55 protein-coding genes are annotated in these 55,697 nt (G+C 61.8%); 32 read left to right on the top strand and 23 right to left on the bottom strand.

Annotated features, from left to right (window positions below; genetic code table 11):
* Positions 1-72: 72 nt before the first annotated feature.
* Both HX821_RS04490 and HX821_RS04485 read right to left on the bottom strand, forming a co-directional pair.
* Positions 73-1,635 carry a phospholipase D family protein gene (locus HX821_RS04490; RefSeq protein WP_003208738.1) on the bottom strand — a complete coding sequence of 521 codons (1,563 nt, stop codon included), beginning with the start codon at positions 1,633-1,635 and terminating at the stop codon, positions 73-75.
* A 62-nt stretch (positions 1,636-1,697) separates the two neighbouring features.
* Positions 1,698-3,122 carry a PLP-dependent aminotransferase family protein gene (locus HX821_RS04485; RefSeq protein WP_177035338.1) on the bottom strand — a complete coding sequence of 475 codons (1,425 nt, stop codon included), beginning with the start codon at positions 3,120-3,122 and terminating at the stop codon, positions 1,698-1,700.
* Positions 3,123-3,287: 165 nt separating this feature from the next.
* Between HX821_RS04485 and HX821_RS04480 the strand changes: the two genes are divergently transcribed.
* Positions 3,288-3,524 carry a DUF1127 domain-containing protein gene (locus HX821_RS04480; protein ID WP_023659297.1) on the top strand — a complete coding sequence of 79 codons (237 nt, stop codon included), beginning with the start codon at positions 3,288-3,290 and terminating at the stop codon, positions 3,522-3,524.
* Between the two features lies 1 nt (position 3,525).
* On the opposite strand, the gene HX821_RS04475 is transcribed toward HX821_RS04480, so the two are convergent.
* Entirely contained in the window at positions 3,526-4,818 is a 1,293-nt protein-coding gene (locus HX821_RS04475; RefSeq protein WP_177035337.1) for an FAD-binding oxidoreductase, read from the bottom strand.
* A gap of 115 nt (positions 4,819-4,933) precedes the next feature.
* On the opposite strand from HX821_RS04475, the gene HX821_RS04470 reads away from it, so the two are divergent.
* Complete coding sequence (locus tag HX821_RS04470) at positions 4,934-5,287, top strand: YkgJ family cysteine cluster protein (RefSeq protein ID WP_003208747.1); 354 nt, start codon at positions 4,934-4,936, stop codon at positions 5,285-5,287.
* A gap of 123 nt (positions 5,288-5,410) precedes the next feature.
* Here the strand turns inward: HX821_RS04470 and HX821_RS04465 are convergent, their stop codons facing one another.
* Entirely contained in the window at positions 5,411-5,899 is a 489-nt protein-coding gene (locus HX821_RS04465) for an Lrp/AsnC ligand binding domain-containing protein (protein WP_003206849.1), read from the bottom strand.
* Between the two features lie 156 nt (positions 5,900-6,055).
* Here HX821_RS04465 and dadA point away from each other — a divergent pair, with 156 nt between their 5' ends.
* The 6 genes from dadA (at position 6,056) to HX821_RS04435 (ending at position 12,161) form a co-directional block, all read left to right on the top strand.
* Positions 6,056-7,357: a D-amino acid dehydrogenase gene (gene dadA / locus HX821_RS04460; protein ID WP_177035336.1), complete on the top strand. Its 1,302-nt coding sequence runs from the start codon at positions 6,056-6,058 to the stop codon at positions 7,355-7,357.
* Positions 7,329-7,682: a RidA family protein gene (locus tag HX821_RS04455; RefSeq protein WP_003208752.1), complete on the top strand. Its 354-nt coding sequence runs from the start codon at positions 7,329-7,331 to the stop codon at positions 7,680-7,682. The genes dadA and HX821_RS04455 overlap by 29 nt, the downstream gene beginning before the upstream one ends.
* A gap of 80 nt (positions 7,683-7,762) precedes the next feature.
* The gene (alr, locus tag HX821_RS04450; RefSeq protein ID WP_102370158.1) at positions 7,763-8,839 is read left to right on the top strand and encodes an alanine racemase; all 1,077 of its coding nucleotides are present in this window, start codon (positions 7,763-7,765) and stop codon (positions 8,837-8,839) included.
* 116 nt (positions 8,840-8,955) lie between these two features.
* A complete protein-coding gene (locus HX821_RS04445) occupies positions 8,956-9,504 on the top strand; it encodes a cupin domain-containing protein (protein ID WP_003208755.1) in 549 nt (182 codons plus the stop codon).
* 182 nt (positions 9,505-9,686) lie between these two features.
* A complete protein-coding gene (locus HX821_RS04440) occupies positions 9,687-10,103 on the top strand; it encodes a cytochrome c5 family protein (protein WP_003208757.1) in 417 nt (138 codons plus the stop codon).
* 135 nt (positions 10,104-10,238) lie between these two features.
* The gene (locus HX821_RS04435) at positions 10,239-12,161 is read left to right on the top strand and encodes an acetyl-CoA hydrolase/transferase family protein (protein WP_177035335.1); all 1,923 of its coding nucleotides are present in this window, start codon (positions 10,239-10,241) and stop codon (positions 12,159-12,161) included.
* 130 nt (positions 12,162-12,291) lie between these two features.
* On the opposite strand, the gene HX821_RS04430 is transcribed toward HX821_RS04435, so the two are convergent.
* Positions 12,292-12,864 (bottom strand): xanthine phosphoribosyltransferase, encoded by a 573-nt coding sequence (locus tag HX821_RS04430; RefSeq protein WP_008439415.1) that lies wholly within the window; start codon positions 12,862-12,864, stop codon positions 12,292-12,294.
* Between the two features lie 57 nt (positions 12,865-12,921).
* Positions 12,922-14,931 (bottom strand): DNA helicase Rep, encoded by a 2,010-nt coding sequence (rep, locus tag HX821_RS04425; RefSeq protein WP_008439414.1) that lies wholly within the window; start codon positions 14,929-14,931, stop codon positions 12,922-12,924.
* A 267-nt stretch (positions 14,932-15,198) separates the two neighbouring features.
* Here rep and HX821_RS04420 point away from each other — a divergent pair, with 267 nt between their 5' ends.
* On the top strand, positions 15,199-16,869 hold the full coding sequence (locus tag HX821_RS04420; protein WP_008439412.1) for a bifunctional diguanylate cyclase/phosphodiesterase: 1,671 nt from the start codon (positions 15,199-15,201) through the stop codon (positions 16,867-16,869).
* 157 nt (positions 16,870-17,026) lie between these two features.
* On the opposite strand, the gene HX821_RS04415 is transcribed toward HX821_RS04420, so the two are convergent.
* Positions 17,027-18,430 carry a NorM family multidrug efflux MATE transporter gene (locus HX821_RS04415; RefSeq protein WP_177035334.1) on the bottom strand — a complete coding sequence of 468 codons (1,404 nt, stop codon included), beginning with the start codon at positions 18,428-18,430 and terminating at the stop codon, positions 17,027-17,029.
* A gap of 152 nt (positions 18,431-18,582) precedes the next feature.
* Here HX821_RS04415 and HX821_RS04410 point away from each other — a divergent pair, with 152 nt between their 5' ends.
* Positions 18,583-19,503 (top strand): LysR substrate-binding domain-containing protein, encoded by a 921-nt coding sequence (locus tag HX821_RS04410; RefSeq protein WP_003208769.1) that lies wholly within the window; start codon positions 18,583-18,585, stop codon positions 19,501-19,503.
* Positions 19,504-19,681: 178 nt separating this feature from the next.
* A complete protein-coding gene (locus HX821_RS04405; protein ID WP_008439409.1) occupies positions 19,682-21,658 on the top strand; it encodes a methyl-accepting chemotaxis protein in 1,977 nt (658 codons plus the stop codon).
* A 117-nt stretch (positions 21,659-21,775) separates the two neighbouring features.
* Here the strand turns inward: HX821_RS04405 and HX821_RS04400 are convergent, their stop codons facing one another.
* On the bottom strand, positions 21,776-22,699 hold the full coding sequence (locus HX821_RS04400) for an ABC transporter six-transmembrane domain-containing protein (RefSeq protein WP_008439408.1): 924 nt from the start codon (positions 22,697-22,699) through the stop codon (positions 21,776-21,778).
* Between the two features lie 114 nt (positions 22,700-22,813).
* Between HX821_RS04400 and HX821_RS04395 the strand changes: the two genes are divergently transcribed.
* Positions 22,814-23,398 (top strand): TetR/AcrR family transcriptional regulator, encoded by a 585-nt coding sequence (locus HX821_RS04395; protein WP_177035333.1) that lies wholly within the window; start codon positions 22,814-22,816, stop codon positions 23,396-23,398.
* Here HX821_RS04395 and HX821_RS04390 read toward each other — a convergent pair.
* Positions 23,385-24,881: a YifB family Mg chelatase-like AAA ATPase gene (locus tag HX821_RS04390; protein ID WP_087693705.1), complete on the bottom strand. Its 1,497-nt coding sequence runs from the start codon at positions 24,879-24,881 to the stop codon at positions 23,385-23,387. The genes HX821_RS04395 and HX821_RS04390 overlap by 14 nt on opposite strands.
* A 97-nt stretch (positions 24,882-24,978) precedes the next feature.
* The gene (locus tag HX821_RS04385; protein WP_003208779.1) at positions 24,979-25,887 is read right to left on the bottom strand and encodes a LysR family transcriptional regulator; all 909 of its coding nucleotides are present in this window, start codon (positions 25,885-25,887) and stop codon (positions 24,979-24,981) included.
* 263 nt (positions 25,888-26,150) lie between these two features.
* Between HX821_RS04385 and cfa the strand changes: the two genes are divergently transcribed.
* Positions 26,151-27,233, top strand: coding sequence for a cyclopropane fatty acyl phospholipid synthase (cfa, locus tag HX821_RS04380; RefSeq protein WP_003208781.1), 1,083 nt, complete (start codon positions 26,151-26,153; stop codon positions 27,231-27,233).
* 52 nt (positions 27,234-27,285) lie between these two features.
* On the opposite strand, the gene HX821_RS04375 is transcribed toward cfa, so the two are convergent.
* Positions 27,286-27,495 (bottom strand): accessory factor UbiK family protein, encoded by a 210-nt coding sequence (locus HX821_RS04375; RefSeq protein WP_371103568.1) that lies wholly within the window; start codon positions 27,493-27,495, stop codon positions 27,286-27,288.
* 473 nt (positions 27,496-27,968) lie between these two features.
* Here HX821_RS04375 and glnK point away from each other — a divergent pair, with 473 nt between their 5' ends.
* The 4 genes from glnK to sutA all read left to right on the top strand — a co-directional run bounded on the left by glnK (position 27,969) and on the right by sutA (position 30,747).
* Complete coding sequence (gene glnK, locus HX821_RS04370; RefSeq protein ID WP_002555808.1) at positions 27,969-28,307, top strand: P-II family nitrogen regulator; 339 nt, start codon at positions 27,969-27,971, stop codon at positions 28,305-28,307.
* A gap of 34 nt (positions 28,308-28,341) precedes the next feature.
* A complete protein-coding gene (locus HX821_RS04365) occupies positions 28,342-29,682 on the top strand; it encodes an ammonium transporter (protein ID WP_008439352.1) in 1,341 nt (446 codons plus the stop codon).
* A 209-nt stretch (positions 29,683-29,891) separates the two neighbouring features.
* Positions 29,892-30,317 (top strand): secondary thiamine-phosphate synthase enzyme YjbQ, encoded by a 426-nt coding sequence (locus HX821_RS04360; RefSeq protein WP_003208787.1) that lies wholly within the window; start codon positions 29,892-29,894, stop codon positions 30,315-30,317.
* Positions 30,318-30,420: 103 nt separating this feature from the next.
* Complete coding sequence (gene sutA / locus HX821_RS04355) at positions 30,421-30,747, top strand: transcriptional regulator SutA (RefSeq protein WP_003208791.1); 327 nt, start codon at positions 30,421-30,423, stop codon at positions 30,745-30,747.
* Between the two features lie 255 nt (positions 30,748-31,002).
* On the opposite strand, the gene HX821_RS04350 is transcribed toward sutA, so the two are convergent.
* The 6 genes from HX821_RS04350 to HX821_RS04325 are packed head-to-tail and all read right to left on the bottom strand — an operon-like array spanning position 31,003 to position 35,583.
* Complete coding sequence (locus HX821_RS04350) at positions 31,003-31,701, bottom strand: HAD family hydrolase (RefSeq protein ID WP_008439351.1); 699 nt, start codon at positions 31,699-31,701, stop codon at positions 31,003-31,005.
* Positions 31,698-32,597, bottom strand: coding sequence for a tyrosine recombinase XerC (gene xerC, locus HX821_RS04345; RefSeq protein ID WP_008439350.1), 900 nt, complete (start codon positions 32,595-32,597; stop codon positions 31,698-31,700). Before xerC ends, HX821_RS04350 begins: the two co-directional genes overlap by 4 nt.
* A gap of 2 nt (positions 32,598-32,599) precedes the next feature.
* Complete coding sequence (locus tag HX821_RS04340) at positions 32,600-33,316, bottom strand: DUF484 family protein (RefSeq protein ID WP_003208796.1); 717 nt, start codon at positions 33,314-33,316, stop codon at positions 32,600-32,602.
* A 13-nt stretch (positions 33,317-33,329) separates the two neighbouring features.
* On the bottom strand, positions 33,330-34,160 hold the full coding sequence (gene dapF, locus HX821_RS04335) for a diaminopimelate epimerase (protein WP_008439347.1): 831 nt from the start codon (positions 34,158-34,160) through the stop codon (positions 33,330-33,332).
* A 4-nt stretch (positions 34,161-34,164) separates the two neighbouring features.
* Positions 34,165-35,412: a diaminopimelate decarboxylase gene (lysA, locus tag HX821_RS04330; protein ID WP_008439346.1), complete on the bottom strand. Its 1,248-nt coding sequence runs from the start codon at positions 35,410-35,412 to the stop codon at positions 34,165-34,167.
* 9 nt (positions 35,413-35,421) lie between these two features.
* Entirely contained in the window at positions 35,422-35,583 is a 162-nt protein-coding gene (locus tag HX821_RS04325) for a lipoprotein (RefSeq protein WP_003208801.1), read from the bottom strand.
* Between the two features lie 239 nt (positions 35,584-35,822).
* On the opposite strand from HX821_RS04325, the gene cyaY reads away from it, so the two are divergent.
* The 3 genes from cyaY (at position 35,823) to rnk (ending at position 36,918) form a co-directional block, all read left to right on the top strand.
* On the top strand, positions 35,823-36,155 hold the full coding sequence (gene cyaY, locus HX821_RS04320) for an iron donor protein CyaY (RefSeq protein ID WP_003208803.1): 333 nt from the start codon (positions 35,823-35,825) through the stop codon (positions 36,153-36,155).
* A 2-nt stretch (positions 36,156-36,157) separates the two neighbouring features.
* Positions 36,158-36,376, top strand: a complete 219-nt coding sequence (locus HX821_RS04315; protein ID WP_003208805.1) for a DUF1289 domain-containing protein — start codon at positions 36,158-36,160, stop codon at positions 36,374-36,376.
* Positions 36,377-36,507: 131 nt separating this feature from the next.
* Positions 36,508-36,918, top strand: a complete 411-nt coding sequence (rnk, locus tag HX821_RS04310; protein ID WP_003208808.1) for a nucleoside diphosphate kinase regulator — start codon at positions 36,508-36,510, stop codon at positions 36,916-36,918.
* Here rnk and HX821_RS04305 read toward each other — a convergent pair.
* The 3 genes from HX821_RS04305 to HX821_RS04295 form a co-directional block, all read right to left on the bottom strand.
* The gene (locus HX821_RS04305; protein WP_177009063.1) at positions 36,915-39,752 is read right to left on the bottom strand and encodes a class I adenylate cyclase; all 2,838 of its coding nucleotides are present in this window, start codon (positions 39,750-39,752) and stop codon (positions 36,915-36,917) included. The two genes, rnk and HX821_RS04305, sit on opposite strands and share 4 nt — an antisense overlap.
* 168 nt (positions 39,753-39,920) lie before the next feature.
* Positions 39,921-40,169, bottom strand: coding sequence for a TIGR02647 family protein (locus HX821_RS04300; protein WP_003208812.1), 249 nt, complete (start codon positions 40,167-40,169; stop codon positions 39,921-39,923).
* Positions 40,170-40,317: 148 nt separating this feature from the next.
* Positions 40,318-40,602 carry a hypothetical protein gene (locus HX821_RS04295; RefSeq protein WP_003208814.1) on the bottom strand — a complete coding sequence of 95 codons (285 nt, stop codon included), beginning with the start codon at positions 40,600-40,602 and terminating at the stop codon, positions 40,318-40,320.
* 125 nt (positions 40,603-40,727) lie between these two features.
* Here HX821_RS04295 and HX821_RS04290 point away from each other — a divergent pair, with 125 nt between their 5' ends.
* Positions 40,728-41,387 carry a glutathione S-transferase family protein gene (locus HX821_RS04290; protein ID WP_003208816.1) on the top strand — a complete coding sequence of 220 codons (660 nt, stop codon included), beginning with the start codon at positions 40,728-40,730 and terminating at the stop codon, positions 41,385-41,387.
* Positions 41,388-41,497: 110 nt separating this feature from the next.
* Here HX821_RS04290 and argH read toward each other — a convergent pair whose 3' ends face one another.
* Positions 41,498-42,892, bottom strand: coding sequence for an argininosuccinate lyase (argH, locus tag HX821_RS04285; RefSeq protein WP_008439335.1), 1,395 nt, complete (start codon positions 42,890-42,892; stop codon positions 41,498-41,500).
* 563 nt (positions 42,893-43,455) lie between these two features.
* On the opposite strand from argH, the gene HX821_RS04280 reads away from it, so the two are divergent.
* The 7 genes from HX821_RS04280 to HX821_RS04255 all read left to right on the top strand — a co-directional run bounded on the left by HX821_RS04280 (position 43,456) and on the right by HX821_RS04255 (position 49,854).
* Complete coding sequence (locus HX821_RS04280) at positions 43,456-44,202, top strand: LytTR family DNA-binding domain-containing protein (protein ID WP_003208820.1); 747 nt, start codon at positions 43,456-43,458, stop codon at positions 44,200-44,202.
* Between the two features lie 138 nt (positions 44,203-44,340).
* Positions 44,341-45,282 (top strand): hydroxymethylbilane synthase, encoded by a 942-nt coding sequence (hemC, locus tag HX821_RS04275; RefSeq protein WP_008439333.1) that lies wholly within the window; start codon positions 44,341-44,343, stop codon positions 45,280-45,282.
* The gene (locus HX821_RS31725; RefSeq protein ID WP_102604070.1) at positions 45,279-46,046 is read left to right on the top strand and encodes a uroporphyrinogen-III synthase; all 768 of its coding nucleotides are present in this window, start codon (positions 45,279-45,281) and stop codon (positions 46,044-46,046) included. The genes hemC and HX821_RS31725 overlap by 4 nt, the downstream gene beginning before the upstream one ends.
* A gap of 18 nt (positions 46,047-46,064) precedes the next feature.
* Positions 46,065-47,183, top strand: coding sequence for a uroporphyrinogen-III C-methyltransferase (locus HX821_RS31720; protein WP_256662378.1), 1,119 nt, complete (start codon positions 46,065-46,067; stop codon positions 47,181-47,183).
* A gap of 5 nt (positions 47,184-47,188) precedes the next feature.
* Positions 47,189-48,430, top strand: coding sequence for a heme biosynthesis protein HemY (locus tag HX821_RS04265; protein WP_003208828.1), 1,242 nt, complete (start codon positions 47,189-47,191; stop codon positions 48,428-48,430).
* A gap of 237 nt (positions 48,431-48,667) precedes the next feature.
* Positions 48,668-49,189, top strand: coding sequence for a disulfide bond formation protein B (locus HX821_RS04260; RefSeq protein WP_003208831.1), 522 nt, complete (start codon positions 48,668-48,670; stop codon positions 49,187-49,189).
* Positions 49,190-49,395: 206 nt separating this feature from the next.
* Positions 49,396-49,854: an Rsd/AlgQ family anti-sigma factor gene (locus HX821_RS04255; protein WP_003208832.1), complete on the top strand. Its 459-nt coding sequence runs from the start codon at positions 49,396-49,398 to the stop codon at positions 49,852-49,854.
* Positions 49,855-49,907: 53 nt separating this feature from the next.
* Here HX821_RS04255 and HX821_RS04250 read toward each other — a convergent pair whose 3' ends face one another.
* On the bottom strand, positions 49,908-50,573 hold the full coding sequence (locus HX821_RS04250; RefSeq protein ID WP_003208833.1) for an FKBP-type peptidyl-prolyl cis-trans isomerase: 666 nt from the start codon (positions 50,571-50,573) through the stop codon (positions 49,908-49,910).
* Between the two features lie 192 nt (positions 50,574-50,765).
* On the opposite strand from HX821_RS04250, the gene HX821_RS04245 reads away from it, so the two are divergent.
* A complete protein-coding gene (locus HX821_RS04245; RefSeq protein ID WP_177035332.1) occupies positions 50,766-51,863 on the top strand; it encodes an AlgP family protein in 1,098 nt (365 codons plus the stop codon).
* On the opposite strand, the gene HX821_RS04240 is transcribed toward HX821_RS04245, so the two are convergent.
* Positions 51,860-52,321 carry a TIGR02444 family protein gene (locus HX821_RS04240; RefSeq protein ID WP_177035331.1) on the bottom strand — a complete coding sequence of 154 codons (462 nt, stop codon included), beginning with the start codon at positions 52,319-52,321 and terminating at the stop codon, positions 51,860-51,862. The genes HX821_RS04245 and HX821_RS04240 overlap by 4 nt on opposite strands.
* Before the next feature lie 50 nt (positions 52,322-52,371).
* Here HX821_RS04240 and HX821_RS04235 point away from each other — a divergent pair, with 50 nt between their 5' ends.
* The 3 genes from HX821_RS04235 (at position 52,372) to HX821_RS04225 (ending at position 55,663) form a co-directional block, all read left to right on the top strand.
* Positions 52,372-54,282: an ATP-binding cassette domain-containing protein gene (locus HX821_RS04235; protein WP_003208841.1), complete on the top strand. Its 1,911-nt coding sequence runs from the start codon at positions 52,372-52,374 to the stop codon at positions 54,280-54,282.
* Entirely contained in the window at positions 54,282-54,845 is a 564-nt protein-coding gene (locus HX821_RS04230) for a mechanosensitive ion channel family protein (protein WP_008439307.1), read from the top strand. Before HX821_RS04235 ends, HX821_RS04230 begins: the two co-directional genes overlap by 1 nt.
* Positions 54,846-55,030: 185 nt before the next feature.
* Positions 55,031-55,663 (top strand): LysE family transporter, encoded by a 633-nt coding sequence (locus tag HX821_RS04225; RefSeq protein WP_003208844.1) that lies wholly within the window; start codon positions 55,031-55,033, stop codon positions 55,661-55,663.
* Positions 55,664-55,697: the final 34 nt, after the last annotated feature.

Genomic DNA, 55,697 nt, shown 5'->3' with positions numbered 1-55,697 from the left:
TCAGCACCGGATACGTAAACTGACACTCCGCCATCGCAGGCAAGCCAGCTCCCACAGGTCCCGTCGCTGTTCTTAAAGCATGCGTTCCAGCCCGACGGATGTGGCAAACCAGGCATTGAACCGGCGCCACCAACTGCCGGGTTCGCGGGTCAGGGTGTGCAGTTGGCCGTTGTCTTCGGTCACCCATACCACCTGGCCATCCTGCAGCTTCGCCTGGTAGCTCAACGGGGGCGCCATGCCCTCCAGTGCCAGGTTGCGCACGTGTTCCGCCAGTTCGGGACTGTCCACCAGCACCCCGACTTCGGTGTTCCACAGCACCGAGCGCGGGTCGAAGTTGAATGAGCCGATGAAGGATTTCTCCCGATCAAAGATGATCGCCTTGCTGTGCAGGCTGGAATCCGAACCGTGGAATGTACCTTTGCGGAACAGATGAGGGCCGCTGCCGCCACCGTCTCCCGGCTGGCGGCGCAACTCGTATAGCTTCACCCCGTGTTCCAGCAGCGCTTTGCGATAGGGCGCATAACCGCCGTGCACGGCCGGTACGTCGGTGGCTTCCAGGGAATTGGTCAGCAGGCTTACCGATACGCCGGCGTCCGCGCGACCGGTCAGGTACACCAGCCCGGGCTGCCCGGGCACGAAGTAAGCCGAAATCATCATCAGCTCATGGCTGACACCTTCCAGCTCGGGCGCCAGTTGGGTGGTCAGGAGCAGCCGTGGATCCGGATCGGCCTTGGCCAGCACCTTGCTCGGCGCATCCCACAGCGCCTGGTTCCAGGCCCAGATCAGCTCGCGACGCCAGATGTCCATGCGCGGCTGGGTCTTGTAGGTGCGCAGGCGGTTGTACAGGGCATGGTTTTGTTGGCGAGACTCGGCAAGGGAATCTTCCAGGCGTACGCGGGCGCTGGCCAGGTCGCCTTTGGAAGCGCTGCTGACGAAGTCTCCAATGGGTTTGCTCAGGGCACTGTTCCAGTACTGATCGAAACTGTGGCCCAGTTGCTCGGCCACCGGGCCCACGCTGAGCATGTCGATATCGGTGAAGTTGAGGTTGGGCTCGGCGTCGAAATACTCATCCCCCAGGTTGCGCCCGCCGACGATGGCCACGCTGTTGTCTGCCAGCCACAGCTTGTTGTGCATGCGCCGGTGTTGCAGCGACAGGTCGAACAGCCGTGCCATGGCCCGCGTCACGCCGGTGCTGCGGCCCAGGTGCAGCGGGTTGAACAGGCGAATCTGGATCTGCGGGTGGGCGGCGAGGGTGGCGATGATCTGGTCCAGGCCGTCGCTGGTGGTGTCGTCCAGCAGGATGCGCACGCGCACGCCACGGTCGGCGGCCTTGAGCAGTTCATCCACGAGCATGCGGGTGCTGATGCCGTCGTGGACGATGTAGTACTGCAAGTCGAGGCTGGTCTGGGCGTTGCGGATCAGTTCGGCGCGGGCCATGAAGGCTTCGCTGCTGTTGGGCAGCAGGCGGAACCCGGAGCGGCCTTTGTAGGGTGCGGCCTGGGCCTGGATCGAGCGGCCGAAGGAAGATTCGCTGGCCGGCAGCGCCTCGCTGGGTGTGCGTGGCGCGTCGATGGTGGCGCAGCCGCCCAGGGCCAGGATGCCCAGCAGGAAAAACGGTAATAGCCGGTGGGTCATCAATGACATGGGTTCCGAATCAGGGCGATTGTCGGCATATGACGGCTATTTCCCGTAAAAGGTCAGTCCATCGCTTCGGCCAGCAACCGGATGGCGGTCGCGCCGACCTTGCGTACAGCCTCTTCAATCTGCGGCGTTGGTTTGGCAGCGTAGTTCATGCGCAGGCAGTTCCTGTACTTGCCGGAGGCGGAAAAGATACTTCCCACGGCAATCTGTACACCTTCATCCACCAGCAGCCGGTTGAGTTTCAGGGTATCGAAGCCTTCCGGCAGTTCCACCCACAGCATGAAACTGCCCTGGGGGCGGCTGGCGCGGGTGCCCGCCGGGAAATAGCGGCTGACCCAATCGAGCATCAGGTCGCGATTGCGCTGGTATTGCGTGCGCATCCGCCGCAAATGTGGCTCGAAATGTCCACCTTTCAGAAACTCGGCAATTGCGATCTGCGGCTGGGTCGCGGTGGAGCCGGTGCTGATGTATTTCATGTGCAGCACACGCTCCAGATAGCGACCGGGTGCGACCCAGCCAATCCGCAGGCCGGGTGCGAGGGTCTTCGAGAAAGAGCTGCACAGTACGACGCGGCCATCCTCGTCGAAGGACTTGATGGTGCGTGGGCGCGGGTAGCTGTAGGCCAGTTCGCCATACACGTCGTCTTCGATGATCGCCACGTCAAAGCGCTGGGCCAGGGTCAGCAGTGCGCGTTTGCGCGACTCCGGCATGATGTAGCCCAGTGGGTTGTTGCAGTTGGGGGTCAACTGTATGACTTTGATCGGCCATTGTTCCAGTGCCAGTTCCAGCGCTTCCAGGCTGATACCGGTGAGTGGGTCGGTGGGGATTTCCAGGGCTTTCATGCCCAGGCCCTTCAGGGTTTGCATGGCGCCGTGGAAGCTTGGCGAGTCGACGGCAACGATGTCGCCGGGCTCGCAAATGGCGTGGATGCTGGCGGACAGGGCCTCGTGGCAGCCGGTCGTGATCACCAGGTCCTGGGGCGTCAGTTGGCAGCCTGAATCGAGCATCAGGCGGGCAATCTGTTCACGCAGGTCCAGGTTGCCGTGGATAGTGTCGTAATACAGCCCCGGCATGTCCTGGCGCCGACTGATCCGGGCGAGGCTGCGTAGCAGGGGTTTCATGGTCGGCGACAATACATCCGGCATGCCCCGGCCCAACTGTATGGCGTCTTTGCGTGGCACCGCGCGGATCAGCTCCAGCACTTGGTCCCACTGGGAAATTTCCACCGGGCGCTGGGCCGGGCGGCCTACGGCGGGCAATGCCGGCAAGTCGCGGCCCACCGGTACGAAGTAGCCGGATTTGGGTTTGGGCATCGCCAGGCCGTTGTCTTCCAGTACGCGGTAGGCCTGCTGCACGGTGCTCAGGCTGACCCCATGCTCCATACTCAAGGCCCGAACTGACGGCAATCTGTCGCCCGGGCGATAGAAGCCCTGCTCGATGCGCGTGCCCAACAGTTCGGCGAGGTTGACGTATAGGGTCATGGCGGTGCTTCCCGGTTACCAGTACAGATAGGCTGAAAATACAGGATTCAGCGGCCGATAGGCAGTATCTGTATGGATTTAATACAGGGTGGTTGAATCTGTCATGGTTTTACGCGCCGGCTCATCCTACGTACTCATGGCAACACGTTAATGAGGGGCAGGAAAATGAGCGGTATGAGCGATGTACGGTTGGCGTTACACAGTCAGGAACTGGAAGCCGGGCAGGAGCGGCGCATGGCGGCGCGTACCAAGGCCCCCACACTCAGTTCATGGGCGTTGTTCTGGCACCGCATGCATACGCGCAAAACCTTGCTGGAGCTGACCCCCGAGCAACTGCGAGACGTGGGCCTGAGTGCCGAGCAGGCGCGCCGGGAAGGCTTGAAGCCCTTCTGGCGCGGCTGATTCAGACCAGTTCTTTCAATCGGTGCCAGAGCATTCCCAGCGCCAGCAGCGGCGAGCGCAAATGCTTGCCGCCCGGGAAAGTGATGTGCGGCACCTTGGCAAACAGATCAAAGCGCCCGCTTTGCTGGCCGCTGATGGCTTCGCCCAACAGTTTGCCTGCCAGGTGGGTGGCGTTGAGGCCATGGCCGGCATAGGCCTGGGCGAAATACACATTGGGCTGGTCGGCCAGTCGGCCAATCTGCGGCAGGCGGTTGGCGCCAATGCCGATCATCCCGCCCCACTGGTAGTCGATTTTCACGTTGGCCAGTTGTGGGAACACCTGCAGCATTTTCGGACGCATATAGGCACCGATGTCCTTCGGATCCCGTCCGGAGTAATGGCAGGCACCGCCGAACAGCAAGCGTCGGTCGGCTGACAGCCGGAAGTAATCCACCGTCACCCGCTGGTCACACACCGCCATGTTTTGCGGCAGCAACTCGGCTGCCTGGGCTTCGCTCAAGGGCTCGGTGGCGATGATGTAGCTGCCGGCGGGCAGCACCTTGCCGCTCAGATGCGGGTTCAGGCCGTTCAAATAAGCATTGCAGCCCAGCACCAGGGTCTTGGCGCGCACATTGCCCTGGGCGGTGTGTACGTTGACCTCCGGGCCGTAATCGATCCGCACCGCCTCGGAATGCTCGAACAACTGGACGCCCAACTGCTGTGCAGCGGCTGCCTCGCCGAGGGCCAGGTTCAGCGGGTGCAGGTGGCCGGAGCCCATGTCGATCATGCCGCCAACATAGCGGTTGGAACCGATCACGCTGCGCATTTCGCCCGCTTGCAGCAGGCGCACTTCGTGGCGATAACCGAGGCTTCGCAGCTCTTCGGCGTCGGCGGCCAGGTGTTCCAGGTCGCGGGGTTTGTTGGCCAGGTCGCAGTAGCCCCAGGTCAGGTCGCAGGCGATCTGCGAACGTTCGACCCGCTGCCGTACGATTTCCACGGCTTCCAGGCCCATCAGTTTCATCTGGCGCACGCCCTCGGCGCCGATGACGTTGGTGAACTGATCCAGGCCATGACCGACGCCACGAATCAGTTGCCCGCCATTGCGCCCGCTGGCGCCCCAGGCAATCTTGCGGGCTTCCAGCAGGACCACGCTGAAACCCCGTTCGGCCAGTTCCAGGGCGGTGTTGAGCCCCGAAAAGCCGCCGCCGACCACGCACACATCGGCCACGATTTCACCTGTCAGCACCGGATAATCAGGCTGCGGGAAACTGCTGGCGGCGTAGTAGGAATTGGCGTGCCGGGCGCTGGCGGTCATGGGGAGCATCCCTGTTTGGAAAATTTGACGCAGGATACAGCGGTCGGGCGAAGCTGTCTCACCGGGGGCTTTTAGGGCAGAATCCACGCCTATTCGCCGTTCGGTCCCTGTGTCGATGAGTTGCAACAGTCAGAAAGTCAACGCGCTGCGCCGGCAGATTCCCTCGTTCGAGTGTGTCCCGGGTTGCCACGACTGCTGTGGGCCGGTGACCACGTCCCCCGAGGAAATGTCGCGCCTGCCGCGCAAGACCGCTGCCGAGCAGGAAGCGGCGATGGACGAACTCAACTGCGTTCACCTCGGCCCCAATGGCTGCACCGTGTACGACGAGCGCCCGCTGATTTGCCGCTTGTTCGGCACCACGCCGACCTTGCCATGCCCCAACGACCGCCGCCCGGTGGAGTTGATCCACCCACGGGTGGAAAAGCAGATTCATGCGTACATGGCGTCGACGCGTCAGGTATTGGTCTAGCGGATGTCCCCGATCAACTAGTGCGGGCTTGCTCGCGAATGCGGTGGATCAGTCAATACAACAGGTGACTGACACTCCGCATTCGCGAGCAAGCCCGCTCCCACATTGGCCTGTGGTGCTGTCTTAATCCGGGATCGGCAGGTTCAGGCTCTCTTTCACCTCTTCCATCACGATATAGCTCTTGGACTCCCGTACGTGGGGCAGCTTGAGCAGGATATCGCCGAGCAACTTGCGGTACGACGCCATCTCCGAAATGCGCGCCTTCACCAGATAGTCGAAATCCCCCGACACCAGGTGGCACTCCAGCACGTGGGGCAGTTTCAGCACGGCGCGTCGGAATTCTTCAAAGGTGTCGCCGGACTTGTAGTCGAGGCTGATCTCGACAAACACCAGCAGGCTGCCCTTCAAATGCTGCGGGTTGAGCCGGGCGTTGTAGCCCATGATGATCCCTTCGCGCTCCAGGCGCCGGACCCGCTCGGTGCAGGGCGTGGTCGATAGCCCGACCTTTTCCCCCAGCTCCGTAAACGAAATTCGCCCGTCGGCCTGCAGGATGCGCAGGATGTTGCGGTCGATCTTGTCCAGCTCCCGCTTGGTCTGAGTGTTGGTCCGCATAGGGGATGCTCCTCCGTGAAAAGGGTTTTTGCCGAGAATTGTCGCCAAATATAGGCAGTTATATAGTGAAATGCACTGGTGATTGCTTTTTATACTGCCCACATCTTTGTGCTGAACAACAAACGTCAGCGGTCAAGCCGTGATGAGGGAATAAAAATGCGCGTTCTGGTCTTGGGTAGCGGTGTCATTGGCGTGGCCAGTGCCTACTATTTGGCACGAGCTGGTTTTGAAGTGGTCGTGGTCGACCGTCAGCCGGCTGTGGCCATGGAGACCAGTTTCGCCAACGCCGGGCAGATCTCGCCGGGCTACGCCTCGCCATGGGCTGCGCCGGGTGTGCCGCTCAAGGCCATCAAATGGTTGCTGGAGCGCCATGCGCCCCTGGCGATCAAGGCCACCGCCGATATCGACCAGTACCTGTGGATGGCGCAGATGCTGCGCAACTGCACCGCCAGCCGTTATGCGGTGAACAAGGAGCGTATGGTGCGCCTGTCCGAATACAGCCGCGATTGCATCGACGAGCTGCGTGCCGAGACCGGCATCGCCTACGAAGGGCGCACTTTGGGGACTACCCAACTGTTCCGTACGCAGGCTCAGCTGGACGGTGCTGCCAAGGACATCGCGGTATTGAAAGAGTCCGGTGTGCCTTACGAGCTGCTGGACCGCGCCGGGATTGCCCGCGTCGAGCCGGCCCTGGCGAGCGTCACCGATATTCTTGCCGGTGCCCTGCGCCTGCCGAACGACCAAACCGGCGACTGTCAGATGTTTACCACCCGCCTTGCCGACATGTGCAAGCAACTGGGTGTCGAATTCCGCTTCGAGCAAGATATCCAGCGCCTGGACTACGCCGGTGACCGGATCAACGGCGTGTGGATCGACGGCAAGCTGGAAACTGCCGACCGCTACGTGCTGGCCCTCGGCAGCTACTCGCCGAAATTGCTCAAGCCGCTGGGAATCAAGGCGCCGGTGTACCCGCTCAAGGGTTACTCGATGACCGTGCCGATCACCAACCCGGCGATGGCCCCGACCTCGACCATTCTCGATGAGACCTACAAGGTCGCGATCACCCGTTTCGACAACCGTATTCGCGTCGGTGGCATGGCTGAGATAGCCGGTTTTGACCTGTCGCTGAACCCGCGTCGGCGGGAAACTCTGGAGATGATCGTCAACGACCTTTATCCTCAGGGCGGTGATTTGAGCCAGGCCAGTTTCTGGACCGGCCTGCGCCCGACCACGCCAGACGGCACGCCGATCGTGGGTGCTACCCCGTTCAAAAACCTGTTTCTGAACACCGGCCACGGCACCCTCGGTTGGACCATGGCCTGTGGCTCTGGTCGTTTGCTGGCCGACCTGATGGCGAAGAAAACCCCGCAAATCAGTGCCGAAGGCCTCGATATTTCCCGTTATGGCAACTACCAGGAGTCTGCAAAACATGTCAATCCAGCGCCAGCTCACCAATGAGCGCATGAGCCAGATCGTTGTTCACAGCGGTACCGTGTATCTGGCAGGGCAGGTCGGCGACGACATGAGTGCCGGGATTGAACAGCAGACCCGCGAAACCCTCGTCAATATTGAGCGTTTGCTGGACCTGGCCGGTACCGACAAGACCAAGCTGCTGTCGGTGACCATCTACCTGAAAGACATTGACGCCGATTTCGCCGGGATGAACGCGGTATGGGACAAGTGGCTGCCAAAAGGCGTCGCGCCGGCCCGTGCCACGGTTGAAGCGAAACTCTGCGAACCGGAAATCCTGGTGGAGCTGTCGGTTGTGGCCGCTCTGCCGTAAGCAAAAAATCCTCTCCCGGTGCCTGCGTTGTCAGCGGGTACCGGTTTTTTCTTCCCACCGCCGCCTAGAAGCCTGCCGCCATGCGTCCTGCCCGTGCCCTGATCGACCTCCAAGCCCTGCGCCATAACTACCAACTGGCCCGTGAAGTCACGGGTGGGGCCAAGGCCCTCGCCGTGATCAAGGCCGATGCCTACGGCCACGGTGCCGTGCGTGTTGCCCAGGCGCTGGAAGCCGAGGCGGACGGGTTTGCCGTGGCCTGCATCGAGGAAGCGCTGGAGCTGCGGGCCGCCGGGATTCGCGGGCCGGTGCTGTTGCTCGAAGGTTTTTTCGAAGCCGACGAGCTGCCGCTGATCATCGAACATGATTTCTGGTGCGTGGTGCATTCGCTGTGGCAGCTGGACGCGATTGAACAGGCGCAACTCAGCAAGCCGCTGACCGTCTGGCTCAAGCTAGATTCGGGCATGCACCGTGTTGGCTTGCACCCCAAGGATTATCACGACGCTTACCAGCGCCTGCTGGCCAGCGGCAAAGTCGCGAAGATCGTGCTGATGAGCCACTTCGCCCGCGCCGATGAGCTGGACAGCACCAGCAGCGAAGAGCAAGTTGCGGTGTTTGAAGCGGCGCGCCAGGGCTTGTCGGCCCAGGTCAGCCTGCGCAACTCGCCGTCGGTGCTGGGCTGGCCGAACGTTTCCAGTGACTGGGTACGCCCGGGCATCATGCTCTACGGCGCCACGCCGTTTGGCGAAGACCAGGCCATCGCCGCGCGTTTGCAGCCGGTGATGACCCTCGAATCGAAAGTCATCTGCGTACGTGAACTGCCGGCCGGCGAACCTGTGGGCTACGGCGCCAGGTTCATTACCCCGAAACCGATGCGCATCGGGGTAGTTGCCATGGGCTACGCCGACGGCTACCCGCGCCACGCACCCACCGGCACCCCGGTGCTGGTGGCCGGCCAGCGCAGCCAGTTGCTGGGCCGTGTGTCGATGGACATGCTGTGTGTCGACCTGACCGACGTGCCCCAGGCCGGGCTCGGTTCCACCGTCGAATTGTGGGGCAAAAACATCCTCGCCAGTGACGTTGCCACCGCCGCCGACACCATTCCGTACCAGATCTTCTGCAACCTGCGCCGAGTGCCACGGCTCTATTCCGGCGCTTGAGCGGCACCCACGAATGGCAGATCCCGGGATTTAGGCCAAAGTGTTGTAAATACTGAACGCTGTCGCCATGATAACGCTCAATTACAACAACGCCTGAATCCTAGGAGGCTCCTGCATTGGACGTCGGCGAACGACTGCAATCCATCCGTAAACTGAAAGGTCTTTCCCAGCGTGAGCTAGCCAAGCGCGCGGGCGTCACCAACAGCACCATTTCGATGATCGAAAAAAACAGTGTCAGCCCCTCCATCAGCTCCTTGCGCAAGGTGCTGGGCGGCATTCCCATGTCGATGGTGGAGTTCTTTTCCGAGGAGATCCTCCAGGAAAAACCGACCCAGATCGTCTATAAAGCCAATGAGCTGATCGATATCTCCGACGGCGCCGTCACCATGAAACTGGTGGGCCGCGCGCATCCGAGCCGGGCGATTGCGTTCCTCAACGAGATCTACCCGCCAGGTGCTGATACCGGCGAAGAGATGCTCACCCACGAGGGCGAGGAAACCGGGATCCTGGTGGAAGGTCGCCTGGAACTGGTGGTCGGCCTTGAAACTTTTGTGCTCGAAGCCGGCGATAGCTACTACTTTGAAAGCACCAAGCCGCACCGTTTTCGCAATCCGTTCGAAGTGCCGGCGCGACTAATCAGCGCAGCCACACCCGCGAACTTTTAAGAAAAGAGGCGTCCTGCCTATGTCGCAGAGACGCCCGTAGCAGCATTCTGTCTTGCTGAATCTCCCCTTGGTTAATAGGGTTGTTTCGGCGGGGCGGGCTAACCGTTATACTTTCGCCGCCTGCGAAACCGTGGCCGCAGGCGTGAATAGCCACCATTGAGGGTGAACGCGTGAACCTAATTATGAAAATGCTGGCTGCACCAGCAACCGTACTGGCCCTATGGGCTGTCAGCGCTCAAGCTGCGACCAATGATGAAATTGCCAAGCGCCTGGAGCCTGTAGGCCAGGTGTGCGTCCAGGGGCAAGAGTGCAAGGGGATGGAAGTGGCAGTGGCTGCGGGCGGCGGCGGCGGTGCGAAATCGCCGGATGACGTAATCGCCAAGCACTGCAACGCTTGCCACGGTACCGGCCTGTTGGGCGCACCGAAAATCGGTGACACCGCCGCCTGGAAAGACCGCGCGGACCATCAGGGTGGCCTCGATGGCCTGCTGGCCAAGGCCATTACCGGTCTGAACGCCATGCCGCCAAAAGGCACCTGCGCCGATTGCTCGGATGCCGAGCTTAAAGGCGCGATCGAGAAGATGTCGGGTCTGAAATAAACCGATCTTCGCCAAAAGAGCCGCTGACCAGCGGCTTTTTTGTGCCCGCGATTTGCCTTTTGAGGCTGTTCTTTGCAGCAAAGACCCGGCAAGCTCGGTCCAACCCCAATTCATGGAATGTTCGGGAGAAGTCGGATGGTGCAGTTGTGTTCAATCGAGCAAGCAGTCGACGACGTACTGGCACGGCTGCCGGCGCATATTCACATGGGCATGCCCCTGGGCCTGGGCAAACCCAACCTGTTCGTCAACGCGCTGTACCGGCGTATCGCCAAGCTGCCGGACCGGGCGCTGACCATCTACACAGCCCTGGCCCTGGGTCGCCCTACCTTGGGCGATGGTTTGCAGAAGCGCTTTCTCGAGCCCTTTATCGAACGGGTCTTCGGTGACTATCCCGAGCTGGACTTCCTCGCCGCACTGCGCAAGGACAGCCTGCCGTCGAACATTCACGTGCAGCAGTTCTTCATGCAGCCCGGCAGTTTGCTCCACAGCCTTTCGGCGCAGCAGGATTACGTCAGCAGCAACTACAGCCACGCTGCCCGTGATATCAATGCCGCCGGCCTGAACCTCGTCGCGCAACTGGTGGCCAGCAGCGCTGAACATCCGGATCGCCTGAGCCTGAGCTGCAACCCCGACATCACCCTCGACCTGTTGCCGATGATCGCCAAGCGCCGCGAGGCCGGTGAAACCATCCTGGTGGTGGGCCAGGTTCACAGTGATTTGCCCTACATGCCCGGCGACGCCGAGCTGGGCATGGATGAGTTCGACTTCCTGATCGACGAGAAGGACAGCACCACGCTGTTCTCCACCCCGAACATGCCGGTGGGTTTCCAGGATCACTTTATCGGTTTGCACGCCAGCACCCTGGTGCGCGACGGCGGCACCTTGCAGATCGGCATCGGCTCCATGGGCGATGCACTGACTGCGGCCTTGCTGGCGCGCCAGGCCGATAACGAGGCGTATCGCCTGTTGCTCACCGACCTGGATGTGTACCAATGGGCACCGCTGATCAGCCACGAAGGCGGCGTCGCGCCGTTTGCCCGTGGGCTGTACGGTTGCAGCGAAATGTTCGTCAATGGCCTGCTGGTGCTGGCCGATGCCGGGATTGTGCGGCGCAAGGTATACCCGGACGTCGCGACCCAGGAGCGGGCCAACGCCGGCACCCTGGACGAAGCGGCACAGACCGACGGCATCTCGGTGCATGGCGGCTTCTTCCTCGGGCCTCGTAGCTTTTACGAGCGTTTGCGGGACTTGCCACAGAGCAAGCGCCTGGAATTCAACATGACCCGCATCAGCTACATCAACGAGCTGTACGGCCAGGAAGAACTCAAGCGTTTGCAGCGCCTGGATGCGCGCTTCATCAACAGCGCGTTTACCGTGACCCTGTTGGGCGCGGGCGTGGCCGACCAGTTGGAAGACGGCCGCGTGCTCAGCGGTGTTGGCGGGCAATACAACTTTGTCGCCCAGGGCCATGCGCTGGAAGGCGCGCGCTCGATCCTGATCCTGCGCAGCTGGCGCGAATCGGGCGGCGAGGTCAGTTCCAATATCGTCTGGGAATACGGGCACTGCACGATTCCGCGGCACCTGCGAGACATCGTCATCACCGAATACGGCATCGCGGATTTACGCGGGCAGACTGATGCCAGGGTGATCGAGGCGCTGCTGAATATCACCGACTCACGGTTCCAGGAAGATTTGATCGAACAGGCGCAGAAGGCCGGGAAGTTGCCGAAGGATTTCCAGCTGGATCCGCGGTTTGCCGACAACACGCTGGAGCGTTTGCAGGGGATTCAGGCGCGGCATCCACGGCTGTTCCCGGAGTATCCGCTGGGCAGTGACTTCACCGATGAAGAGCGGGATTTGTTGCGGGCGTTGAACTGGCTCAAGAGCAAATTCAAGCTGACGGAGATTCTGGAGCTGGGCAAGGCGGCGCTGGATGCACCGGAGCCGGAAGCGTTTCCCGAGCATTTGGTACGGATGCGACTGGATAAGCCGGAGGGGTTGAAGGAGGACTTGTATCAGCGCCTGTTGCTAGCGGGCCTACAAGCTACCGCGCACTAACAAACACAGGAGATCAAATGTGGGAGCGGGCTTGCTCGCGAAAGCGGTGGATCAGTCGACCTATCCGGTGACTGACACACCGCTTTCGCGAGCAAGCCCGCTCCCACATGTTTAACCGTGCCCGCACCGATTACTCGATAAAGGTCACAACCCCACCCGCCAACGACTGCACCCGCGCCAGCGACTCAACCCGGTAACCCTGGGCATCCAGCTCCGCACGGCCACCCTGGAACGACTTCTCGATCACGATCCCCAAACCTGCAACGGTCGCGCCGGCCTGTTTGATGATCGAGATCAGCGCCTGGGACGCCTTACCGTTGGCCAGGAAGTCATCGATGATCAGCACGCGGTCGCTGCTGGTCAGGTGGCGCGGGGAGATCGCCACGGTGCTTTCGGTTTTCTTGGTGAAGGAATACACCGTCGCCGACAGCAGGTTTTCGGTCAGGGTCAGGGACTGTTGCTTGCGGGCGAAAATCACCGGCACGCCGAGGTTCAGGCCGGTCATGATCGCCGGTGCAATGCCCGAGGCTTCGATGGTGACGATCTTGGTAATGCCCGAATCCTTGAACAACGCAGCAAACTCGTCACCGATCAGTTTCATCAGCGCCGGGTCGATCTGGTGGTTCAGAAAGGCGTCGACCTTGAGTACCTGATCGGAAAGCACGATGCCTTCTTCGCGAATTTTCTTGTGCAGTGCTTCCACGAAAGCTTCCTCTGTTGGCGCAACACGCGCCGAAAGTAGATTAAAAAGTAGTCGATTCTAGCGCTTTAACATCGCGCGTATATCCGCCAGGGCGGTGTTGCCGCGAACGGCTTTGACTTCGGTCGGTGTGTCGTCGTTGCCTTCCCAGGCCAGGTCGTCCGGCGGCAGTTCGTCGAGGAACCGGCTGGGGGCACAATCGATGATCTCGCCGTACTGCTTGCGCTTGGCGGCAAAGGTGAAGGCCAGGGTCTGACGCGCGCGGGTAATGCCCACGTAGGCCAGGCGCCGTTCTTCCTCGATGGTGTCGGCTTCGATGCTGGAGCGGTGCGGGAGGATTTCCTCTTCCATGCCCATGATGAACACGTAGGGGAATTCCAGGCCCTTGGACGCATGCAAGGTCATCATCTGCACGCCTTCGGCGCCGTCTTCCTCTTCCTGCTGGCGTTCAAGCATGTCCCGCAGCACCAGCTTGCCGATGGCGTCCTCGACGGTCATCTCGCCTTCTTCGTCCTTCTCCAGGGTATTTTTCAACGCCTCGATCAGGAACCACACGTTGCCCATGCGGTAATCGGCAGCCTTGTCGCTGGAGCTGTTGGTGCGCAGCCAGTTCTCGTAGTCGATGTCCATGACCATGCTGCGCAGGGCGCTGATCGGGTCTTCGCCGGCGCACTGCTCGCGCACCTTGTCCATGAAGCGCTTGAAGCGCGCCAGGCGGTCGGTGAAACGAGTGTCGAGGTGCTCGCCCAGGCCGATTTCGTCGGTGGCGGCGTACATCGAGATCTTGCGTTCGGTGGCGTAGTTGCCGAGCTTTTCCAGGGTAGTCGAACCGATTTCCCGGCGTGGGACGTTGATCACCCGCAGGAAGGCGTTGTCGTCGTCCGGGTTCACGATCAGCCGGAAGTAGGCCATCAGGTCTTTCACTTCCTGGCGTCCGAAAAAGCTGTTGCCGCCCGACAGGCGATACGGAATCTGGTGGTGCTGCAGCTTCAGCTCGATCAGCTTGGCCTGGTAGTTGCCGCGGTACAGGATCGCGAAATCGCTGTAGGGCCGGTCGGTACGCAGGTGCAGGGTGAGCAGTTCGACGGCCACGCGCTCGGCTTCGGCGTCTTCGTTGCGGCAGCGGATCACGCGGATCTCGTCGCCGTGGCCCATCTCGCTCCACAGTTGCTTTTCAAACTCGTGGGGGTTGTTGGAGATCAGCACGTTGGCGCAACGCAGGATGCGGCTGGTGGAGCGGTAGTTCTGCTCCAGCATCACCACTTTCAGGGACGGGTAGTCGTCCTTGAGCAGCATCAGGTTTTCCGGGCGGGCGCCGCGCCAGGCGTAGATCGACTGGTCGTCATCGCCCACCACGGTGAACTGGTTGCGCTTGCCGATCAGCAGCTTCACCAGCAGGTATTGGCTGGCGTTGGTGTCCTGGTATTCGTCCACCAGCAGGTAGCGGACTTTGTTCTGCCACTTTTCGAGGATGTCGGCATGTTCCTGGAACAGCTTCACCGGCAGCAGGATCAGGTCGTCGAAGTCCACCGCGTTGAACGCCTTGAGCGTGCGCTGGTAGTGGGTGTAGACAATGGCGGCAGTCTGCTCCTTGGGGTTGCGCGCAGCTTCCAGGGCTTCGGCGGGCAGGATCAGGTCGTTTTTCCACGAGCCGATCATGTTCTTGATCTCGTCGACGCCGTCGTCGCCCGCGTATTCCTTCTGCATGATGTCGGTCATCAGCGCCTTGACGTCTGTCTCGTCAAAGATCGAGAAGCCCGGCTTGTAGCCCAACCGCACGTGTTCCTTGCGGATGATGTTCAGCCCCAGGTTGTGGAAGGTACACACGGTGAGGCCACGGCCTTCGCCACCCTTGAGCAGGGTGCCGACGCGCTCTTTCATTTCCCGCGCCGCCTTGTTGGTAAAGGTCATGGCGACGATGTACTGGGCACGGATGCCACAGCTCTGGATCAGGTGCGCGATCTTGCGGGTGATCACGCTGGTCTTGCCGGAACCGGCACCGGCGAGCACCAATAGAGGGCCGCCGACGTAGTTCACGGCTTCTTGCTGCCGGGGATTGAGTCGGGACATACGAAATTCAGGAGGTCATTGATCAAAAGGGCGGGCATTTTAACAGGCTGGCAAGATTCTGCTGCCTCTGAACGACAGTGTGACGTACCACTCGATCTAAATTTGCCGGTTTTGTTACTTTGCCGCAGGATGTGCAGGGTATTTAGGACTATTGTTCGGTCTAGAGCTGCACAGTGCGCATTTGATAACCCATATCATTGGTCATTATCGGGGCGCACGTCATAATGCCCGCCGCCAACGAAATTTTGCAGAGTCTAGGGAGCTAGCTTGTCTACGCCTGTCGAACCCTTGCGTTTGCTGCTACTGGCCGATGAGCCAGCGTGGGCAGCGTTATTGCGCGAGTGCCTGGCGCCGATGGGCGACGGAGCTGTGCTGATCAGCGCGCCAAACTGGGAGTCTGTGAGCAACCTGTTCGACGACGATCACAGCGCGGTGCTGTTGACCACGGCCAACCTTCAGCCCGGCCCCGGTCGCTGCAGCTTGCCAACGGTATTGCTGTTGGAAGAGGAACCCCTGGTTTCGCCCCTCGGCGTCAGCGACTGGCTGATCCTGAATGCATTGGATGTCGATACATTGCGCCGTTGCCTGCGGCATGTGCGCGAGCGCGGTGTACTGGAAAACACCCTGCAACGCCTGGCCGAACAGGACCCGCTGACCGGTATCGCCAACCGCCAGGGCTTCCAGACCCTGCTGACCGCCCGCCTGGCGGAAAACGAAGGCCGTGGCGTTGCCCTCGGCCACCTCGACCTGGACAACTTCCGTCACGCCAACGACGCCCTCGGCCACCAGGCCGGCGACCGCCTGATCCTGCAAGTGGTCTCGCGGCTCAAGAGCCAGCTGGAGGCCGGCGATCAACTGGCGCGCCTGGGCAGCGACGAATTTGCCCTGCTGATCGACACCCGCCGTGCGCCCCAGCGCGCCGAATGGATGGCCGAGCGCATCGTCGAAGCCATGGCCGAACCCTATTGGGTCGATGGCGAAAGCCTGCTGATCGGTTGCAGTCTCGGCGTGGCCCATGCCCGCGCCAAGGCCGGCGCCGACCCGTTGATGTGGCACGCCCACATCGCCATGCAGCAAGCCAAAAGCACCCAGGGCTGCACCTTTCATATCTTCAACGAACGCATCAACCGCAATGCCCGCAGCCTCGCCGACCTTGAAAGCGAGCTGCGCCGGGCGTTGCGTCGTGACGAACTGGAGCTGCATTACCAGCCCCGCCTGGACCTCGACGATGGGCATATCGTCGGCCTGGAAGCACTGGTGCGCTGGCGCCACGGTGAGCGCGGCCTGTTGCCGCCGAGCGAGTTCGTGCCGCTGGCCGAGCAGAGCGGCTTGATCGTGCCGCTGGGCTACTGGGTGATTTCCCGGGCCCTGCGCGACATGCAGGACCTGCGCGAACGCGGGATTGCGCCGTTGCACATGGCGGTCAACCTGTCGTTCCGCCAGTTTCAGGACAGCCAACTGCTCAGCACCCTCAGCCGGCTGATTGCCGAGCGCGGCGTGGAAGCCCAGTGGCTGGAATTTGAGCTGACGGAAACCGCCGTGATGCGCCGCAGCGACCTGGTCAAGCAGACCATGGATGCGCTGGGCCGCCTGGGTGTGCGCTTTTCCCTGGATGATTTTGGCACCGGCTTTTCGTCGTTCGTGCACCTCAACAGCCTGCCGATTGCCTTGCTGAAGATCGACAAGAGCTTTGTCGGCGGCATGGAAGAGCGCGAAGAGAATCGCAAGCTGGTGCACGCGATGATCAACCTGGCTCATAACCTGAACCTGGAAGTGGTCGCCGAGGGCGTGGAAACCGCCGAGCAACTGGCGTTGCTGCGGTTGTTCGGCTGCGATCAGGCCCAGGGTTACCTGATCAGCAAGCCGTTGCCGTTGGCGGAACTGGTGGACTACCTGACGTTTGGTGACAGCCAGGAACTGGTGGGCGGCGTGATCTGACCGTGTAAACCCGATCAAAATGTGGGAGCCAGCTTTTGTGGGAGCTGGCTTGCCTGCGATAGCATCACTGCGATGTGTCTGACCTACCGAGGTGCCTGCATCGCGGGCAAGCCCGGCTCCCACATAAGCCAACTCCTACACTGACCGAGTAGAGTCATTACTCCGGCTGCGCGGCTTGAAATCCTTGGTGGGTTTCAGGCTCCTGGCGAATCATCCGCTTCATCTTCCGTTCAAACGCCCAGGTCAGGCTGACTGCCGCGCACGCCAGGCCCAGGGCCAGGCCCCACCAAACGCCCGTCGGCCCCCAGCCGAGATTGAACGCCATCAACCATGCGGCCGGTGCGCCGATCAGCCAGTAGCAGCCCAGTCCGACCAGGAAGGTGGTCTTGGCATCCTTGAGTCCGCGAATACAGCCCATGGCGATGGTCTGCACGCCGTCGAACAGCTCAAACCATGCGGCCACCGCCAGCAGGCTGACGGCGAGGTCGATCACGTCGCGAAACGCCGGGTCATGCTGGTCGAGGAACAAGCTGATCAGTGGGTGCGAGAACAACCACAGCACCGCTGCAAAGCCCAGCATCACCACTGCGCCAAAGCCTATGCCAACTCGCCCGGCCAGCCGCGCTTCCAGCAACTGCCCGGCACCATAATGCTGGCCGATACGCATGGTGATCGCGTACGACATGCCCGCCGGCACCATGAACGCCACCGACACGATCTGCAGGGCGATCTGGTGCGCAGCCAGCTGCGTACTGCCCATGGTGCCCATGCACAGCGCGGCGAACGCAAAGAGCCCGACTTCCACCGCATAGGTGCCACCAATCGGCAGGCCCAGGCGCCACAGTTCCCGCAGGTAGTGCAGGTTGGGCCGCAGCAAACCCTTGCGCAGCGGATACGCGTCGTAGGCACGGTTGTATTTGATGTACCAGATCAGCGCCAGGGCCATGCAGTTGGCAACGATGGCGGTGACCAGGCCAATGCCCACCAGCCCGAGTTTCGGCAGGCCGAACATGCCTTCGATCAACGCGTGGTTGAGCAGGTAGTTGATCACCGTGCCGCCCAGGCTGATCACCATCACCGGCGTGGCCTTGCCGATAGCACTGGTGAAGCCGCGCAGGGCCATGAACGTCAGGTAGCCGGGCAGGGCGAACGGCAGGATGGTCAGGAACTGGCCGGCGGACGCGACGTTGGTTTCGGTCTGGCCGAACATCAGCAGCACTGGCTTGAGGTTCCACAGCAGCAAACCAGCCACCAGCGCCATCAACCAGGCCAGCCACAGCCCGGCCTGGGTCAGGCGGGTGGCGCCCTCGATGTCGCCGGCGCCCTGGCGGATCGCGACCAGCGTGCCCACGGCAGCGATCACGCCGATGCAGAAAATCGACACGAACGAATAGCTCGCCGCACCCAGGCCTCCGCCGGCCAGGGCCTCGGGGCTCAGGCGGGCCATCATCAGGGTGTCGGTCAGCACCATCAGCATGTGGGCCAACTGTGAGGCAATCAGCGGCCCTGACAGCCGCAGAATGGCCCAGAGTTCGGTACGTGCAGGATGCTGCATGATCATCACGCTCAAAAAGTCAGGGAAGGGTGGAAGGGTTGATTCTCGGCGCCCACAGCGCATTGCACAAAGGGATAAATCCGATGATTCGCATGATTAAAACTCATGCCTGAATGATTCTGGTAGGGTTTCGATATTGCGCCGTCGGAGTTTTCGCCATGTCTCGTCGTCTTCCTCCTCTTTACGCCTTGCGCGCGTTTGAAGCTGCGTCCCGCTACAACTCGTTCACCCGGGCGGCGGAAGAGTTGTCGATTACCCAAAGTGCGGTGAGCCGGCACATTCGTACCCTGGAAGAGCATTTCGCCTGCCGCCTGTTCCAGCGCAGCGGCCGCACCTTGCAACTCACCGAGGCAGCGCGCCTGTTGCTGCCGGGCGTGCGTGAAGGCTTTGCGGCCCTGGAGCGCGCCTGCCATACCTTGAATGCCGAGGACGACATCCTGCGCATGAAGGCGCCGTCCACCCTGACCATGCGCTGGCTGCTGGCGCGCCTCAGTCGCTTCCGGCACCTGCAGCCGGGCAATGAAGTGCAACTGACCAGCGCCTGGATGAGCGTCGATGAGGTGGATTTCAACCAGGAACCATTCGATTGCGCGGTGTTGCTGAGCAACGGGCATTTCCCGCCGGACTGGGAAGCCAGCTATCTGTTTCCGGAGTTGCTGATTCCGGTGGGCGCGCCGAACCTGTTGAGCGACGGACCCTGGGACGTTGCACGCCTGGCCTCTGCCGAGCTGCTGCACCCGACGCCGGACCGGCGTGACTGGCGCAACTGGCTGGAGCGCATGGGGCTGTCATCCCAGGTTTCGCTCAAGGGCGGGCAGGTGTTCGACACCTTGGAGTTGGGCATGATCGCCGCCGCCCGAGGGTACGGCGTGTCCATGGGCGACTTGCTGATGGTGGCCGAAGACGTGGCCCAAGGCCGCCTGAGCCTGCCATGGCCCACCGCTGTGGCCAGTGGGGAAAATTACTATCTGGTGTGGCCGAAGACCCGGCCGGGTGGCGAGCGTTTGCGACGGCTGGGTGACTTTCTCCAGGGCGAAGTGCAGGCCATGGAATTACCCCAGGTCGAGCGCCTCGACTGAGTGGATTGCGCACCGGCCAGCAATCGTTTGCGCGATACCCCTGTGATTCGCTCAAGTATTGAGCCTGCCCGCCGAAGTAGGGTTGTTGGAACTACCGTTCTGCAACGTTTCCCCTATTAGAATTTTGCCGAGCAGCGCTATGAGATCAGGATGATCCTGGCCTCGGCCAGGAGCCTTCATGTCTCAACCTCGCGCCCGGATTGCCTCTCAACTGGGGCTTGCCCTCGCCGTGATACTGGCTGTCGTCATCAGCGGCAGCACGGTATTCGCGTTGCGTTCGCTGGACTCCGCCAACCTCGACACCCGCGAGGAGCACCTGGCCAGCGAGGCCCGCTTGCTGGCCGACCAGCTCAATACCTTCCACAGCACCTTGCGCGAAAGTACCCAGCGTTTGAGCGGGCTGTTTGAAAAGCGCTTCAGCGCCGGCTTGAGTACGCGCCCTGAGCAACCGGTGACGGTGGCGGGCGTGCAGACGCCGGGCCTGTACCTGGGCGAGGAAGTGCTCAACAACAACTTCGCTGAAGTCGATGAGTTCAAGCAGATGTCCGGCGGCGTGGCGACCTTGTTCGTACGCAGCGGCGAGGACTTTATCCGCGTCAGCACCTCCCTGACCAAGCAGGATGGCAGCCGCGCCATCGGTACGGCGCTGGATCACCAGCATCCGGCCTATCAACGTTTGCTGGGCGGGCAGGGCTACGTTGGCCGTGCGGTGTTGTTCGATCGCTCCTACATGACCCAGTACAGCCCGGTGCGGGACGCCAGCGGCAAAGTGATTGCGGTGCTGTTTGTCGGCTTCGACTACACCGATGCGCAGAACGCCCAGTTCGACAACCTCAAGCGCTTCCGCATCGGCCAGACCGGTTCCCTGGCGCTGCTGGACGAGCAGAAGCACTGGCTGGTACCGCCCGCTGGCGTGCAGGCGCTGGATCAGTCGATTCCGGTGATGCTCGACCTGGCCGCCAAACCTGGAAAAGGCCGTTTCTGGAGCGACAAGAACGAAGACTTCTACAGCGTTGCCGTGCCGTTTGAAGGCGGCCCGTGGTCGGTGGTGGCGAGCATGCCGAAAGCCGAAATTCGCGCGGTGACCTGGTCGGTGGGGATTCGCCTGGCGATCGGCAGCTTGCTCGCGATGCTGCTGGCGGTGGGCGCGGCGGTCTGGTTGCTGCGCAGCAAGTTGCAGCCATTGGGCGACCTGGTGCGTCAGGCCGAAGCCCTGGGCGCCGGTGATTTGAGCGCACGGCTGAACGTTTCCAGCCATGACGAAATCGGCCAACTAGCCCGCAGTTTCAACCAGATGGGCGAAGCGCTGTCGACCATGGTGTCGCATATCCGCAAGGCGGCTGAAGACGTGAACAGCCGCGCCCAGGCACTGTCGGGGTTGTCCGGCGGTGCGTACGAAGGCATGGAGCAACAGTCCGGCGAGATCACCAGCATGGCCGGCGCGGTGGAAGAGTTCAGCGCCACCTCGCTGAATATTGCCGACAACATGGGCAACACCGAGCGCCTGGCCCAGGACAATGCCCAGCAAACCAGGATCGGCCGCACCTCGATGCAGGAAGCGTCGTCGTCCCTGGAACACATCGCCACCGCGCTGAACAGCACGGCCACGGTGATCAACACCCTGGGCCAGCGCTCCCAGGAAATCGGCGGGATCGTCGGGGTGATCACCGCTATTGCCGAACAGACCAACCTGCTGGCGCTCAACGCCGCCATCGAAGCGGCGCGGGCCGGTGAGCAGGGGCGCGGGTTTGCGGTGGTGGCCGATGAAGTGCGCAACCTCGCATCGCGCACTCGTCAGGCCACGGATGAGATTTCCGGGATGATCCAGAGTATCCAGCAGGAAACCGGCAACGCCATCAGCACCATGGAACAAGGCAACGTGCTGATGCAGGAAGGCCTGGCTCGCAACGCTGACGTCGCCTCCGCGCTGGCACGGATCGACGAGCAAAGCCGCTCGGCGGGCCAGCAGTTTGCGGCCATTACCACGGCGACCCAGGAGCAGAGCAGCACGGCGACCCTGCTGAGCAGCAACTTGCAGAGCATCGCCCTGGCCAACAGCGAGCAGCGTGAAGTGGTGTCCAACCTGGCGATCACCGCCAAGGAACTGGAGACCCTGGCGGCGGGCTTGCGGCATGAGGTTGACCGGTTTCGTTGATTGACTGTTCGGGCCTCATCGCGGGCAAGCCAGCTCCCACAGTTGACCGTGTTGTTCTGGAGTACGCGGTCCACTGTGGGAGCCGGGCTTGCCCGCGATGACGGCCGACCCGACGCGTCAAACGTCGGATCGGTCGCCCAGCCCCGGGTCCACACGCTTGCCAATGTCCTTGAGTCGCGCCAGTTGATCAACCATCCCTGGCGCTTCATCCAGGCTGCTGACAAAGGTCCACAGGTAAGTCATCACCGCATACACATGGCCGGCCTTGACCGCCGGCGACAGCGCCAACTGGCTGATGGCGACCACAAACAACAGCGCCGCCAGCGTGCCGATAAACAGGAACGCTGCGGCCTCGCGGTCCGACAGCCAGATGCGCAGGCGTGACAGCACCTGGTAGTGGCGCTGCAAGGTCTGTGCGCCGACCTTTTCCACCAGGCCGATTTCCTTTTCCAGGCGGTCATTCAAGCGCTCATGCAGTTCCTGATTGCGCCGGGCAAAGCGTGGCAGCAGGGTTGTGCACAGCACCAGCGCCGTCAGGCACGCCAGGCCTATCCACGGCTCGATCACCAACAGCATCACTGCCGCACCGACGATGGAAACCAGCGCCGTCGCGATGATCGGCACGTGTTTTTCGAAGAAGTCGACAAAGTCCCGCGCCAGCACCACCCGCGCCGCCGCTCGTGAAGTGCTGTGGTTTTGCAGGCGCTGGTTGAGAATCACCGGCACCGCAAGGTCCGCGTAGATGCGGGTGAAGGTGCGTGTATCCAGCGCCCGTCGCGCCGCCCCGACCACCCAGAACGCCAGCACCACGGCGGCGTAGAACAGCGCGCTGCCGGCGTCGCCGCGGATGATCGAGTCCACCGCGAACCCCGCAAACAGTGGGTAGGCCAGCAGCAATGCGTTCTCCAGGGCCACCAGCGACAAGGTGCAGAACAACTTGCCGGGATAGGCCTTGGCGATCGCCTTGAGGGTTTGGCTGGCGGATTGTTGCCCGATCTTTTTGCTTTCTTCGATCAGAATTTGCGGTGTTACGGATGACATGGGGTGCACCAAGGGGGAGATAAACGCTAGTATTGAGCGACTGCTCAAGTATCCTTGAGCGACCGCTCAAAAAGCAAGCGCCGTCGATCTGCCGGTGCCTGAAGGAAAAGCCTCATGTCGCGTATCGACCGTAAAGACCAGATCATCGCCGCCGCCCTGGAGCTGTTTCGCAGCAAAGGGTTTGCCGATGTTTCCACCCGCGACCTGGCGGAGCATGCCGGGCTGTCCCGCAGCCACGTCTATCACTACTTCAGCGACTGGAAAGAACTGCGCCGCGAAGCGTTCGTGCGGTTCGCCAACGAGCAACTGGACGAGGTGAGGGCGCCGCTGGTGGATCTGCCACCATTGGAAGCCCTCGAAGGGTTCCTGCGTGACTGCCTGCCCTCCACGGCAGACGCCGGTTGGGCGCTGTGGCTGGATGCCTGGGACGAAGCCATGCATGACGAGCCATTGGCCCAGGCCTACCTGGTGATCAACGCCCAATGGCAAGCCATGCTCGCCGAGATCATCGAGCAAGGTGTGGCGGCCAAAGTGTTCCGCTGTGAGTCGCCCAAGCGCGCCGCGCGGCAACTGTTCGCCGTCGCCATGGGCTATGCCGATGACTTGATGCTCAAACCCTCCGTTGAATCCGCTGAAGCGGTGATGGATGAGGTGATGGAAGTGGCGGGGCTGCTCCTGGCGTTGCCTAGGACGCGCTAGCAGGGCGGTATTGCAAGGCCTCCGCCAGATGATGGCGGGCGATGGCTTCCACCTGTTCCAGGTCGGCCAGGGTGCGGGCGACCTTGAGCAGGCGATGGGCTGCCCGCAACGACAGCGTCAGCCGTTCGCAGGCGCTTTCCAGCCAGCCTTCATCAGCCTTTTTCAGTTTGCAGTGCTGGCGTAGCCCCGGCAGATCGAGAAATGCATTGGCGCAGCCCTGGCGCCGTTGTTGGCGGTCCCGGGCATCGGCGACGAGGACGGAGGCGCTGGCGGTGTCATCACCGGACTGTATGCCCGGGTTCAGCGCGGTGCTTTCCCGGGCGACGGTCACGTGCAGGTCAATCCGGTCCAGCAGCGGCCCCGAGAGTTTGTTGCGATAGCGCTGAATCTGCTCCGGCGTGCAGCGACAGCGCCCACTGGGCTCGCCCACATAGCCGCAAGGGCAGGGGTTCATTGCCGCCACCAACTGAAAGCGCGCCGGGAAACGCACCCGGTCGCGAGCGCGGGAAATCACGATATGCCCGGACTCCAGCGGCTCACGCAGCACCTCCAGGACCTTGCGATCAAACTCCGGCAACTCGTCGAGAAACAACACACCGTGATGGGCCAGGGTTATTTCCCCCGGCTGCGGTTTCGAGCCGCCGCCCACCAGCGCCGGGCCGGATGCCGAATGATGCGGCTGGCGAAATGGCCGGTGTGGCCAATGGCTCAGCGGCGCCAGGCTGACCACCGATTGAATCGCCGCCACCTCCAGCGCTTCCTGTTCACTCAAGGGCGGCAACAACCCCGGCAGACGGCTGGCGAGCAAGGTCTTACCGGTGCCCGGTGGCCCGCTGAGCAACAGGTTGTGGGCGCCCGCCGCAGCGATCAACAGCGCACGCTTGGCTGCCAGTTGGCCCTGCACTTCACTCAGGTCCGGGTAGGGTTTGTTCAAGTACATCAGGCCGCTGGAGACGAAGGGCTCGATCGGCACGTGACCGTTCAGGTGCGCCACCACTTGCAGCAGATGATCCACCGCAATCACCTTCAACCCCGAAGCCAGGCAGGCTTCCTCGGCATTGGCCCGTGGCACGATCAAGGTGCGCCCGACCTTGCGCGCCGCCAGGGCTGCCGGCAACACACCTTTCACCGGCCGCACCTCACCGGACAGCGCCAGCTCGCCCAGGCATTCCACGTTGTCGAGGGTCAGCGCCGGTACCTGCACGCTGGCGGCGAGAATCCCCAGGGCAATCGCCAAATCAAAACGCCCGCCGTCCTTGGGGAGGTCGGCGGGTGCGAGATTGAGGGTGATGCGGCGGGACGGGTATTGCAGCGCAGAATTGAGAATGGCGCTGCGCACGCGATCTTTGCTTTCCTTCACGGCGGTTTCCGGCAGGCCCACCAGCGTCAGCGACGGCAAGCCGTTGGCCATGTGCACCTCGACAGTGACGGCGGGCGCTTCGACGCCTATCTGGGCGCGGCTGTGGACGATGGCGAGGGACATGCTGGTTCCTTGAAATGAGTGGCCGCTTCCTGCGGTTTTTCAAGGGTAGTCGAGTGATGGCGGCGCGCGGCGGCGAGGTTTTACAGAACGTATCGCGCTAGCGGTCCGACGGCGGCACACACAGAAACTCCTTCGCCAACGTCAACCACGCCTGCGCCGCAAACGACAATTTGCACTGGCGCCGCCACGCCAGCATCAGTCGCCAGTTCAGGGCCGGCGACTGTATTTCCGCGATGCTGAACTGGCTCGCATCAAGGGTTTCGCAGAATGCCCGGGGCAGCAGGGTGATGCCCACGCCCAGTCGTACCAGGGAGGCAATAAAGTCCCATTGGCTGCTGCGGCCACTGATCCGCGGCTCAAAACCGGCTTGTGCACAGGCATCAAGTACGAATTGGTTCAGGGTGAAGGTGTCATCGTAAAAGATGAATTCGCAGGCTTGCAGTTCGCTCAGCTCCACCGAGCTGCGGCCTTGCCAGGGCGAGTCATGGGGCGCGAGCAGGCACAGTGGCGATTCGAACAAGGGCATGGATTCGAATTCGGACCAGATGTCCGCCACGCGCGGCGAGTCCAGGATGGTGCCGAACTCCAGCGTGCCCTGGCGCAGATCCTGGATGGTGATATTGCCGCCGCTTTCAAACAGTTTCAGTTCGATCTTCGGGTAACGGGCGTGATACTCCGCAAAGATCGGCGCCAGTGCGAGGTGGGTAGAGGGCGAAAGCCCCATGCGCAGGGCGCCGCGCCCGACATGCTGCAAGTCTTGCAGCTCTACCGTCATTTCATCGTGCAGCGCGATCATTTCCTTGGCGCGCTTGAGCACAATTTCCCCGGCGTCCGTCAGGGTGAAGCGTTTTCCCATGCGGTCGAGCAGCTTCAGGCCCAGGCTCGACTCCAATTGCTGCACCATCTTGCTGACTGTTGGCTGGGTCAGGTGCAGCTTCACAGCGGCTTTGGTAAAGCTCTGCTGGTCGACGACTTCTACGAAATAACGGAGCGCCCGGATGTCCATCTTGCATTCCAATTTTGCATGGTTTTCATAATATTAATTCATTATATCTTTAAAAAATGGCTGGATAAGATTTGTTACATCTGTTCCCAGCCAGCGCTTCCATGACGCCTTAAGGGCCTTGCCAGACGCTTCCATGGCCAGATTTCTCGCAGTGTATGAATCAAAGGCAACGCTATTTCTGGAGAGCAACTGTGCTTAACAAAACGCGTCATTCTTTTTCCGGTTCTGATGAGATGTCTCAGGGAGCGCGCTTCGTTAAGGAGTTGCTGGCGCAGGCGCAGATCGAGGTCAACGGGCCATCGGCTGCCGATATGCAATTGCACCACAGTGCCACATTTGATCTCGCCCTGGCCAAGGGCAATCTGGGCCTTGGCGAAGACTACATGGATGGCGGCTGGGACGCCGAGGCGCTGGATGAGTTTTTTTTCCGCCTCATGCGCTCCGGCGTGATCGACCAGGCTAACCCGGCCACCTTGTTGTTTCACGCGTTCAGCTCCCGCTGGCTGAACCTGCAAAACAAGAAACGCGCCTGGCAAGTCGGCGAAGCACATTACGACCTCGGCAATGACTTCTACGCACGCATGCTCGACTCGCGCATGACCTACACCTGTGGCTACTGGAAAGATGCCACCACCCTGGAGCAGGCGCAGTTCGCCAAGCTGGACCTGATCTGTAAAAAACTGGGGCTCAAGCCGGGCATGCGCGTGCTGGATATCGGCTGTGGCTGGGGCAGTTTCATGAGTCATGCGGCCGAGCACTACGGGGTCGAGTGTGTCGGCGTGACCATCTCCAAGGAGCAGGCGGAGTGGGGGCGGGCCAAGTATTCACATCTGCCGATCGAGTTTCGTCTGCAGGACTATCGGGATATCGACGAGCAGTTCGACCATATCGCCAGTGTCGGCATGTTCGAGCATGTGGGGCGCAAGAACCATCGGGCGTATATGGAGGTCGCCAACCGCTGCCTGAAAGACGATGGGTTGTTCCTGCTACACACTATCGGCAAGAACCAACGCAACAGCACGCCGGATCCGTGGATCGACAAATACATCTTTCCCAACGGTGATTTGCCCTCGATCGGGCAGATCGGCGACGCCATGGACGGGTTATTTGTTGCCGAGGATTTGCACAACTTTGGCGCCGACTACGACAAGACGCTGATGGCCTGGTGCGAAAACTTCGAACTGGCGTGGCCGGATTTCGCAGACACCTTTGGCCAGCGCTTCTACCGGATGTGGCGCTATTACCTGCTGTCGTGTGCAGGGGCGTTTCGCGCGCGGGATATCCAGCTGTGGCAGTGGGTATTGTCGAAGAAGGGGGTTGTCGGCGGGTATCAGCGGGTGAGCTGAGGGTTGCAACGGTTTAACGGGGACAGGCGAAACCTGCCCCGGTTGGGCCGGCTTATTCGGCGGCAGGCGTCAATCGCGCTTCCAGCTCCGCCACCTTGGCCTCAAGGCTTTCCAGTCGCGCCCGAGTGCGCGCCAACACCACCATCTGGCTATCAAACTCTTCCCGGCTTACCAGGTCCAGCTTGCTGAAACCGCTTTGCAGCAGCGCCTTGAACTGGCTTTCAATTTCATTGCGTGGCAGCGGCGTGTCGCTGCTGAACAGGCGGGAGGCGTGGCCGCTCAGGGCGTCGAGGAGGTCTTTGGGCGCGAGCATGGGAAATAGTCCGGAAAATCTGTTGGCCGGCAGTGTATCACGCAGCGTCTATAGTCTTTTCCAGCCCCTGCGGCGCACGCTTTTCGCGCATGAGGACGGGCGGTCGCGCACCGTTTTCGTGCGTATCTTCGCTGTCGTGGCGCCCGGTAGGTGGGCACAGGCGAACAAAGGACTGATTTCAGTGATTTTTACGGAGCTGGCAAGCTTTCTGCTTAGACGATCATGACCCATGCACTGATGCAGTCGCTGTGACGATGCAGTGCGCCGACGGACCAGCGGTACATGTTTCGTCACCAGTGGTTAGCGAGCGTCGCAATGGCAAATGCCAGGGCGACGAAGCGTTACAAAGCCAGGCACTGCGCTTAGACTTGAGACGGGTTTGTTTTCCTGGGGCAAGTCCACCAATTCGGGAGAGAGTTTTCATGAAGCTAGTCACTGCCATCATCAAGCCGTTCAAGTTGGACGATGTACGCGAGTCACTGTCCGAGATCGGCGTGCAGGGCATTACCGTTACTGAGGTCAAAGGCTTCGGTCGGCAGAAGGGTCACACCGAGCTGTATCGCGGCGCGGAATACGTGGTCGATTTCCTGCCAAAGGTGAAGATTGATGTCGCCATTGACGACAAGGATCTTGACCGGGTTATCGAGGCGATAACCAAGGCCGCCAACACCGGCAAGATCGGTGACGGCAAGATCTTCGTGGTCAATCTGGAACAGGCTATTCGCATCCGTACCGGCGAAACCGATACCGACGCAATCTAAGCCGCCAAACCCCAACGCCCCAGGAGAAAACAATATGACTCTGCGTAAATTCGCAGGGCTAGGAGCCCTGTTGTCCCTCGTAATGCCGGCCCTGGCCATGGCGGCGGACCCAGTACCTGCTCCAGTCCTCAATTCCGGCGACACCGCGTGGATGCTCACGTCCACCGCGCTGGTGCTGTTCATGACCATTCCAGGCCTCGCGCTGTTCTACGGCGGCATGGTTCGCTCCAAAAACATTCTTTCCGTGATGATGCAGTGCTTCGCCATCACCGGCCTGATCACCATCCTGTGGTTCGTGTACGGCTACAGCATGGCGTTCGACACCACCGGTATGGAAGCAGGCGTCGTCAACCTCAACTCGTTTGTGGGTGGCTTGTCCAAACTGTTCCTCTCGGGTGTGACCCCGGCCAGCATCACCGGCCCGGCGGCGTTGTTCCCTGAGGCCGTGTTCGTGACCTTCCAGATGACCTTCGCGATCATCACCCCGGCGCTGATCGTTGGTGCATTCGCCGAGCGGATGAAGTTCTCCGCGATGCTGATCTTCATGGGCGTCTGGTTCACCCTGGTCTACGCACCGATCGCCCACATGGTATGGGGCGGTCCGGGTTCGTTGCTGGGCGACTGGGGCGTGCTCGACTTCGCAGGCGGCACCGTGGTGCACATCAACGCCGGTGTGGCCGGCCTGGTAGCGTGCCTGGTACTCGGCAAGCGTAAAGGCTTCCCAACCACCCCAATGGCCCCGCACAACCTCGGTTACACCCTGGTGGGCGCGGCCATGCTGTGGGTCGGCTGGTTCGGCTTCAACGCCGGCTCCGCTGCTGCGGCCAACGGCACTGCCGGCATGGCGATGCTGGTGACCCAGATCGCTACCGCTGCTGCGGCCCTGGGCTGGATGTTCGCCGAGTGGGTCACCCACGGTAAGCCAAGCGCACTGGGCATCGCCTCGGGTGTGGTTGCGGGCCTGGTGGCAATCACCCCAGCCGCTGGCACCGTGGGCCCGATGGGTGCCCTGGTGATCGGCCTGGCTGCCGGTGTGGTGTGCTTCTTCTGCGCCACTACCCTGAAACGCAAACTGGGCTACGACGACTCCCTGGACGCCTTCGGCGTGCATGGTATCGGCGGTATCCTCGGCGCGATCCTGACCGGCGTGTTCGCCGCACCGTCGATGGGTGGCTTCAACGCCGCTACTACCGACATTGCCGCACAGGTCTGGGTTCAGGCCAAAGGCGTCGGCTTCACCGTCATCTACACCGCTATCGTGACGTACATCATCCTCAAGGTGCTGGACGTGGTGATGGGCCTGCGGGTGACCGAAGAAGAAGAGGCGGTTGGCCTCGATCTGGCGCAACACAACGAGCGCGGCTACAACTTGTAAGTACGCGAAAAAAAGATGCCCGGCTTGCCGGGCATTTTTTTGCCTTGGGTTTGTCTGTGGCTAAAGGTGTATGGGTTTTTTTGCGACTTTGTGATGGGATCCGCACTGCACTTTTCAGTGTGCGAATGTCTTACAGGCATGTAGGCGTATTCGGCACTTTGTTTTTTCCCTGAGCGCGCTAGAATGCGCGCCGATAGGCGGAGAACTGTATGTGGCAACAGACCCTGATAACCCTGCGGGCCAAGCCCCGGGGCTTTCATCTGGTGACGGACGAGTTGCTCGCCGGCCTGCCTGAATTGAAGGCCTGTCGGGTGGGACTGTTGCATTTGTGGCTGCAGCACACCTCGGCCTCGTTGACGGTCAACGAGAATGCCGACCCGGCGGTTCGCCGTGACTTCGAGCGTTTTTTCAATGCGCTGGTGCCGCAAGGCACGGCGGGATATGAACACAACGACGAGGGTCCGGATGATCTGCCGGCGCACTTCAAGGCCAGTCTGCTGGGCTGTCAGCTGAGTTTGCCGGTAAGGGCCGGCCGCTTGGCGATGGGGACCTGGCAAGGTGTTTATCTGGGCGAGCACCGTGATCATGGCGGTGCTCGTAAAGTCCTCGCCACCTTGCACGGTGATGGGGCATAAGCCACTGGTTAACCGGTGGATGTTGATTTTTTTCCGGCGGCCGTCGACAGGCGGCGAAGCTGGGCTATAACTAATCTGCTTTTCGCAAGTCATGAGGTAGAACATGAGCGACGATGATCTGGAAAACGACGACCTCGAAGTAGGCGACGACGACGAAACCGAGGAAGGTCTTGAGGCGGCTGCCGAAGACGTGGCTGACGACGACGGTGGCGACGATGCACCGGTCCCGGCAGCCAAGGGCAAGGCCAAGGCTGCAGTGTCGGTTGACGAGTTGCCGAGCGTAGAAGCCAAGAACAAAGAGCGCGATGCGCTGGCCCGGGCGATGGAAGAATTCCTCGCCAAAGGCGGCAAAGTGCAGGAAGTCGAGGCTAACGTGGTGGCAGATCCACCGAAGAAGCCGGATAACAAGTACGGCAGCCGGCCTATCTAAGGCCTGCTGTCTGCTTGCTGAAAAAGCCCGCCGTCGCTGCGGGCTTTTTCATGGGCGAAACAAAATGGTCAGGGCTAACACCCATCCAAGGATGAAGAGCGTGTGTGGCGAGGGAGCTTGCTCCCGTTGGGGCGCGAAGCGGCCCCTGGTTGGGTCGACGCGGTCTTTCAGAAAGGCCGTCGTGGCTGGTTCAGGGGCCGCTTCGCAGCCCAGCGGGAGCAAGCTCCCTCGCCACAAAAGCCCTTCATCATCAGGTTATGCATTCCAGCGGGCTAGCACGTCGGGTAGCTCGGTCAGGCTGCGAATCTCGGCATCCGGCAATTTCTCGGCCTCCCAGGCCTTGCCTGCCGGGTTGAACCACACCGCCCGCAGCCCCGCCTGCTGCGCACCGGCAATGTCATCCCCTGGATGGTCACCCACATGCACTGCCGCGCCCGGCGCTACGCCACCGCGCTGCAAGGCTTCCTGAAACAACCGCGCATCCGGCTTGGCAATACCAATGTCTTCAGCCCGGAGTGCAAAGTGGAAGTAGTCCGCCAACCCCACACGTTGCACATCGGCATTACCGTTGGTAATCACCCCCAGCAGATAGTCGCGGCGCAGTGCTTGCAGCATCGGTTCCGCTTCGGGGAATACCGTGAGTTGATGCCGGGCATGGATGAACGCTTCAAAGCACACATCCGCCATCTGCGCCGCTTCCGGCAGCGGGTACCCGGCTTCCTCGAAGGCGTATTGCAGCACCTTGTGACGCAACACGCTGATGCGATATTTCAGCTCGGGATGACGCTCCAGCACCTGCTGGCGCAGGCTGGCAAACTTCTCTAGGGGCAAGTCGCCCACCTTGGTGGCGTGGGTCGCCAGCCACTCGCGCATCGATGCCTCGGCGCTGATGATGACCGGCACGTTATCCCAGAGCGTATCGTCCAGGTCGAAGGTGATCAGCTTGATGCTCATGAGTCACTGCCCTTAATGCGTTTGGCCCGTGGATGGGCGCTGTCGTACACCGTTGCCAGGTGCTGGAAGTCCAGGTGGGTGTAGATCTGGGTGGTCTTGATGTCGGAGTGGCCCAGCAGTTCTTGCACCGCACGCAGGTCCTGGGAGGACTCCAGCAAGTGGCTGGCAAAGGAGTGCCGGAGCATGTGCGGGTGCAGGTTCTGCCCCAGCTCGCGCTCGCCGGCGGCCTTGACCCGCACTTGTATGGCCCGGGGCCCGAGGCGCCGGCCTTGCTGGCTGATAAACACCGCGTCGTCCGCCGGGTTGGCCAGGGCGCGCAGGGGCAGCCACAGCAGCAAGGCTTCGCGGGCCTTCTTGCCCACCGGCAATACGCGGGTCTTGCTGCCTTTGCCGAGCACTTGCACCAGGCCATCCGCCAGGTCCAGTTGATCGAGGTTAAGCCCGGTCAGCTCCGACAGGCGCAGGCCCGAGGAGTAGAAGAGTTCGAGGATTGCCTGGTCGCGATGGGCCAGGAAGTCGTCCTCCACGGCGCCATCGAGCAATTGCAGGGCGCGATCCGTGTCGAGGGTCTTGGGCAGGCGGCGTTCGCCCTTGGGCGGCGCCAGGCCGTTGGCCGGGTCGTGGTCGCACAGGCCTTCGCGGTTCAGGTAGTGATAGAGGCCGCGTACCGCCGATAGCAGGCGCGCCAGGCTGCGGGAGGATTGGCCTTGCTGGTGCAGGCGGGCGATCAGGCTGCGCAGACCCTGGATGTCCAGGGCCTTCCAGCTGCCGATGTGTTGTTTCTCGCAGAACGCCAGGACCTTGTTCAAGTCCCGCCGGTAGGCTTCCAGGGTATGCGGCGACACCTGGCGCTCGCTGCGCAGGTGAGCGCAGTAGGCGTCCAGTTGTCGTTCCATGGCTAGCGCACCGCGCGCAATGCGCTGGTGAAGCGTGGCAGGACGCGGCCCAGCACTTCGGCGATGTAGCTCAGGAACAGCGTGCCCACCGAGCTTTTGTAATGCTGCGGATCACGGCTGGCGATGGCCAGCACGCCATGCAAACCTTGATGACTGAGGGCAACCACGGCGGTGGAGCCGATCTGCTGGCGCTGCTCGGCGCCAAACAGGAAGTCCAGCTCATGCTCGCGCAAGGTGCCGCTGATGGTCTTGCCTTCGGACAGCAGGCCGCCAATCGCGGTCTGGGCATCGCTGCCGCTGACCCAGCGACCCACCGGCATCGGGTTGTCGCTGAACAGGATCAGGCTGACAAAGGGCACCTGGAAATCCTGGCGCAGGCTGTCTTCGACGGCGATCACCGCTTCTTCCAGGCTGGCGGCGTCCATCAGGGTCAGGACCAGGCGGCGGGTCTTGTCGAACAGGCGGTCGTTGTCGCGGGCCACATCCATCAGCTGCGAGAGCCGATGGCGCATTTCGATATTGCGCTCGCGCAGGATCTTCATCTGCCGCTCCACCAGCGACACGGTATCGCCGCGCTGGTGGGGAATACGCAGGGCCGGCAGCAGTTCTTCGTGTTCAACGAAGAAGTCCGGGTTAGCCTCCAGATACGCCGCAACGGCTGCGGCCTCCAGACTTTCGCTTGGGGATGCTTGCGCGGGTACTTGAGGCTTATCAGTCATTAGATTTGCTCACTCATAGACGGACCTGTCCTTCGTAGACGCGGGTGGCCGGGCCGGTCATTTTCACCGGTTGGCCGGGGCCTGCCCATTCGATGGACAGGCGTCCACCGGGCAGGTCGATCAGCAGCGGCGAATCCATCCACCCCTGGCTGATCGCGGCTACGGCAGCGGCGCAGGCGCCGGTACCGCAAGCCTGGGTTTCGCCGGCCCCGCGTTCCCACACGCGCAACTGCGCACGGGAACGGTCGATGACCTGCAGGAAGCCCACATTGACCCGCGCGGGAAAGCGCGGGTGGTTTTCGATCTTCGGCCCCAGTTCATGCACCGGCGCGTTGTTGATGTCATCCACCCGCAGCACGGCATGGGGGTTGCCCATGGACACGGCGGCCAGGTTGACGGTCTTGCCGTCCACGTCCACCGGGTAGCTTAGGGCTTGCTCGGTGGCCTGGAACGGAATGTCCGCCGGCACCAGCCGTGGCGCGCCCATGTTGACGCCGATCTGGCCATCGCTGCGAATATCCAGCTCGATGATGCCGCTTTTGGTCTCGACGCGAATCTGCCGCTTGGCGGTCAGGCGCTTGTCCAGGACAAAACGGGCGAAACAGCGGGCACCATTGCCGCACTGTTCCACTTCGGAGCCATCGGAGTTGAAGATCCGGTAACGGAAATCCACTTCCGGGTTACTCGGCGCTTCCACCAGCAACAATTGGTCGAAGCCGACACCGGTGTGCCGGTCGCCCCACAGCTTGGCGTGCTTGGGCAGGATGTGCGCGTGCTGGCTGACCAGGTCGAGGACCATGAAGTCATTGCCCAGCCCGTGCATCTTGGTAAAACGCAGCAACATGACCTTACTCCGGCAGCAGGCTTTCGCCAGCAAACAACTCGGCTACCGTCTCGCGGCGACGCACTTCAAACGCTTGATCACCGTCCACCAGCACCTCGGCGGTACGCCCGCGGGTGTTGTAGTTGGAGCTCATGACAAACCCATAGGCACCGGCCGAATGCACGGCCAGCAGGTCGCCTTCTTCCAGGGCCAGCTGACGTTCCTTGGCCAGGAAGTCGCCGGTCTCGCAGATCGGGCCGACGATATCGTAGCTGCGGCCTTCGCCTGCGCGTGGCTTGACGGCCGTCACATTCATCCAGGCCTGGTACAGCGCCGGACGGATCAGGTCGTTCATCGCCGCGTCGACGATGGCGAAATCCTTGTGCTCGGTGTGCTTGAGGTACTCGACCTGGGTCAGCAGCAGGCCGGCGTTGGCGACGATGTAGCGGCCCGGCTCGAACATCAGCGTCAGGTCGCGGCCTTCGAGGCGCTCGCGCACGGCCTTGATGTAGTCGGACACCAGCGGCGGCTCTTCATCGCGATAACGCACACCCACGCCGCCACCGAGGTCGATGTGGTGCAGGTAGATGCCGCACTCGCCGAGGCGGTCGACCAGCGCCAGCAGGCGGTCGAGGGCGTCGAGGAACGGTGGCAGGCTGGTCAGTTGCGAGCCGATATGGCAGTCGACACCCAAGACTTCCAGGTTCGGCAACTGCGCGGCGCGGATGTACACGTCCTCGGCGTCGGCAATGGCGATGCCGAACTTGTTCTCTTTGAGACCGGTGGAAATGTACGGGTGAGTGCCGGCGTCGACGTCCGGGTTGACCCGCAGGGAGATCGGCGCGCGAACGCCCATCTCGGCGGCCACCACTTGCAGGCGCTCCAGCTCGTCGGTGGATTCGACGTTGAAGCAGTGCACGCCAACTTCCAGGGCGCGGCGCATGTCTTCGCGGCTCTTGCCGACACCGGAGAACACAATTTTGTCAGCCTTGCCGCCGGCGGCCAGTACACGCTCAAGCTCGCCCCGGGACACGATGTCGAAACCGGCGCCCAGGCGCGCCAGGACATTGAGTACACCCAGGTTGGAGTTGGCTTTTACGGCGAAGCACACCAGGCTCGGCGTGCCTTCCAGCGCATCGGCAAAGGAGCGGTATTGCGCTTCGATGTGGGCACGGGAGTACACGTAGGTCGGGGTACCAAAGCGCTCGGCGATGGCGGACAGCGCGACACCTTCCGCGAACAGCTCGCCGTCCCGGTAGTTAAAAGCGTCCATGATGTTCCCTTAGTAGGTGTCGTGCTTGTGCGCTTTGGTTTGCGACGATTGCGCCTGTTCATTCGGGTCTTTGCTGTCATCGGGCAGATACAGCGGGCCTTTTTGACCACAGGCACTAACGAGGCAAGCGACCGCGACGAGCGCAGCAAGGGAAGAGATCAGGCGCTTCATGGCGAAATCCTTGAATATGCATTAATTGCGCCCGAGTATACCGACCACCCGCCGGATTGCCTATGCGCCGAAATACCCGTCCGGCGGGGCTTTGCCGAGTTTGTCGCGATTGTGCTTACACCAATCGAGGATAATTCACACGGCTGTGGGTAATGAAATCGGTATCCTTTGCAATCATGATGGCGCGTCCGTATTGTGCGGCGCTTGAGCGAGACCAGACACTTTTCGAGGTTCCCACAATGAGTTTGACCGAAGCGCGTTTTCACGACCTGGTGGATGCGACCCAGCAAGCGCTGGAGGATATTTTCGACGACAGCGGTCTGGATGTGGACCTGGAGAACTCGGCCGGTGTGCTCACCGTCAAGTTTGAAAATGGCACCCAATTGATTTTCAGCCGCCAGGAGCCCCTGCGTCAGCTATGGCTGGCGGCGCGTTCCGGTGGCTTTCACTTCGATTACGATGAAGAAGAAAAACGCTGGACCCACGACACCACCGATGAGCTGCTGAGCGAAATGCTCGCGCGCCTCACCCAGGAACAAGCCGGCGTCGAGCTGGACTTCGACGAGATCTGATCGTGACGCAGCCCGTTCCCGTACGCCCGCCCAAGCCGCTGTTCAGCAATGTCAGCCCGGCGGTGCCGTCACCTTGTATCAGTTTATGTCGGCTGGATGAGCACAAAGTCTGCCTCGGTTGCTTCCGTCATGTGGAAGACATCCGCGAATGGCGCTCCGCCGACGATGCGCGACGCCGCGTGATCGTCGCCCAGGCCGAGCAGCGCAGGACCTGCGCCTGAGGCCGTCTTGTTTATTTATTGTGCTGTGGTAGTGTCCGGATACACCTCAACTCATCGAGGTCCGTGAGAACCCCGCCTTTTCCTGGCGGGGTTTTGCTTTTTTGTGCAGAAAAAAGGAGTCTGCCTGAATCATGACCGCACCTTCCATCATCCTCACCCGTCTTGACGTGCAGCGTCTTGAGCAACTGATCGACCGTGTCGGCGAGGCGTCGCCGGGCGTTGAAGCCCTGCAACACGAACTCGACCGCGCCGAAGAAGTGGTTGGCCACGATGAAGTGCCTGCATCTGTCGTGACCATGAACTCCAGCGTGCATTGCCGTGAACAAGGCAGTGGCAAGGACTATCACCTGACCCTGGTCTACCCCAAGGACGCGAACGCCGACGAAGGCAAAATCTCGATCCTGGCGCCGGTGGGCAGTGCATTGCTGGGCCTGCAAGTCGGCCAGCACATCGACTGGCCAGCACCGGGTGGCAAGACCCTCAAGCTTGAATTGCTCGGCGTCGAAGGCCAGCCGAAAGACGGTGGCGCCTTTCCTCTCTAAACCTGGTTCAGCGCTTCATTGAGCGCCAGTTCCAGATCAGCCTTGTAGCGCAGGTACAGATTGCTCGGGCTTTGAACATCACCGAGCAGGCCGGACAGGTCCAGATCGGTGATGTAGCAGCGGTAACGCTCGGCTTCCCGGCGTTGCCCGACGATTTGCTGGGCGACCACCGCAAACAGTTGGTCGCCAAATTCCAGCTCGGAAAACTCCCGTTGATTGCAGTACAAGGTGATCCCCACCTGGCCCGGTGCTGCCTTGCCGATAATCGCCTGCACGTCGTAGAACGGCTTGTTGGCCGGGGTTTGCGGCGCTGGGCGCGGTTCGGCCCGCCGTGCACGGCCGCTGCCTGACGGCAACAGCTGGTAATACAGGATTTGCACCGCGCCGAAGGGCTGTTGCGGATCCAGCGGCAGCAGCGCGTCGCGGCGATAAATGATCGACTGCAGGAAGCGCTGCAACGGCACCAACAGGCTTTGCTCGTCGTGGAACGGCAGGCGCTGCTGCCAGAGCGCGTTGAACTCATCCAGCACGTACAGCTCGGCAACTCCGTCGTTGATCCGGTAGAACACCTGCACACAGTCGGGCAGGCCCATGGGCAGCAGCAGCGCCAGGTCGTGGTCTTCCAGGGCCATGGTGTCCAGGTGCAGCGGGCTGTAGCTGGCCAGTTCCTCACTGAGGTAGGCGATCAGCGCGTCCTGGGTCGCCAGTGACACATGGTTGGCCTGGCCGGGTGTCAGTTCCATCACGTGGTAGTGCTGCTGCACCTGCACCAGGTAGCGGTGGTTTTCCTGGCCCAGCAGTAGGTTTTGCGCGGTGTCGAAGATTTCCTCCACGCGCTGGGCAATGAACTGCGCGCGGTTGTGGCAGAAACAGCGCACCCGCAAGCGCGGCAAGTGATTGGGCGGTAGTTGATTGAGGTAGTCGCGCAGGCAATCGAGCAGCGCGTGGGGGCCGTCATAGCGGCTGACCATCACCTCGTTCCAACTGTTGAGCGTGACTTGGTCCAGGGTCAGCACCAGGTTTTCCCGTACGCCCGCGTAACTCAGGGAGTCGGTGCGCTCGGTGGTCATCAGGATGTTCAGGTCGCGATGATGCTTGAGCGGGTCGACGCCGACGTTGATCAGCAGCAGCACTTCCTCGGGCACTGCCGAGCGCAGCAGGCGGTCTTCATCGACGCTGGCCAGGGGCAGGACGACAGTTTGTTGCAGGCTGCCCAGCAGGTTGAACAGCTCGAATTCGGTCATGTCACTGCTGCCGGGATGCAGCGCCAGGCGGGTACTGCTGTCGATCACGCCGTTGCGGTGGCACCAGGTGAGCATTTCCAGCAAATCGCGGCTGCGCTTGATCGGCGCGAAGTGCTCCCATTCCAGGGCGGTCAGGCTGCCGTTGTACAAGCCCCAATGATGCTGGCCGGGCTCTTTGCGGTTGGGCGACTGCACCAGGGTCAGGGTGTCTTCGGCAAGGTCGGGCGCAATGCCGGGGTTGATGAACTCGACCTTGCCGGCCTTGCGCTCGAAGGCGGCGTACAGGCGCCGGCCCAGCACATTGAGGTCGCGCTTGTTGATCAGGCTGACGGTCTGTTCGGTGCGGGCAAACTGGGTCAGGAAGCGATAGCTGTAGTTCAGCTCGTTGACCAGCGCCCGGCGTTCGGAGGCCACCTGGCGGACTTTCCATTGGCTGCGGCTGTCCAGCAGGGCCAGTTGGCGCTGGTCCCAACCCCATTCGCTGGCCAGGCGCTCCAGCAGCAAACGCTGCCACCCGGTGCGCTGGCCCGCGCTGAGCTTGCGGTTGACCTTCAGGTACAGGCTGCGCCGCACCAGTTCCAGGCGTTCCGGCTCATTACGGGCCTTGAGGTACTCCTCGATCCGGCGGTAGACGACGATGTACGGGTCCAGTTCGTCCAGGTCCAGCTGATTGGCAAACACAGCGCGCTTGAAGCGCAGGCTCAGGCACTGCACCTTCGGGTGCTCGCTGGCGTAGACCTCGGTCAGCAGGAGTTTCAGTACTGATTTGTAGGGCGATTCGATGCCCTTGAACAACTGCCACAAGCCGGCACCGATAAATTCACCCGGGGGGATGTGGGCCAGGTGGCCCAGGTCGAGGGTTTCATCGGCGCGAATAAAGCGTTTGGAAATCAGCGCGTGGGTGAAGTCGGCATAGCGGGTTTCTTCGTACACCGGCACCAGCCACCAGATCGGCGTGCGCCCGGCCAGCCAGATGGCGGTGCGGTAGAACTCGTCCAGCAGCAGGTAATGCTGGCTGGTGCCGCAGTCTTCTGAACTCAGTTGGGTGTCGCGCTCGCCCTGGATAAACCGCGTCGGCTCGATCAGGAAGAAGTGCGCCTCGGCGCCCATGCTCAGGGCCCAGGTTTCGAGCAGTTGGCATTTCTTGCGCAACTCGGCCAGCTCGTTCTCGCTGAGATCGGCCGCATGGCAGACCCACACGTCCATATCACTTTGATCGGCCTGGGCCAGGGTGCCCAGGCTGCCCATCAGGAACAGGCCGTGAATCGGCCGCGGTGGGTTGCCGTGGCGGGGCTTGTAGGAAAACGTGCGGGTCAGGCGCTGGGCCTCGGCCAAGGCTTGCGCGTCGGGTTCAAAATTCGACAGGCCGGCCGGCGTGCTGCCCGACACATAGCCCGGCAACAGCGGGTGATTCACGTGGAAAAACAGCGGCAGCAGGGTCAATACGCTTTGCTGGCGTGGCGTCAGCCCTTCGACGGCCCGGGCCATGCGGCCTTCGTTCAGGGCCAGAAACCGCGCGCGTAACTGGGCCAGCACCTTGCGGTCGATGCCTTCGTCCAGGTCGGGGCGGATTTCGTGGGTGCGGGTCATGTCGAACTCGGTGGCTCGCAGGGCCCGACGTGGGCGGCCGTGTGGGAGTTTACAGCCAGTAGCGTAGGAGGTTTAGAGGGAATTTGTTTTTGACGCCGGAATTTTATCCCGGGCGCGGGAATGCCCGCGGAATCCGTGAAGAGAGGATCCCGTGGGCGATACGAGGTGTCAGGCGGCTTCTTTGGCGGTCGTCAGAATAGTCAGCAGGCTTTGTGCGTGTTCGGCAGCGTCCCGGCCGAGGCTGGTGAGGTAACCACCGTCTGGCTGGTCGATCAGGTCTTTATCAAACAGGCGCCGGGCGGCGGCAATGGCAGTGGGAGCGGCAGTCTGATGAACTTTCAGACCTTCCTGGGAGCTGCCCAGGTTGAAGAGTGCAAGGATTTCCAGTTCGGCAACCAACTCAGGGGTATACGACATAAGGACTCCAGACTTTCTAGGAATTTTTAGACGTTAGCAGCCATAAGGTGAACGCACTTGGGCGAGCTGTCCAGTCGGAACTCATGCGGTGTTGATGTGGGGCAGGATTGTGGCCAGCAAGAGTTTGCTGGCCAGCGCGGTGTGAGGCTTATTGCTTCTCGGGCGGCAGCTCCGGCAGCGCACGCAACGCAGTTTCATACCATTCGGTATTGAAGGCGCGATCTTCTTCGAGCAGCGCGTCAATTTCGATGGCGAGGACGTGGGCCATCATTTGCAGGATGTCTTCGCGCTCGTAGCCCACCAGGGTCAGCTTGTTGAACGTGGCCTTGGCGGCGGGCGGGTTGTCGCTTTCGATCTGGTTTTCGATCGCTTCAATCAAGGTGGTCTCGGCGAACTCTTCTTCGTCGTTGTCGATATCGGTTGGCTCGCTCATGGCAGGCTCCTGGAGGAAAGGGCGCCAGTCTACCCCCATTCACTCGGCTGATGCTGCTGGCCAGGCGCGGCCTCCCGATCTATAACCACTGCTGCCAACCCCGTACACGGCCTGGAGGCTTTGTGATGCTCAAGCTTTATGGATTTTCAGTCAGCAACTACTACAACATGGTCAAACTGGCGCTGCTGGAGAAAGGGCTGCCCTTCGAAGAGGTGCCGTTCTACGCAGGCCAAACCCCGGAAGCGCTGGCCGTGAGCCCGCGGGGCAAGGTGCCGGTGCTGGGTGTCGAGCAAGGGTTTATCAACGAAACCAGCGTGATCCTCGAATACCTCGAACAGACCCAGGGCGGGCGATCGCTGCTGCCCAGCGAGCCGTTCCAGCGCGCCCAGGTGCTGGCGTTGTGCAGGGAAATCGAGCTGTACATCGAGTTGCCGGCCCGGGCGTGTTTTGCCGAGGCGTTTTTCGGAATGCCGGTGCCGGAGGCGATCAAGGAAAAGTCCAGGGCGGAGTTATTGCTGGGGATCGCATCGCTGGGGCGGCACGGGAAGTTTGCGCCGTATGTGGCGGGGGACAGTTTCACGATTGCGGATTTGTATTTTGTGTACAGCGTGGACCTGGCCTGTGCCGTGGCCGGGAAGCTGTTCGGGCTGGATCTGTTGGCTGAGTTGCCGAAGGCCAAGGCGTTGCTGGAGCGCTTGCAGGCGCTGCCGAATGCCCAGCGGGTGGCGGCGGACAAGGAAGCGGCGATGCCGGCGTTTATGGCGATGATTGCTGCCAAGAAATAGATCTTGGGTGTTTGTGATGAGGCTTTCGCGAGCAAGCCCGCTCCCACATTTGACCGAGTTCCACCTTTGGAATGCAGTCGAATGTGGGAGCGGGCTTGCTCGCGAAGCTTTTAGCGGCTGGCGAGCAATGCCTGGCCGCGAACCACGGCAGCCTTCACCTGCGCCGGCGCAGTCCCGCCGACATGGTTACGGGCATTCACCGAGCCTTCCAGGGTCAGCACCGCAAACACGTCCTGCTCGATCTGGTCGCTGAACTGGCGCAGTTCTTCCAGGCTCATTTCCGCCAGGTCCTTGCCGGTGTCCACGCCGTACTTCACGGCATGCCCGACGATCTCGTGGCAGTCGCGGAACGGCAGGCCACGGCGTACCAGGTAGTCCGCCAAGTCTGTGGCGGTGGAGAAACCGCGCAGGGCCGCTTCACGCATGATGGCGTGCTTGGGCTTGATCGCCGGGATCATGTCGGCAAAGGCACGCAACGAGTCGCGCAGGGTATCGGCGGCGTCGAACAGCGGTTCCTTGTCTTCCTGGTTGTCCTTGTTGTAGGCCAGCGGCTGGCCTTTCATCAGGGTCAACAGGCCCATCAGCGCACCGAATACACGGCCGCTCTTGCCGCGTACCAGCTCCGGCACGTCGGGGTTTTTCTTTTGCGGCATGATCGAGCTGCCGGTGCAGAAGCGGTCCGGCAGGTCAATGAACTGGAATTGCGCGCTGGTCCACAGCACCAGCTCTTCGGAGAAGCGCGACAAGTGCATCATCGCAATGCTGGCCGCGGCGCAGAATTCGATGGCGAAGTCACGGTCCGACACGCCGTCCAGGGAGTTGCCGCCCACGGCGTCGAAACCCAGCAGCTGCGCGGTGTATTCGCGGTCGATCGGGTAGGTGGTGCCAGCCAGTGCAGCGCTGCCCAGAGGCATGCGGTTGGCGCGCTTGCGGCAGTCCACCAGGCGCTCGTAGTCGCGGCTGAGCATTTCGAACCAGGCCAGCAGATGGTGGCCGAAGGTCACAGGCTGTGCGGTCTGCAGGTGGGTGAAGCCGGGCATGATGGTGCCGGACTCACGCTCTGCCTGCTCCAGCAGGCCTTTTTGCAGGCGGGTGATTTCTGCCAGGATCAGGTCGATCTCGTCCCGCAGCCACAGGCGGATATCGGTAGCCACCTGGTCGTTACGGCTGCGACCGGTGTGCAGTTTCTTGCCGGTCACACCGATGCGGTCGGTGAGGCGGGCCTCGATGTTCATGTGCACGTCTTCCAGGTCGACGCGCCAGTCGAAGGTGCCGGCTTCGATCTCGCCACGGATGGTGGTCAGGCCGTCGATGATGCTGTCGCGCTCGGCGTCGGTCAGCACGCCGACCTTGGCCAGCATCGTGGCGTGGGCGATCGAGCCCATGATGTCGTGGCGGTAGAGGCGCTGGTCGAAAGTGACGGAGGCGGTGAAGCGCGCGACGAAGGCGTCGACGGGTTCACTGAAGCGGCCGCCCCAGGACTGGTTGGTCTTGTCGGTGCTCATGGATTCGCTCGTGATCTGCTGGAAAGAGGGCATGAAAGTGTGGCGCCGATAATAACAGGGTTGCCCCCGGAGGCGACGATGGCGGGGCGGGGCATTTTTATTTGTTTCCAAGATGGCTAAGTGCCTTGCCCCCGGACTCGCGCAGGACGAGACTGGAGCCAGGACCGATCGGGGGGGGAAACTTGCGGTCCTTGGTCAAACAAAGCGTGTTTATTGAAACGATATTTGACGATTGAGCAATATCGTCTTCGCCAGCGTCTACAGTTGCACTGATAGAGCTTCGCGCTGACGGAAGGTGTACTGCACCAATGCCGGGCGATGAGGTCGAACTCCAGGCTATCCATTAGAGAGGGGGTGTTCGTATTGTGTATCAGCAAACCCTACGACGATGCCCGAAGGCAGCAGGCTTTGGGCGCGATTGAACAGGTCCGGGTAAATATTGGTGCCACTCTCGGGGCACTTTTTGCCGCTCGCGCTAGTCTTAGCGTGGATCGCCGTGACGGAAGTCACCGCACCTGTCTACGCTATCCTTGTGCGAGACTCACGCAGGAATCCAGCGCAATATGAATGTCCTGATCGTTGATGACGAACCCCAAGCCCGCGAGCGACTGAGCCGTTTGGTCAGTGAACTCGAGGGTTACAATGTCCTTGAGCCGAGCGCCACCAGTGGCGAGGAAGCCTTGGCCCTTATTGACAGCCTCAAGCCGGACGTCGTGTTGCTCGACATCCGCATGCCGGGCCTTGATGGCTTGCAGGTGGCTGCCCGCCTGAGCGAGCGAGAATCGCCGCCTTCGGTGGTGCTGTGCGCCTCCCAGGATGAGTTCTCTTCCGAGGCCCTGGATGCCAGCGGCGCCAGTTTCCTGGTCAAGCCGATCAATGCCGATGCGTTGCTTCGCGCCTTGAAAAAGGCCGAGCGTCCCAATCGTGTCCAACTGGCAGCCTTGACCCAGCCCGCAGCTCAGGGCGGCAATGGGCCACGCAGCCATATCAGCGCCCGTACCCGCAAGGGCATCGAGTTGATTCCCCTGGACCAGGTGGTCTACTTCATCGCCGATCACAAGTACGTGACCTTGCGTCACGAGGCTGGTGAAGTGCTGCTCGATGAGCCACTCAAGGCGTTGGAAGATGAATTTGGCGACCGCTTTGTGCGCATCCACCGCAATGCGCTGGTGGCCCGCGAGCGAATCGAGCGTCTGCAGCGCACGCCGCTTGGGCACTTTCAGCTGTTCCTGAAGGGCCTCAATGGCGACGCCCTGATCGTCAGCCGGCGCCATGTCGCCGGTGTGCGCAAGATGATGCAGCAGCTTTAGCCCGAGGGCTGACGCGAGCTTCACCGCCCATATCCCGGTGCGACGCGGCCAGGGAGGCCCCGCACTTGCTGATTCAAATCAAAGCGCATTTGCCTGAGCTGTTATTATCTGCCGTATCTATTCAGTACGGATTGATCCATGTCCTCTCGCGAAATCCGCATCGCCACCCGTAAAAGCGCCCTGGCCTTATGGCAGGCCGAGTACGTCAAAGCACGTCTTGAGCAGGCCCATCCCGGCCTCAAGGTGTCCCTGGTGCCCATGGTCAGTCGCGGCGACAAGCTGCTTGATTCGCCATTGTCGAAAATCGGCGGCAAGGGCCTGTTCGTCAAGGAGCTGGAAACCGCGCTGCTGGAAAACGAAGCCGACATCGCCGTGCACTCGATGAAAGATGTGCCCATGGACTTCCCTGAAGGCCTGGGCCTGTTTTGCATCTGTGAGCGCGAAGACCCCCGCGACGCCTTCGTTTCCAATACCTATGCCTCCCTGGATGAGCTGCCGCTGGGCAGCGTCGTCGGCACCTCCAGCCTGCGTCGCCAGGCGCAGTTGCTGACCCGCCGCCCGGACCTGCAAATCCGCTTCCTGCGGGGCAACGTCAATACTCGCCTGGCCAAGCTCGACGCCGGTGAATATGACGCGATCATTCTCGCGGCAGCCGGCTTGATCCGCTTGGGCTTTGAAGACCGCATCACCTCGGCCATCAGCGTCGAAGACAGCTTGCCGGCCGGCGGGCAGGGCGCTGTGGGCATTGAATGCCGCACCGCCGACAGCGAAATTCATGCGCTGCTCAAGCCGCTGGATCACCAGGACACCGAAATTCGCGTCACCGCCGAACGTGCCCTGAACAAGCACCTCAACGGTGGCTGCCAGGTGCCGATCGCCTGTTACGCCGTGCTTGAGGGCGAGAACCTCTGGCTGCGTGGCCTGGTGGGCGACCCGAGTGGTGGGTTGTTGCTCACCGCAGAGATTCGCGGGCCGCAAAGCGAGGCCACCAGCCTGGGTATAAAGGTCGCCGAGGAACTGCTGGAAAAAGGCGCCGGTGCCATTCTGCAAGCGGTGTACGGCGAGGCCGGGCCGCAGTGATGCAATGGCGTGTGCTGCTGACGCGGCCTGCCGAGGAGTCGGCGGCCCTGGCGGCGACGTTATCCGAAGAAGGTATTTTCAGCAGCAGCCTGCCGTTGCTGGAGATTGAAGCGCTGCCTGTCACGCCTGAACAACAGGCGGTCTTTCGCGAGCTGGACCGCTATTGCGCGGTGATCGTGGTGAGCAAGCCGGCCGCGCGCCTGGGCTTGCAGTTGTTGGCTCAACACTGGCCGCAACCGCCGGCGTTACCGTGGTTCAGTGTCGGCGCTGCTACGGCGCAGGTGTTGGCCGAGCATGGCCTTGATGTCAGTTATCCCCACGACGGCGACGACAGTGAAGCCTTGCTTGAACTGGTCGCCTTGCGCGAGGCTATCTCGAAGCCCGGCGCCCGGGTGCTGATCCTGCGGGGCGAGGGCGGGCGAGAGCTGCTGGCTGAGCGTTTACGCGAGCAAGGTGCTAGTGTCGACTATCTGGAGTTGTATCGCCGTTTCCTGCCGGACTACGACCGTGCAACGCTGACCCAGCGCATAAACGTGGAACGCTTGAACGGCGTGGTGGTCAGCAGTGGGCAGGGTTTTTTACACCTGCAAGCGCTGGCCGGTACAGATTGGCCCCAGGTGGCACAGCTGCCGTTGTTCGTGCCCAGCCCGCGAGTCGCCGAGATGGCGCGTGCCGCTGGCGCGCAAGAAGTTGTGGATTGTCGTGGCGCCAGTGCCGCGGCTTTGTTAGTGGCGCTACGGAGTGTTTCCGTTCCCACTCTCTAATACGCAAAGGATGGATACGTGAGCGAAACAGCCTTGCCTAAAGATGAAGCTCAGCCCGCGCTTGATGCGCCTGTTGAGACACCGGTCACCACCGCCCCGCGCCGTGGCAACGGCCTGGCCATTGTGGCCTTGTTGCTCGGCGCCGCCGGCGTTGCCGCCGGTGGCTGGGGGATCTGGCAGGTCCGCGCACTGCAGGCGAGCAGCCAGCAACAGCTGGGCCAAGTGCAAACCCTGGACGACCAATCCCAGAGCCTCAAGCAGAGCCAGCAGCAGCTGTCGGCCCGTCTGGGGCAACTGCCCGGCGCCGATGAGCTGGAAGACCGTCGCCGGCTGGTGGCGCAATTGCAGGGTGATCAACAACGCCTGAGCCAGCGCCTGGAAACGGTGCTGGGGGCCAGCCGCCAGGACTGGCGCCTGGCCGAGGCCGAGCACTTGATCCGCCTGGCCAGCCTGCGTCTTTCCGCCTTGCAGGACATCAACAGTGCCCAGGCACTGGTCCAGGGCGCTGACGAAATCCTCCGCGAACAAAGTGACCCTGGCTCCTACGCCGCCCGTGAGCAGTTGGCCAAGAGCCTCGCCGCGTTGCGCAATATCGAACAGCCCGACCGTACCGGGCTGTACCTGCAACTGGCGGCATTGCGCGATCAGGTCGTGCAGTTGGCGGCCATCGCGCCGGAATACCAACTCCCTGAAGCGGCCAATGATGGGCGTCCGACCACCGACACGGACAGCCGTTGGAGTCAGTGGTGGGCGCAGATCTCGCGGTATTTCCGCATCGACTTCAATCCTGATGACAACATTCGCCCGCTCCTGGCAGGGCAAGGCCTGAACCAGGTGCGCCTGGCCCTGAGCCTTGCACTTGAGCAGGCGCAATGGGCGGCGCTCAACGGCGAGCCGGCGGTGTACAGCCGATCCCTGGGCGAGGCTCGCAGCGTGTTGCAGGACAACTTCAATCAAGACAACCCGCAAAGCAAAGCCATGCTGGCCCGTATTGCCGAGCTTGAGCCCAAGGCCGTCTCGGTGGTCACGCCGGACCTGGCCGCGAGCCTGGCTGCCGTGCAGGCTTACCTTGACCGTCGCCACCTGTCTGCCGAGGAAGCCAAGGCTTCCGCTGGCAAGCCGGCGACCCAGGAGTAAAGCCGATGAAGCGCTTCTATGTGATCCTGGTGCTGGCGATTGCGATCGCCCTGGCACTGGCCGTGGGCATTTCGAAACATACCGGCTACGTGCTGATTACCTATCCCCATGTGCTGCATTACGAGTCCGGGCTGTGGTCGACGCTGGTGGCGTTGTTTGCCATCGGCCTGGTGATCTATTTGGCCAGGGTGCTGCTGGGCCTGGTGCTGACCTCGGGTGGCGTGGTCAATCCGTGGTCGCGGCGCAACCGCAGCCGTCGGGTCCAGGTTGCCATCGAGCAGGGCCAGATGGACCTCGCCGAAGGGCGCTGGGCCAGTGCCGAGCGTCACTTGCACCGTGCGGCCGAAGCCGAACGCCAGCCATTGCTCTACTACCTCGGCGCCGCCCGTGCGGCCAACGAACAGGGCCGTTATGAGGAAGCGGATGGCCTGCTGGAACGCGCGCTTGAGCGCCAGCCCCAGGCCGAACTGGCGGTAGCCTTGAGTCATGCGCAGTTGCAGATGGACCGCGGTGACACCGATGGCGCCCTGGTCACCCTGCAGGCCATGCATGAGCGTCATCCGCATAACGTCCAGGTATTGCGCCAACTGCAGCGGCTGTATCAACAGCGTGGCGACTGGTCTTCGGTAATCCGGCTGTTGCCGGAGTTGCGCAAGGACAAGGTGTTGCCGCCTGCCGAGTTGGCCGACCTGGAGCGACGCGCCTGGGGCGAGAACCTGACCCTGGCTGCCCAGCGCGAAGAGCAGGGCGAGGCCGGGCAGCAATCCCTGGAGCTGGCCTGGCAACAACTGACTTCGGCCCAGCGCCAGGAGCCGCAACTGGTGCTGGCGTACGCCGAACAACTGCGCCAGTTGGGCGCGGACGCCAAGGCCGAAGAAGTGCTGCGCGGTGCCCTCAAGCGCGAGTACGACAGTCATCTGATCCGGCTCTACGGGCTGCTGCGTGGCAGCGATCCGGCGAAGCAGTTGAAGTTCGCCGAAGGCTGGCTCAAGGACCATCCAGGCGATGCCAGCCTGCTGCTGACCCTGGGGCGCCTGTGCCTGCAAAACAGCTTGTGGGGCAAGGCGCGGGATTACCTTGAAAGCAGCCTTCAGGTGCAGCGCAACCCTGAGGCCTGCGCCGAGCTGGCACGCCTGCTGGCGCAGTTGGGCGACACCGAGCGCAGCAACCAGTTGTTCCAGGAAGGCCTGGGCTTGCTGGACAAGCGTTTGCTGGCGTCACCGCTGCCGGTGCCGGCACGGGTTTGAAGTAGGAAACAGAGTAAGGGTTGCCTCAGAATTGTCTGGTGGCCAACCCTTCAATAACGCCCAATAGCTGTAGTCAATACGGCTTGTAGTAAACTCCTACGTAGACGCGCGTTTAATCGCTCGCCTTCTGACGGGATATCCCTACGCTCTCGCGGAATCGTCTGCTCTGGCGCGTATTGAAAGGGGTAAGGTCTTTCCTCTACCGTAACTACCTATCTCTTGCGTTGCGGATAAACAATGTCTTTGGCCCCCTCACGCTCCCTGTTCCTCCTGGCGTTCCTGGCTGGTGCGCTGACGCTGGGCGCGTCCTTTTACCTGGAATACGCCGCGCTTTTGCGGCCTTGTTTCCTGTGCCAGGTGCAACGAATTCTTGTGGCTGCCTTCACGCTGATCAATCTCGTGGCAGCGATTCATGGGCCGAAGCGGTCCGGGATCTACCTGTATTGGGCGGCGAGCATGGGGTGTGCAGTGCTGGGCGCCATTACCGCCGTACGCCAGGTGCTGCTGCAAAATACGCCGCCGGAACAGTTGCCTGCCTGTTGGCCCGGCCTTCAATCCATGATCGAGAACCTGTCGCTGAGAGAGACGTTGGCCTTGATCTTCAAGGGCACCGTCGACTGCGTGGAAATCAACTGGACGCTGTTCGACTTGAGTATTCCCGAGTGGAGCCTGCTGTTCTTCGTGGCGATGCTGATCCTTGGCATCGCGCAGTTCTCGCGGTTGCTGCTGAGCCAGCGTTTTGGCCTTGCACGGCACTGACAGGTAACCGCAGGTTGTAGGAAGGGATTAAACACTTGTATGAACTTTCTCTCCTGCGTACCTTGATGACATAGTCGTGCGGGCATAATCTGGCCCGCACGCGTTATTGAAACAGACTGTTCGATGCACCTTTGCCCGGTTGCCGCTTTAACCTTGAAGTGTTGCGCGGGCAGCGTGCGGCGCCCCTATAGGGAAGAGAGATCATCATGCTGGAACGTTGTCAGAATGCTCAGGAACGCTGGGGTGGGGTGCACAAACTGATCGATGGTTGGTTGAAAGCGCGTCACGAACTGGTTCGGGCCTTTGATGCTCTCGGTGCCAAGCCCGAAGCGCTCAGCGAGAACCGCAAGCCGTTGCAGGAATTCTGCGGCGTATTGGTGGACTACGTATCGGCGGGGCACTTCGGTATCTACGAGCAGTTGACCAGAGAGGCCGAGGCTTTCGACGATCAACGTGGCCTCGATTTGGCGGAGACGATTTACCCGCGTATCGATGTCATCACCGAGAAGCTGCTGGCGTTCAACGACCTGTGTGATGCCGGCCAGTGCGTTGCAGAAAAATTCAAAGAGCTGGGTGGTTTGCTTCACGAGCGTTTCGAGCTGGAAGATTGCCTGATCGAAGTGCTGCACAACGCTCACAAGGAAGAGTTGACGGCTAAGGCCTGACTCCCCCCGACACAAGAAAACGGTGCGCATTGCGCACCGTTTTTCGTTTGGGCTCAGGCGCCCGCCTTGAGCAATTCGATCTCGAATACCAGCGGCGTATAAGGCGGGATCAGTTCGCCTGCGCCATCAGCGCCATAGGCTTGGTCGGATGGAATCACCAGGCGCCACTTCGCGCCCACCGGCATCTGTTGCAACGCACTGCGCCAGCCATTGATCACACTGTCCAGGCGAAACCACTGAGGTTGTGTGCTCTTGTCGAAGACGGTCCCGTCGGGTAACCGCCCAACATAATTCACTTGCACGCGATCATCGGCCGCCGGTTTCTTCCCGCTGCCAGGGGTCAGTTCGGTCAGCAGGATGCCGTCTGCCAATTCACGCACACCACTTTTGGATTTCTCACTGGCTAAAAATTGTTGCTCGGCAGCGAGTGCCTTTTCACTTTGTGGTGCTCGATTGTCCGGCGCGTTTTGTGCTTCGTGCTGGGCAAGGATCTGTTCGATGCGTGTGTCGTCCAGGGCCAGTGGCTTACCTTGATAGGCCTGTTTGAGTCCGTCGATCAGCGCCTCTACCTGCAACCCAGGCATCTCCTGGCGCAGGCGCTCACCCAGGCTCGCGCCCAGGCTGTAGGCCAGGTCGTGGTCATCTTTGGAGGGGGATTTCTCGCTTGCGTTGGCCACGCAAAGCACCACGCTCAACACTAAAAAAAGGTAACGCGACATGGGCGTTCTCCAGCCGAAAGTGCGATGGATTATGCCAGTGTGAATGCTTAAAAAGTGGCGTGGATTTTCGTTATATCAATAAGAATTTTCGTGCGGTGCAACGCAAGCCAATCGATACTGTCAACATGCCCTAGCGGCGGTAAGAGCAGAGGGCTAGTATGAGCCGCACCCACGTCAGCCAGGAGGTAAACCATGTCGGCCAAACAGAAGCCTGTAAATACCCCGTTGCATTTGCTCCAACAACTTTCGGGCAGCCTGCTCGAACATTTGGAAAGCGCCTGTTCACAAGCCTTGGCTGATGCTGAGAAGTTGCTCGCCAAGCTTGAAAAACAACGCGGCAAAGCTCAGGAAAAACTGCACAAATCCCGCACCAAACTGCAAGGCGCAGCGACCGCTGGCAAAGCCAAGGCACAAGCCAAGGCCAAGGACGCCGTCAAAGAACTTGAGGACTTGCTCGACGCCCTCAAGGATCGTCAATCCGAAACCCGCACCTACATTTCCCAACTCAAGCGTGATGCTTCCGAGAGCCTGAAATTGGCCCAGGGTGTTGGTCGTGTGAAGGAAGCTGTAGGCAAAGTGCTGAGCACCCGTGCTCCGGCTAAAGCTGTTGCAGCCAGCGCGGCGAAAAAACCAGCCAGCAAGGCCGTCGCTGCCAAGGCACCTGCAAAAGCTGCGGCCAAGCCTGCGGCAAAAGCACCGGCTAAATCGGCTGCCAAACCAGCGGCTAAAACTGCTGCTGCAAAACCAGCTGCCAAGCCAGCTGCTAAAACCGCTGCTGCAAAACCAGCTGCCAAGCCAGCCGCTAAAACCGCTGCTGCAAAACCAGCCGCCAAGCCAGCTGCTAAAACCGCTGCTGCGAAACCAGCTGCGAAGCCAGCCGCTAAACCCGCTGCTGCAAAACCAGCCGCGAAGCCAGCTGCTAAAACTGCTGCTGCAAAACCAGCTGCGAAGCCAGCCGCTAAACCTGCTGCTGCAAAACCAGCTGCCAAGCCAGCCGCTAAAACTGCTGCTGCAAAACCAGCTGCGAAGCCAGCCGCTAAACCTGCTGCTGCAAAACCAGCCGCGAAGCCGGCCGCTAAACCTGCTGCTGCGAAACCAGCTGCCAAGCCGGCCGCCAAACCTGCTGCTGCCAAACCAGCCGCCAAGCCAGCACCAGCCAAACCAGCTACTCCAGCTGCGAAGCCTGCGACCCCGGCTGCACCTGCTGCCAGCACCACAGCGCCAACCGCTCCGGCCAGCAGCACGCCTGCACCGGCAGCGCCAAGCGTCACCCCAACCAGCGCTTCCTAAGTGCCGGTAACCGCGGCGCGCAGCTGATGCAGCGCGTCGTGGTCAAGGTTGGCGGCTTCGGCCGCCAGTCCTTCAACCCATGCTTGATGATTCACCTCGGCCATCGGCCAACGCTGCGCCACACCTTCCAGGCGTGATAGCAGCAGCCTTTCTGCATCCAATTCCAAAGCCTTGACCCGCTCCCGTAACGCTCCCAGCTCAGCATCCTGCTGCGCCATGGCCCGCCATCGCGTGCGTACTTGCCGCAGCGGTTCAACCACCTCCGCCTGCCACGGCCCGGCGATCTGCCGCAGTGCCTGCAAGCGCGACGTTTCCGGCGCCACACCCCGCTGCTCCAGCCACAACCCGCACAACACCAGGCACACATCAGCCCCTTGCGCCTGCAAGCGCAGGCACGCGTCCTCGACGCCCGAGCGGGCGTAGGTCGAGAGGGCAAAGCTCCACAGGTCAGCGCACATATTCACACCCAAGCCAGCGGCCAACGAAGCTGGTAGACTCCGCCGCCATTATGATCCGACTTCAAAGCCTAACATTACAGCGTGGCCCGCAACGTCTTCTCGAAGACGCCGAGCTGACCCTGCACGCCGGTCACAAAGCCGGCCTGATCGGTGCCAACGGCGCCGGCAAATCCACGTTGTTCGCCTTGCTGCTGGGTGAGCTGACTCCCGACTCCGGGGATTGTCTGCTGCCGGCCGACTGGCGCATCGCCCATATGCGCCAGGAGATCGACACCCTCGACCGCATTGCGATCGACTACGTGCTCGATGGCGACCTGCGCCTGCGCCAGGTGCAACACGACCTCGCCGAGGCCGAGAAAGCCCAGGACGGCGCCGCACAGGCCCGCCTGCACTCGGAACTGGACAGCGCCGACGGCTACACCGCCGACGCGCGTGCGCGCAAGATGCTTGCCGGCCTTGGCTTTACCAACGAACAGATGGACCGCCCGGTCGCCGACTTTTCCGGTGGCTGGCGCATGCGCCTGAACCTGGCCCAGGCGCTGATGTGCCCCTCGGACCTGTTGCTGCTCGATGAACCGACCAACCACCTGGACCTCGATGCGATCCTGTGGCTGGAAGACTTCCTGAAAAGCTACCCGGGCACCTTGCTGCTGATTTCCCACGACCGGGATTTCCTCGACGCCGTGGTGGACAACATTGCCCACGTCGACCAGAAGAAAATCACCCTGTACCGCGGCGGCTACAGCGCCTTCGAACGCGCCCGTGCCGAACGCCTGGCCCAGCAACAGCAGGCCTACGAGAAGCAGCAGGCGCAGCGCGCGCACATGGAAAGCTATATCGCCCGGTTCAAGGCCCAGGCCACCAAGGCCCGTCAGGCCCAGAGCCGGATCAAGGCCCTGGAGCGCATGGAAGAACTGTCGGCGGCCCACGTCGATTCACCGTTCGACTTTGTGTTCCGCGAATCGGTGAAAATCTCCAGCCCGCTGCTGGACCTTTCCGATGCCCGCCTGGGCTATGGCGACAAGACCATCCTCGAGAAGGTCAAGTTGCAGCTCACCCCTGGCGCGCGGATCGGCCTGCTCGGCCCCAACGGCGCGGGCAAGTCGACCTTGATCAAAAACCTCTCGGGCGAATTGCAGCCTTTGGCCGGCCGCCTGGTGCGCGGTGAGAACCTGGTGGTGGGCTACTTCGCCCAGCACCAGCTGGACTCCCTCGACGCCAAGGCCAGCCCGCTGCTGCACCTGCAGCGCCTGGCGCCTACCGAACGCGAACAGACCCTGCGGGACTTCCTCGGTGGTTTCGACTTCCGTGGTGCGCGCATCGACGAGCCGGTGCTGAATTTCTCCGGTGGCGAAAAGGCCCGCCTGGCCCTGGCCCTGATCGCCTGGGACCGGCCAAACCTGTTGCTGCTCGACGAACCGACCAACCACCTCGACCTGGAAATGCGCCTGGCGTTGACCATGGCCCTGCAGGAATTCAGCGGCGCGGTACTGGTGGTGTCTCACGATCGCCACCTGCTCAAGAGCACCACGGATAACTTCCTGCTGGTGGCTGATGGCAAGGTCGAGGAATTCGACGGCGACCTGGAAGACTATGCCCGTTGGCTGTCGGACTACCGCCTGCGCAACGCGCCAGTCAGCAACACGCCGGTCAACCCGGACAAGACCGACAAGAAGGCCCAGCGCCAGGCCGCGGCTGCATTGCGTCAGCAACTGGCCCCGCACAAGCGTGAAGCGGACAAGCTGGAAGCCGAATTGGGCAAGATCCACGAGAAGCTGGCGAAGATCGAAACCAGCCTGGGTGACAGCGCCGTCTACGAGCCGGCCCGCAAGGATGAATTGCGCGACCTGCTGGCCGAACAGGCCAAGCTCAAGGTACGTGAAGCGCAGTTGGAGGAGACCTGGATGGAAGCCCTCGAACTGCTGGAATCCTTGCAAGCGGAGCTGGAGGCGCTGTCCTGATGGAAGCGCTGCAACTGCCGCTGCCGGCCCAATGGATCGCGCCGATCTGGGTGGCCGTACAGATTCTGCTGATCCTGCTGGCCGGCTATCTCGCCCAGCGTTTCGTCGCCAAATGCCTGAACCGCCTGGGGGAACGTTATCCGTTCCCGCCGCAGTTGCTGATGCCGCTGCGCGGCGGCCTGCGCTGGCTGATCATGGGCAGCGCGCTGATCTTCGTGCTGGAGCGCCTGGGCGTCTCTGCCACGGTGTTGTGGACGGCGTTGTCGGGTTTTGTGGCGGTGGCCGCGGTGGCGTTCTTCGCCATGTGGTCGGTGTTGTCCAACCTGCTGTGCGCCATCCTGATCTTCACCGTCGGGCCGTTCCGCCTGGGCGATGTGGTCGAGTTGGTGGACACCGTCGACAAGCCCGGCGTCAAAGGCCGGGTGGTGGCGATCAACCTGCTCTACACCACGCTGATCGAAGTGGAAGAGGCCGGTACCGGCAGTGTCATGGTGCAAGTGCCCAACAGCCTGTTCTTCCAGCGCTCGGTGCGCCGTTGGCGCGGCAGCGACGTGCTGCCTTAACCTGTGGCGAGGGAGCTTGCTCCCGCTGGGCTGCGTAGCAGCCCCAAAAAAAGCCGGGAGCGCTACGCACTCCAGCGGGAGCAAGCTCCCTCGCCACAAAGGCGCACCCCAAAATTTTTCTAGCCATTTCTCAGCCGGCAGCGTTAGTTTAGAAACATTCAGCAAACTAAGCTCTGAGGTGTGTAATGGCGCTCGACACATGGCTGGCCTTTTTCCTGGCCAGTTGGATCATCAGTCTTTCCCCTGGCGCCGGTGCCATTGCGTCGATGTCCAGCGGCCTGCAATACGGTTTCCTGCGCGGTTACTGGAACGCCCTGGGCCTGCAATTGGGCCTGGCGATGCAGATTGCCGTGGTCGCCGGTGGCCTGGGGGCGATTCTTGCCGCATCCTCCACCGCGTTTTATGCGATCAAATGGTTTGGCGTAGCGTACCTGGTGTACCTGGCCATCAAGCAATGGCGCGCGCTGCCAACCGACCTGAGCGATGACGCGGCGATTCGCCCGATCGGCAAGCCGATGGCGATGATGTTCCGCGGGTTCCTGGTCAACGCCAGCAACCCCAAGGCCCTGGTGTTCATGCTGGCGGTGCTGCCGCAGTTCGTGAACCCGCAGGCGCCGCTGCTGAACCAATACCTGATCCTGGGCGCGACCATGATCTGCGTGGACATGATCGTGATGGCCGGCTACACCGGGCTGGCGTCGAAAGTGTTGCGCCTGTTGCGCACACCGAAGCAGCAGAAACGCATGAACCGTACGTTTGCCGGGTTGTTTGTTGGTGCGGCGGGCTTTCTCGCAAGTCTGCATCGCGCAACGGCGTAACTGACGAAACCGGATCAAAAAATGTGGGAGCGGG

The sequence above is a fragment of the Pseudomonas sp. B6001 genome (assembly GCF_013386015.1).
GTDB lineage: Bacteria > Pseudomonadota > Gammaproteobacteria > Pseudomonadales > Pseudomonadaceae > Aquipseudomonas.
The sequence above is the reverse complement of the archived record's forward strand: the minus strand, read 5'-3'. Positions and strand labels throughout refer to the sequence as shown.

Excerpts from the sequence above, each read along its gene's own strand:
- HX821_RS04470 (WP_003208747.1), top strand. The coding sequence starts at position 4,934 with ATGAGTTGCAACAGTCAGAAAGTCAACGCGCTGCGCCGGCAGATTCCC.
- HX821_RS04490 (WP_003208738.1), bottom strand. The coding sequence starts at position 1,635 with ATGACCCACCGGCTATTACCGTTTTTCCTGCTGGGCATCCTGGCCCTG.
- HX821_RS04475 (WP_177035337.1), bottom strand. The coding sequence starts at position 4,818 with ATGACCGCCAGCGCCCGGCACGCCAATTCCTACTACGCCGCCAGCAGT.
- HX821_RS04295 (WP_003208814.1), bottom strand. The coding sequence starts at position 40,602 with ATGAGCGAGCCAACCGATATCGACAACGACGAAGAAGAGTTCGCCGAG.
- hemC (WP_008439333.1), top strand. The coding sequence starts at position 44,341 with ATGTCCTCTCGCGAAATCCGCATCGCCACCCGTAAAAGCGCCCTGGCC.
- HX821_RS04255 (WP_003208832.1), top strand. The coding sequence starts at position 49,396 with ATGCTGGAACGTTGTCAGAATGCTCAGGAACGCTGGGGTGGGGTGCAC.
- rep (WP_008439414.1), bottom strand. The coding sequence starts at position 14,931 with ATGTCCCGACTCAATCCCCGGCAGCAAGAAGCCGTGAACTACGTCGGC.
- cyaY (WP_003208803.1), top strand. The coding sequence starts at position 35,823 with ATGAGTTTGACCGAAGCGCGTTTTCACGACCTGGTGGATGCGACCCAG.
- HX821_RS04435 (WP_177035335.1), top strand. The coding sequence starts at position 10,239 with ATGGTGCAGTTGTGTTCAATCGAGCAAGCAGTCGACGACGTACTGGCA.
- HX821_RS04390 (WP_087693705.1), bottom strand. The coding sequence starts at position 24,881 with ATGTCCCTCGCCATCGTCCACAGCCGCGCCCAGATAGGCGTCGAAGCG.
- HX821_RS04290 (WP_003208816.1), top strand. The coding sequence starts at position 40,728 with ATGCTCAAGCTTTATGGATTTTCAGTCAGCAACTACTACAACATGGTC.
- xerC (WP_008439350.1), bottom strand. The coding sequence starts at position 32,597 with ATGGAACGACAACTGGACGCCTACTGCGCTCACCTGCGCAGCGAGCGC.
- HX821_RS04440 (WP_003208757.1), top strand. The coding sequence starts at position 9,687 with ATGAAAATGCTGGCTGCACCAGCAACCGTACTGGCCCTATGGGCTGTC.
- HX821_RS04280 (WP_003208820.1), top strand. The coding sequence starts at position 43,456 with ATGAATGTCCTGATCGTTGATGACGAACCCCAAGCCCGCGAGCGACTG.
- HX821_RS04230 (WP_008439307.1), top strand. The coding sequence starts at position 54,282 with ATGGAAGCGCTGCAACTGCCGCTGCCGGCCCAATGGATCGCGCCGATC.
- HX821_RS04260 (WP_003208831.1), top strand. The coding sequence starts at position 48,668 with ATGTCTTTGGCCCCCTCACGCTCCCTGTTCCTCCTGGCGTTCCTGGCT.
- HX821_RS04400 (WP_008439408.1), bottom strand. The coding sequence starts at position 22,699 with ATGTCATCCGTAACACCGCAAATTCTGATCGAAGAAAGCAAAAAGATC.
- HX821_RS04455 (WP_003208752.1), top strand. The coding sequence starts at position 7,329 with ATGTCAATCCAGCGCCAGCTCACCAATGAGCGCATGAGCCAGATCGTT.
- lysA (WP_008439346.1), bottom strand. The coding sequence starts at position 35,412 with ATGGACGCTTTTAACTACCGGGACGGCGAGCTGTTCGCGGAAGGTGTC.
- dapF (WP_008439347.1), bottom strand. The coding sequence starts at position 34,160 with ATGTTGCTGCGTTTTACCAAGATGCACGGGCTGGGCAATGACTTCATG.
- glnK (WP_002555808.1), top strand. The coding sequence starts at position 27,969 with ATGAAGCTAGTCACTGCCATCATCAAGCCGTTCAAGTTGGACGATGTA.
- HX821_RS04360 (WP_003208787.1), top strand. The coding sequence starts at position 29,892 with ATGTGGCAACAGACCCTGATAACCCTGCGGGCCAAGCCCCGGGGCTTT.
- HX821_RS04325 (WP_003208801.1), bottom strand. The coding sequence starts at position 35,583 with ATGAAGCGCCTGATCTCTTCCCTTGCTGCGCTCGTCGCGGTCGCTTGC.
- alr (WP_102370158.1), top strand. The coding sequence starts at position 7,763 with ATGCGTCCTGCCCGTGCCCTGATCGACCTCCAAGCCCTGCGCCATAAC.
- HX821_RS04405 (WP_008439409.1), top strand. The coding sequence starts at position 19,682 with ATGTCTCAACCTCGCGCCCGGATTGCCTCTCAACTGGGGCTTGCCCTC.
- HX821_RS04485 (WP_177035338.1), bottom strand. The coding sequence starts at position 3,122 with ATGACCCTATACGTCAACCTCGCCGAACTGTTGGGCACGCGCATCGAG.
- HX821_RS04265 (WP_003208828.1), top strand. The coding sequence starts at position 47,189 with ATGAAGCGCTTCTATGTGATCCTGGTGCTGGCGATTGCGATCGCCCTG.
- HX821_RS04240 (WP_177035331.1), bottom strand. The coding sequence starts at position 52,321 with ATGTGCGCTGACCTGTGGAGCTTTGCCCTCTCGACCTACGCCCGCTCG.
- HX821_RS04410 (WP_003208769.1), top strand. The coding sequence starts at position 18,583 with ATGTCTCGTCGTCTTCCTCCTCTTTACGCCTTGCGCGCGTTTGAAGCT.
- sutA (WP_003208791.1), top strand. The coding sequence starts at position 30,421 with ATGAGCGACGATGATCTGGAAAACGACGACCTCGAAGTAGGCGACGAC.
- HX821_RS04395 (WP_177035333.1), top strand. The coding sequence starts at position 22,814 with ATGTCGCGTATCGACCGTAAAGACCAGATCATCGCCGCCGCCCTGGAG.
- HX821_RS04480 (WP_023659297.1), top strand. The coding sequence starts at position 3,288 with ATGAGCGGTATGAGCGATGTACGGTTGGCGTTACACAGTCAGGAACTG.
- HX821_RS04235 (WP_003208841.1), top strand. The coding sequence starts at position 52,372 with ATGATCCGACTTCAAAGCCTAACATTACAGCGTGGCCCGCAACGTCTT.
- argH (WP_008439335.1), bottom strand. The coding sequence starts at position 42,892 with ATGAGCACCGACAAGACCAACCAGTCCTGGGGCGGCCGCTTCAGTGAA.
- HX821_RS04465 (WP_003206849.1), bottom strand. The coding sequence starts at position 5,899 with ATGCGGACCAACACTCAGACCAAGCGGGAGCTGGACAAGATCGACCGC.
- HX821_RS04300 (WP_003208812.1), bottom strand. The coding sequence starts at position 40,169 with ATGTCGTATACCCCTGAGTTGGTTGCCGAACTGGAAATCCTTGCACTC.
- HX821_RS04250 (WP_003208833.1), bottom strand. The coding sequence starts at position 50,573 with ATGTCGCGTTACCTTTTTTTAGTGTTGAGCGTGGTGCTTTGCGTGGCC.
- rnk (WP_003208808.1), top strand. The coding sequence starts at position 36,508 with ATGACCGCACCTTCCATCATCCTCACCCGTCTTGACGTGCAGCGTCTT.
- HX821_RS04245 (WP_177035332.1), top strand. The coding sequence starts at position 50,766 with ATGTCGGCCAAACAGAAGCCTGTAAATACCCCGTTGCATTTGCTCCAA.
- HX821_RS04305 (WP_177009063.1), bottom strand. The coding sequence starts at position 39,752 with ATGACCCGCACCCACGAAATCCGCCCCGACCTGGACGAAGGCATCGAC.
- HX821_RS04365 (WP_008439352.1), top strand. The coding sequence starts at position 28,342 with ATGACTCTGCGTAAATTCGCAGGGCTAGGAGCCCTGTTGTCCCTCGTA.
- HX821_RS04350 (WP_008439351.1), bottom strand. The coding sequence starts at position 31,701 with ATGAGCATCAAGCTGATCACCTTCGACCTGGACGATACGCTCTGGGAT.
- HX821_RS04385 (WP_003208779.1), bottom strand. The coding sequence starts at position 25,887 with ATGGACATCCGGGCGCTCCGTTATTTCGTAGAAGTCGTCGACCAGCAG.
- HX821_RS04340 (WP_003208796.1), bottom strand. The coding sequence starts at position 33,316 with ATGACTGATAAGCCTCAAGTACCCGCGCAAGCATCCCCAAGCGAAAGT.
- dadA (WP_177035336.1), top strand. The coding sequence starts at position 6,056 with ATGCGCGTTCTGGTCTTGGGTAGCGGTGTCATTGGCGTGGCCAGTGCC.
- HX821_RS04415 (WP_177035334.1), bottom strand. The coding sequence starts at position 18,430 with ATGATCATGCAGCATCCTGCACGTACCGAACTCTGGGCCATTCTGCGG.
- HX821_RS04225 (WP_003208844.1), top strand. The coding sequence starts at position 55,031 with ATGGCGCTCGACACATGGCTGGCCTTTTTCCTGGCCAGTTGGATCATC.